The organism is Shewanella sp. SM87, from assembly GCF_025653705.1.
GTDB lineage: Bacteria > Pseudomonadota > Gammaproteobacteria > Enterobacterales > Shewanellaceae > Shewanella > Shewanella oncorhynchi.
In genome coordinates this window covers 1-57671 of sequence record NZ_JAKKSC010000023.1, presented here as the reverse complement: position 1 = coordinate 57671, position 57671 = coordinate 1, and the positions used below count along the sequence as shown (strand labels likewise).

The 57671-nt window shown below is 46.4% G+C and carries 53 protein-coding genes, 1 rRNA gene and 1 other RNA gene (1 of these 55 running past the window's edge); 19 read left to right on the top strand and 36 right to left on the bottom strand.

The window, feature by feature from the left end:
• From L5M11_RS17055 to L5M11_RS17040, 4 genes are all read right to left on the bottom strand, one after another.
• Positions 1–750, bottom strand: the 5' portion of a protein-coding gene (locus L5M11_RS17055) for a hypothetical protein (RefSeq protein ID WP_263147615.1). Its footprint begins 648 nt before the window's first position; 750 of the gene's 1398 nt are visible here — the first part of the coding sequence; the start codon lies at positions 748–750; its stop codon lies beyond the left edge, outside the window.
• Between the two features lie 193 nt (positions 751–943).
• Positions 944–1294 carry a YkvA family protein gene (locus L5M11_RS17050; RefSeq protein WP_263168460.1) on the bottom strand — a complete coding sequence of 117 codons (351 nt, stop codon included), beginning with the start codon at positions 1292–1294 and terminating at the stop codon, positions 944–946.
• 49 nt (positions 1295–1343) lie between these two features.
• Complete coding sequence (locus L5M11_RS17045) at positions 1344–2102, bottom strand: helix-turn-helix transcriptional regulator (protein WP_113941435.1); 759 nt, start codon at positions 2100–2102, stop codon at positions 1344–1346.
• Between the two features lie 24 nt (positions 2103–2126).
• Complete coding sequence (locus tag L5M11_RS17040; RefSeq protein ID WP_113941436.1) at positions 2127–2669, bottom strand: YbhB/YbcL family Raf kinase inhibitor-like protein; 543 nt, start codon at positions 2667–2669, stop codon at positions 2127–2129.
• A gap of 470 nt (positions 2670–3139) precedes the next feature.
• Here L5M11_RS17040 and speFL point away from each other — a divergent pair, with 470 nt between their 5' ends.
• The 4 genes from speFL (at position 3140) to L5M11_RS17025 (ending at position 8437) form a co-directional block, all read left to right on the top strand.
• Entirely contained in the window at positions 3140–3256 is a 117-nt protein-coding gene (gene speFL, locus L5M11_RS24015; RefSeq protein ID WP_100199882.1) for a leader peptide SpeFL, read from the top strand.
• A 333-nt stretch (positions 3257–3589) separates the two neighbouring features.
• The gene (gene speF, locus L5M11_RS17035) at positions 3590–5752 is read left to right on the top strand and encodes an ornithine decarboxylase SpeF (RefSeq protein WP_105250508.1); all 2163 of its coding nucleotides are present in this window, start codon (positions 3590–3592) and stop codon (positions 5750–5752) included.
• Between the two features lie 86 nt (positions 5753–5838).
• Positions 5839–7158, top strand: a complete 1320-nt coding sequence (gene potE / locus L5M11_RS17030) for a putrescine-ornithine antiporter (RefSeq protein WP_105250509.1) — start codon at positions 5839–5841, stop codon at positions 7156–7158.
• Positions 7159–7282: 124 nt separating this feature from the next.
• Complete coding sequence (locus L5M11_RS17025) at positions 7283–8437, top strand: porin (RefSeq protein WP_263147622.1); 1155 nt, start codon at positions 7283–7285, stop codon at positions 8435–8437.
• 374 nt (positions 8438–8811) lie between these two features.
• Here the strand turns inward: L5M11_RS17025 and L5M11_RS17020 are convergent, their stop codons facing one another.
• On the bottom strand, positions 8812–9372 hold the full coding sequence (locus L5M11_RS17020) for a gluconokinase (protein WP_173496141.1): 561 nt from the start codon (positions 9370–9372) through the stop codon (positions 8812–8814).
• An 85-nt stretch (positions 9373–9457) separates the two neighbouring features.
• On the opposite strand from L5M11_RS17020, the gene gntU reads away from it, so the two are divergent.
• Positions 9458–10801, top strand: a complete 1344-nt coding sequence (gene gntU, locus L5M11_RS17015) for a gluconate transporter (RefSeq protein ID WP_105250511.1) — start codon at positions 9458–9460, stop codon at positions 10799–10801.
• A 53-nt stretch (positions 10802–10854) separates the two neighbouring features.
• Here gntU and gntR read toward each other — a convergent pair whose 3' ends face one another.
• From gntR to L5M11_RS17000, 3 genes are all read right to left on the bottom strand, one after another.
• Positions 10855–11853 (bottom strand): gluconate operon transcriptional repressor GntR, encoded by a 999-nt coding sequence (gene gntR / locus L5M11_RS17010; RefSeq protein ID WP_263192816.1) that lies wholly within the window; start codon positions 11851–11853, stop codon positions 10855–10857.
• Between the two features lie 222 nt (positions 11854–12075).
• Positions 12076–14496, bottom strand: coding sequence for a YgiQ family radical SAM protein (locus L5M11_RS17005; protein WP_263192814.1), 2421 nt, complete (start codon positions 14494–14496; stop codon positions 12076–12078).
• Between the two features lie 216 nt (positions 14497–14712).
• On the bottom strand, positions 14713–15123 hold the full coding sequence (locus L5M11_RS17000) for an MAPEG family protein (protein WP_113941441.1): 411 nt from the start codon (positions 15121–15123) through the stop codon (positions 14713–14715).
• Between the two features lie 157 nt (positions 15124–15280).
• Between L5M11_RS17000 and L5M11_RS16995 the strand changes: the two genes are divergently transcribed.
• The gene (locus L5M11_RS16995) at positions 15281–16501 is read left to right on the top strand and encodes a threonine/serine exporter ThrE family protein (RefSeq protein WP_263192813.1); all 1221 of its coding nucleotides are present in this window, start codon (positions 15281–15283) and stop codon (positions 16499–16501) included.
• A 191-nt stretch (positions 16502–16692) separates the two neighbouring features.
• A complete protein-coding gene (locus tag L5M11_RS16990) occupies positions 16693–18339 on the top strand; it encodes a hypothetical protein (protein ID WP_263192811.1) in 1647 nt (548 codons plus the stop codon).
• 65 nt (positions 18340–18404) lie between these two features.
• On the opposite strand, the gene L5M11_RS16985 is transcribed toward L5M11_RS16990, so the two are convergent.
• Complete coding sequence (locus L5M11_RS16985; RefSeq protein WP_263174063.1) at positions 18405–19190, bottom strand: DJ-1/PfpI family protein; 786 nt, start codon at positions 19188–19190, stop codon at positions 18405–18407.
• A 150-nt stretch (positions 19191–19340) separates the two neighbouring features.
• Here L5M11_RS16985 and L5M11_RS16980 point away from each other — a divergent pair, with 150 nt between their 5' ends.
• Positions 19341–19937, top strand: coding sequence for a TetR/AcrR family transcriptional regulator (locus tag L5M11_RS16980; protein WP_263192810.1), 597 nt, complete (start codon positions 19341–19343; stop codon positions 19935–19937).
• A gap of 65 nt (positions 19938–20002) precedes the next feature.
• On the opposite strand, the gene L5M11_RS16975 is transcribed toward L5M11_RS16980, so the two are convergent.
• The 5 genes from L5M11_RS16975 to rsmI all read right to left on the bottom strand — a co-directional run bounded on the left by L5M11_RS16975 (position 20003) and on the right by rsmI (position 22737).
• Positions 20003–20257, bottom strand: coding sequence for a hypothetical protein (locus L5M11_RS16975; protein ID WP_113941445.1), 255 nt, complete (start codon positions 20255–20257; stop codon positions 20003–20005).
• Between the two features lie 11 nt (positions 20258–20268).
• On the bottom strand, positions 20269–20772 hold the full coding sequence (locus L5M11_RS16970; protein WP_219251810.1) for a hypothetical protein: 504 nt from the start codon (positions 20770–20772) through the stop codon (positions 20269–20271).
• A gap of 9 nt (positions 20773–20781) precedes the next feature.
• Positions 20782–21105: a DUF883 C-terminal domain-containing protein gene (locus L5M11_RS16965; protein WP_219251811.1), complete on the bottom strand. Its 324-nt coding sequence runs from the start codon at positions 21103–21105 to the stop codon at positions 20782–20784.
• Between the two features lie 372 nt (positions 21106–21477).
• An RNA gene (rnpB, locus tag L5M11_RS16960) (RNase P RNA component class A) lies at positions 21478–21829 on the bottom strand.
• Between the two features lie 65 nt (positions 21830–21894).
• The gene (gene rsmI / locus L5M11_RS16955; RefSeq protein WP_263140967.1) at positions 21895–22737 is read right to left on the bottom strand and encodes a 16S rRNA (cytidine(1402)-2'-O)-methyltransferase; all 843 of its coding nucleotides are present in this window, start codon (positions 22735–22737) and stop codon (positions 21895–21897) included.
• A gap of 88 nt (positions 22738–22825) precedes the next feature.
• Here rsmI and L5M11_RS16950 point away from each other — a divergent pair, with 88 nt between their 5' ends.
• The 4 genes from L5M11_RS16950 (at position 22826) to dolP (ending at position 26309) form a co-directional block, all read left to right on the top strand.
• Positions 22826–24721: a penicillin-binding protein activator gene (locus L5M11_RS16950; protein ID WP_263140963.1), complete on the top strand. Its 1896-nt coding sequence runs from the start codon at positions 22826–22828 to the stop codon at positions 24719–24721.
• Positions 24718–25044, top strand: coding sequence for a YraN family protein (locus tag L5M11_RS16945; protein ID WP_105250524.1), 327 nt, complete (start codon positions 24718–24720; stop codon positions 25042–25044). Before L5M11_RS16950 ends, L5M11_RS16945 begins: the two co-directional genes overlap by 4 nt.
• 108 nt (positions 25045–25152) lie before the next feature.
• Positions 25153–25746, top strand: coding sequence for a phosphoheptose isomerase (locus L5M11_RS16940; RefSeq protein WP_105250525.1), 594 nt, complete (start codon positions 25153–25155; stop codon positions 25744–25746).
• Positions 25743–26309, top strand: a complete 567-nt coding sequence (gene dolP / locus L5M11_RS16935) for a division/outer membrane stress-associated lipid-binding lipoprotein (RefSeq protein WP_105250526.1) — start codon at positions 25743–25745, stop codon at positions 26307–26309. Before L5M11_RS16940 ends, dolP begins: the two co-directional genes overlap by 4 nt.
• 75 nt (positions 26310–26384) lie before the next feature.
• Here dolP and L5M11_RS16930 read toward each other — a convergent pair whose 3' ends face one another.
• Positions 26385–27269: a DMT family transporter gene (locus L5M11_RS16930; protein WP_131525400.1), complete on the bottom strand. Its 885-nt coding sequence runs from the start codon at positions 27267–27269 to the stop codon at positions 26385–26387.
• Positions 27270–27389: 120 nt separating this feature from the next.
• Between L5M11_RS16930 and L5M11_RS16925 the strand changes: the two genes are divergently transcribed.
• Positions 27390–28262: a LysR substrate-binding domain-containing protein gene (locus L5M11_RS16925; RefSeq protein WP_219234829.1), complete on the top strand. Its 873-nt coding sequence runs from the start codon at positions 27390–27392 to the stop codon at positions 28260–28262.
• Between the two features lie 61 nt (positions 28263–28323).
• Here the strand turns inward: L5M11_RS16925 and trpS are convergent, their stop codons facing one another.
• From trpS to rpe, 3 genes are all read right to left on the bottom strand, one after another.
• Entirely contained in the window at positions 28324–29322 is a 999-nt protein-coding gene (gene trpS / locus L5M11_RS16920; protein ID WP_113941452.1) for a tryptophan--tRNA ligase, read from the bottom strand.
• Between the two features lie 68 nt (positions 29323–29390).
• Complete coding sequence (locus tag L5M11_RS16915) at positions 29391–30068, bottom strand: phosphoglycolate phosphatase (protein WP_173248102.1); 678 nt, start codon at positions 30066–30068, stop codon at positions 29391–29393.
• Between the two features lie 2 nt (positions 30069–30070).
• Positions 30071–30745 carry a ribulose-phosphate 3-epimerase gene (gene rpe, locus L5M11_RS16910; RefSeq protein ID WP_012090481.1) on the bottom strand — a complete coding sequence of 225 codons (675 nt, stop codon included), beginning with the start codon at positions 30743–30745 and terminating at the stop codon, positions 30071–30073.
• 276 nt (positions 30746–31021) lie between these two features.
• On the opposite strand from rpe, the gene L5M11_RS16905 reads away from it, so the two are divergent.
• Both L5M11_RS16905 and L5M11_RS16900 read left to right on the top strand, forming a co-directional pair.
• Positions 31022–31387, top strand: coding sequence for a hypothetical protein (locus tag L5M11_RS16905; protein ID WP_173248104.1), 366 nt, complete (start codon positions 31022–31024; stop codon positions 31385–31387).
• The gene (locus L5M11_RS16900) at positions 31387–31572 is read left to right on the top strand and encodes a DUF2970 domain-containing protein (RefSeq protein ID WP_131525403.1); all 186 of its coding nucleotides are present in this window, start codon (positions 31387–31389) and stop codon (positions 31570–31572) included. Before L5M11_RS16905 ends, L5M11_RS16900 begins: the two co-directional genes overlap by 1 nt.
• Positions 31573–31590: 18 nt before the next feature.
• Here L5M11_RS16900 and L5M11_RS16895 read toward each other — a convergent pair whose 3' ends face one another.
• From L5M11_RS16895 to L5M11_RS16870, 6 genes are all read right to left on the bottom strand, one after another.
• Complete coding sequence (locus L5M11_RS16895) at positions 31591–32430, bottom strand: Dam family site-specific DNA-(adenine-N6)-methyltransferase (protein ID WP_131525404.1); 840 nt, start codon at positions 32428–32430, stop codon at positions 31591–31593.
• 48 nt (positions 32431–32478) lie between these two features.
• A complete protein-coding gene (locus L5M11_RS16890) occupies positions 32479–33915 on the bottom strand; it encodes an AAA family ATPase (protein ID WP_173248106.1) in 1437 nt (478 codons plus the stop codon).
• 18 nt (positions 33916–33933) lie between these two features.
• Positions 33934–35010 (bottom strand): 3-dehydroquinate synthase, encoded by a 1077-nt coding sequence (gene aroB, locus L5M11_RS16885; RefSeq protein WP_113941457.1) that lies wholly within the window; start codon positions 35008–35010, stop codon positions 33934–33936.
• A gap of 9 nt (positions 35011–35019) precedes the next feature.
• On the bottom strand, positions 35020–35535 hold the full coding sequence (gene aroK, locus L5M11_RS16880; RefSeq protein ID WP_006083542.1) for a shikimate kinase AroK: 516 nt from the start codon (positions 35533–35535) through the stop codon (positions 35020–35022).
• Positions 35536–35851: 316 nt separating this feature from the next.
• Positions 35852–37129 (bottom strand): ISL3 family transposase, encoded by a 1278-nt coding sequence (locus L5M11_RS16875; RefSeq protein ID WP_000610830.1) that lies wholly within the window; start codon positions 37127–37129, stop codon positions 35852–35854.
• Positions 37130–37141: 12 nt separating this feature from the next.
• Positions 37142–38176, bottom strand: a complete 1035-nt coding sequence (locus tag L5M11_RS16870) for a permease (RefSeq protein ID WP_000098298.1) — start codon at positions 38174–38176, stop codon at positions 37142–37144.
• A 111-nt stretch (positions 38177–38287) separates the two neighbouring features.
• Here L5M11_RS16870 and L5M11_RS16865 point away from each other — a divergent pair, with 111 nt between their 5' ends.
• Entirely contained in the window at positions 38288–38602 is a 315-nt protein-coding gene (locus L5M11_RS16865; RefSeq protein ID WP_008294929.1) for an ArsR/SmtB family transcription factor, read from the top strand.
• 103 nt (positions 38603–38705) lie between these two features.
• On the opposite strand, the gene L5M11_RS16860 is transcribed toward L5M11_RS16865, so the two are convergent.
• From L5M11_RS16860 to L5M11_RS16840, 5 genes are read right to left on the bottom strand one after another with little or no spacing between them, the layout of a single operon-like run.
• A complete protein-coding gene (locus L5M11_RS16860; protein WP_263192807.1) occupies positions 38706–40796 on the bottom strand; it encodes a type IV pilus secretin PilQ in 2091 nt (696 codons plus the stop codon).
• Between the two features lie 21 nt (positions 40797–40817).
• Entirely contained in the window at positions 40818–41333 is a 516-nt protein-coding gene (locus tag L5M11_RS16855; RefSeq protein ID WP_105250537.1) for a pilus assembly protein PilP, read from the bottom strand.
• Positions 41333–41956, bottom strand: coding sequence for a type 4a pilus biogenesis protein PilO (locus tag L5M11_RS16850; RefSeq protein WP_263147665.1), 624 nt, complete (start codon positions 41954–41956; stop codon positions 41333–41335). The genes L5M11_RS16855 and L5M11_RS16850 overlap by 1 nt, the downstream gene beginning before the upstream one ends.
• Complete coding sequence (locus tag L5M11_RS16845; protein WP_105250539.1) at positions 41953–42537, bottom strand: PilN domain-containing protein; 585 nt, start codon at positions 42535–42537, stop codon at positions 41953–41955. The genes L5M11_RS16850 and L5M11_RS16845 overlap by 4 nt, the downstream gene beginning before the upstream one ends.
• Positions 42525–43604 carry a pilus assembly protein PilM gene (locus tag L5M11_RS16840; protein WP_263140930.1) on the bottom strand — a complete coding sequence of 360 codons (1080 nt, stop codon included), beginning with the start codon at positions 43602–43604 and terminating at the stop codon, positions 42525–42527. The genes L5M11_RS16845 and L5M11_RS16840 overlap by 13 nt, the downstream gene beginning before the upstream one ends.
• A 188-nt stretch (positions 43605–43792) precedes the next feature.
• Between L5M11_RS16840 and L5M11_RS16835 the strand changes: the two genes are divergently transcribed.
• The gene (locus L5M11_RS16835) at positions 43793–46327 is read left to right on the top strand and encodes a penicillin-binding protein 1A (protein WP_263192806.1); all 2535 of its coding nucleotides are present in this window, start codon (positions 43793–43795) and stop codon (positions 46325–46327) included.
• A gap of 100 nt (positions 46328–46427) precedes the next feature.
• Here L5M11_RS16835 and argH read toward each other — a convergent pair whose 3' ends face one another.
• The 5 genes from argH to argC form a co-directional block, all read right to left on the bottom strand.
• Positions 46428–47795 carry an argininosuccinate lyase gene (gene argH / locus L5M11_RS16830; RefSeq protein WP_219234816.1) on the bottom strand — a complete coding sequence of 456 codons (1368 nt, stop codon included), beginning with the start codon at positions 47793–47795 and terminating at the stop codon, positions 46428–46430.
• A gap of 108 nt (positions 47796–47903) precedes the next feature.
• Positions 47904–49142: an argininosuccinate synthase gene (locus tag L5M11_RS16825; protein ID WP_263192804.1), complete on the bottom strand. Its 1239-nt coding sequence runs from the start codon at positions 49140–49142 to the stop codon at positions 47904–47906.
• A gap of 59 nt (positions 49143–49201) precedes the next feature.
• Positions 49202–50107: an ornithine carbamoyltransferase gene (locus L5M11_RS16820; protein ID WP_105250543.1), complete on the bottom strand. Its 906-nt coding sequence runs from the start codon at positions 50105–50107 to the stop codon at positions 49202–49204.
• Positions 50108–50119: 12 nt separating this feature from the next.
• Entirely contained in the window at positions 50120–50902 is a 783-nt protein-coding gene (argB, locus tag L5M11_RS16815) for an acetylglutamate kinase (protein ID WP_007644494.1), read from the bottom strand.
• Between the two features lie 31 nt (positions 50903–50933).
• Positions 50934–51914 (bottom strand): N-acetyl-gamma-glutamyl-phosphate reductase, encoded by a 981-nt coding sequence (argC, locus tag L5M11_RS16810; RefSeq protein WP_014611729.1) that lies wholly within the window; start codon positions 51912–51914, stop codon positions 50934–50936.
• A gap of 623 nt (positions 51915–52537) precedes the next feature.
• On the opposite strand from argC, the gene ppc reads away from it, so the two are divergent.
• Both ppc and L5M11_RS16800 read left to right on the top strand, forming a co-directional pair.
• Complete coding sequence (gene ppc / locus L5M11_RS16805; protein WP_263192803.1) at positions 52538–55207, top strand: phosphoenolpyruvate carboxylase; 2670 nt, start codon at positions 52538–52540, stop codon at positions 55205–55207.
• Positions 55207–55752: a DUF1439 domain-containing protein gene (locus L5M11_RS16800; RefSeq protein WP_263140922.1), complete on the top strand. Its 546-nt coding sequence runs from the start codon at positions 55207–55209 to the stop codon at positions 55750–55752. Before ppc ends, L5M11_RS16800 begins: the two co-directional genes overlap by 1 nt.
• A 91-nt stretch (positions 55753–55843) precedes the next feature.
• Here L5M11_RS16800 and L5M11_RS16795 read toward each other — a convergent pair whose 3' ends face one another.
• Together L5M11_RS16795 and rrf are read right to left on the bottom strand one after the other, a co-directional pair.
• Positions 55844–57118 carry a CinA family nicotinamide mononucleotide deamidase-related protein gene (locus L5M11_RS16795; protein WP_173496122.1) on the bottom strand — a complete coding sequence of 425 codons (1275 nt, stop codon included), beginning with the start codon at positions 57116–57118 and terminating at the stop codon, positions 55844–55846.
• Positions 57119–57430: 312 nt separating this feature from the next.
• Positions 57431–57546 (bottom strand): 5S ribosomal RNA (gene rrf, locus L5M11_RS16790).
• Positions 57547–57671 lie beyond the last annotated feature (125 nt).

Sequence of the window (57671 nt, the reverse complement as noted above, 5' to 3'; positions counted from 1 at the left end):
CAGTATTTGCTGATAACCAAGTAAAGTTTGATTTTGACTCAATACACGCGCACCAGCGGCCAATTCCACGTACTTAGCGCTGCCTTCAACAAGATCATTGATGTAACCGACTCGATCTTCATTCGGCGCAATTTGGCGCCATTGCTGCAACCAATAGGCTGCATAGCTAAGATGTAATGACTGTTGCTCGGGTTGTGCCAGCGCCGCCATTAAGGCATCAAATAACTGTAAACGATAATAGCGAGCATCGAAGTTGAGCGGAAAGACCTCGCCCTCATAACGCTTACCGTCTTCCAATACTCGCCATTCGGATTGGGCATAAAAATGGAAGGCTTCATGCAAGCCATTGCTCGCCCAGATTAAAAAAGCTAAATCCGTTGGCTTAGTGTCGCGAGTAAATTGGATGTTCGGCACTTCGAGCTGGATCAATACACCTGGCTGGCCATTATATTGCGGAAAGCCGAAACTCACCGATAGACCAGAGTGCAGATTGACCGACTCTAACACACTGTTATCTTGGATTATTTCGCCACCAGGCTGTCGAAGCCAGACATTACCACCATAACTAAAGAGGTGTACTTTATCTTCAAGGCGAAAACCAGGCCACAAAGCTTCGCTCTGGCGACTATTCTGTGCCATAAAATCGAGGTAAAGACGGGCGAGTTGTTCCGGAGAGACCTCATCGGCAAACGCGGGGGTAGCGGCAGAGACACCTAAAAGCCATAGGATCACTACCATAATATTTTTCATTTATCTGCCTAAACAAACACAAGGGGTTTACAAAACAGCGCTAGCATATAGCGCAATCAAGCAATAGTGAAACATTTGCAAAAAAATATTTTTACCCCAGAAAATCTCAGTCAAAACCAAATCAACGACTCCTAATGAAATCATATTTTTAGCACAATTTTGCATCACTTAGGCGATTGCGCTCGCAATAGGTTTAAGTCTTAGGTTCGCTCGGCTTATCTCCAAACCACAGTGTGAGTTTATCCGCTGCAAGGGATTTCACTTCATCATCGATATATAAGGTCACCATAGTCAGGGCCGCGGCAAGGGCACCTAAATCATCGGTAAAGCCAACTAAAGGAGTCAGATCGGGAATCGCATCTAAAGGCAAAACAAAATATGCTAACGCGCCGTAGATGACTGACTTAGCCCACTTAGGCGTATTGGGTTGTTGCGCTGCATAATAAAGCCATAGTGCCCGCTCGATGACCTCTCTACCTGCTTGACGGCTAAAGAGTTTGATCTTGTTCCAAAATCCGCTGTCAGTAAATTGCTCATCCGCCATCATATTTCTCCAATACCCTAAAGTTGTTTGGGTATACACCCATGCCACTTCACAGTGTACGACGATAAGCCGCAGGGGTCAGGCCAAATTGCTGCTTAAAACGTAAGGAAAACTTTTCCGCAGATTGATAACCACAGGCCAAAGCCACTTGCAATACTGGCTCGCTCGAATTCTGCAACATGGCTAAACCATGACAAAGCCGCACTTCTACCAGTAACTGCCTAAAACTAGTGTCTTCTAAGGCCAATTTACGCCTAAGGCTTGCCGTGCTCATGTGTAACTTGTCGGCAATATCCTCCTGCTGCCATGACGCCGAAGGACTCACACTCATCAAGGCCAAGGCCGCTTGAGTCACGCTGCGTTGGGTGTGTCCATACAACCAGTTCACACTGCGTTTATCTGGCAAACTTAACAGTAATGCAGCCAAATAATGCAGTTGAACAGGATCGGCCAGAGACAAGGTCAAACTCTGTAATAGCGCATTCCAAGCTAAGTCCACAGCGCGTGATATATTTTGGACTGGCATAGGGTCACGCCAATCGGTAGCACTTGATAAAATGCCTTGGGGTAAATCGTGGGGGAGTAATAACTGCACCGCCCGATAACGCCCAAGAAAAGGTCGATTAACAAAGCTAATATGCGAACCAGCAGGAATTAACAGTAACTGCCCTTGGCCTACTAAAACAGATTCATCTTGCCAGAGCAGAGACTTTTCACCATAGATAACCCGAATAATCGACGGCTGATGTACAGGGACTTGAGATAAAGATTGTGCCTGCTTCGAATCATATTCAAACATACGGATCATGACACCAGCCTAATTATCAATGGATTATCGATTATATACCGCAGTCAACTTGGCGCTGCCGAGCGCTTGTGCCCTGAGCATAAAGCCCAATAAGGCAGGGCTAGCATCCTTTGGCAATTCTAAAGCACTGGGTAATGCCCACACAGTAAATTCATACCTGTGAACGCCATGACCTTGGGGCGGGCATGCGCCACCAAAATTTGTAGTGCCAAAATCGTTCTTCAAGGCAATAGCACCTTTGGGCAGTGCATCAACATGCGAGCCCGCACCTTGTGCGAGCGAAGTTTGCGCTAAGGGTAAGTTATATACGGCCCAGTGCCACCAACCGCTGCCCGTTGGTGCATCAGGATCATAAGCTGTCACTGCAAATGCTTTAGTTCCTGTGGGCACGTCAGTCCAAGTCAGTTGCGGCGAAATATTTTCCCCTTGGCAACCAAAGCCATTAAACACTAATTGCGATGTCAGTTTATTGCCCTCGCTCATATCTTTGCTCGTTAATGTCATAGCACTTGCCTGTCCAACGAATAACCCAAGCACTAAACTCGCCCCTAACCACCCTTTATTCATGTCTATCTCCTATTCATGTTCGACCTGACTCACTTTACGTCAATCAAAAAAATAACATCTGCCCTAAAACGACAACTTTCTGCCCCAAATGCTCAAATGTGAGAAAAAAGTTATCACTTTTGCATTTTTCAAGCAGGAAGATGATTTTGTAACGAAAATATCTGCATAACAATGCAAATATGGAATGCGGTATAAATCAGAATGATGATTACAGCAGCCTTTAAATTAAGATTAGATATTTGAAATAAGATATTTTATGCAAATAATATTATTTAAATAATGCTGACAATATTTACTTTCATAATTTAGATAAAGATACTTAAGCATGATTGACTCCATTTAATATTGATAATTTAAGTTAAATTGACGTGCTAATTATTTAAAAATAAGACATAGGTCATGATTTTATTTATAACTCGCATATAAACTTCATTACGTAATAAAAACCTAACCATTTTCTCTAAGTCATAATGGAGTCGTATATGAAGAGGAAATCTAAAATTATGGCGCATATCAGGCGCACACGGCATATCATGATGCCTAGTCAACGTGACTATTTCGATCACTCCTTTATCTTCCTCCGCTAACCTTAGCGTAGGTAGTAGGCCAATTAACAGGTCTAAAGTGCTATTGCCCTAATAGGTGCAAATACTTATCATACTGTTTTTATTTGGTTTATTATCTAACACCTTAATCAAAGCATTCTTTTATCAGTGCAGTTTTACTGCGGCTAAGCTATTCATACGCTCAATAAATATATTTCTACTTATATTTCTACTTATATTTATTTCGTAACTTTGGCATAACCACATTTAATCTGCGCACGGAATAGCTATATCTAATTTTCATACCATTAATGTTTTTAATTAGGTATAGGCACACTTGTATCTATTTTTTATAAAGTAAAAGGGAAATTAACTATGAAATCATTAAAAGTAGCCGCTAGCTTATCTGTTAGATCTTGTTTCGATATCGACAGAGAAGTTGTCAATGTATTAACCACAGATTTTTGCGATGTGGGCGCGGCTGTCGTCTCTGTTGATGATGTTAGAAATGGTATTGTTGAAAAGATCAAAAACACAGGATTGAAACTGCCCATTTTCGTTTCAGTTTGCTGTGAAGAAACCTTCCCTGATGATGTTTGCTCATCGATTACAGGGGTATTTGAACTCTGCGGTGATAACACTGACTTCTACGGAAAACAGGTTGAGACTGCAATAAGTAAATATGAACAAGCGCTATTGCCACCTTTCTTCGGTACGTTAAAAAAATACGTCGAAATGGGTAACTCTACCTTTGCCTGTCCTGGTCACCAAGGCGGACAATTCTTCCGTAAACACCCTGTGGGCCGCCAATTCTTCGACTTTTTTGGCGAAACAATTTTCCGCGCGGATATGTGTAATGCCGACGTGAAACTGGGTGATTTACTGATCCATGAAGGCGCTCCACTGGAAGCACAGAAATACGCTGCCAAAGTTTTTAATGCCGATAAAACCTATTTCGTACTTAACGGCACTTCGTCATCAAATAAAGTCGCGACTAATGCGCTGTTAGCGAAAGGCGACCTCGTGTTATTCGACCGCAATAACCACAAATCAAACCACCATGGCGCATTAATTCAAGCAGGTGCTACACCTGTTTATTTAGAAACGGCACGTAATCCCTTCGGATTTATTGGTGGCATTGATGCCCACTGTTTCCAAGAGTCCTATTTAAGAGAGCAAATTCGTGAAGTCGCGCCAGAAAGAGCCGATGAAAAACGCCCATTCCGCTTGGCGATAATCCAACTCGGCACCTATGACGGCACTATCTACAATGCTCGCCAAGTGATTGATAAAATTGGTCATCTTTGTGACTACGTCTTATTCGACTCGGCTTGGGTGGGTTATGAACAGTTCATCCCTATGATGAATGACTGCTCACCACTCTTGCTCGAACTAACTGCTGAAGATCCAGGCATTATCGTGACTCAGTCGGTGCATAAACAGCAGGCCGGTTTCTCACAAACCTCGCAAATCCATAAAAAAGATAAACATATCAAAGGCCAAGATAGATATTGCAACCATAAACGCTTCAATAACGCCTTTATGATGCATGCCTCTACCAGTCCCTTCTATCCTTTATTTGCGGCGCTAGATGTAAACGCGAAAATGCATGAAGGCGCAAGCGGTCGTTATCTGTGGCGCGAAGCGGTAAAAGCGGGTATCGAAGCACGTAAGCTATTGCTCAAAAAGTGTAAATATATCAAACCATTCGTGCCAACAATGATCGACGGCCGCCTATGGCAAGACTATGAAACCGAACAAATGGCCGATGACTTACGCTTCTTCGAATTCGAACCTGGTCAGAAATGGCACTCCTTCGAAGGTTATGAAAAAGGCCAATACTTTGTTGACCCTTGTAAGTTCTTATTAACAACACCGGGCATAGATGCTGAAACTGGTAAATATACCGAATTTGGTATTCCAGCGACTATTCTGGCTAACTTCTTACGGGAAAATAATATTATTCCAGAGAAGTGCGACTTGAATTCGATTTTATTCCTGATGACACCTGCGGAAGATATGGCCAAGATGCAACATCTGGTATCACAAATATCTCGTTTCGAGAAATTAGTCGATGAAGATGCGCCATTATCTGAAGTATTACCTAACGTTTATAACGCCAATAAAGCCCGTTATAAAGACTATTCTATCCGTCAACTCTGCCAAGAAATGCACAATCTTTATGTCAGCCATGACGTAAAACAACTGCAGAAAGAAATGTTCCGTAAAGCACATTTCCCTACAAAAGTGATGGACCCGCAGGAAGCAAACCTAGAGTTTATTCGTGGCAAAGTGGAATTAGTCCCACTCTCGCAAATTGAAGGTCGTATCGCTGCCGAAGGCGCGCTCCCTTACCCACCAGGCGTGTTATGTATGGTGCCAGGTGAAATATGGGGCGGTTCTGTTCAGCGTTATTTCCTTGCCCTTGAAGAAGGCATCAACCTATTACCTGGATTCTCACCAGAACTGCAAGGTGTTTATCTCGAAAATACCGCAGACGGCAAAATTCAAGCAATGGGCTATGTACTAAATAAATAATGAAGACTGACTGCAGAGTTTATTAACCCCACTCTGCAGTCAAATTCATGCCTCCTATAATAAGTCACCTAAATTAGGTTATTAGTATGAGTAAATCAGAAAATAAAATTGGCGTCGTCCAATTAACTATTATCACCATAGTCAACATGATGGGTTCGGGCATTATTATGCTGCCAACCCAATTAGCTCAAGTCGGTACTATCTCCATTTTATCTTGGTTAGTAACAGCAGCAGGGTCAACGGCCCTCGCCTTCGCCTTTGCTAAGTGCGGTATGTTCAGTAAAAAATCCGGTGGTATGGGCGGTTATGCCGAGTATGCCTTCGGCCGTTCAGGCAACTTTATGGCCAACTACACCTATGCCGTCTCGCTGTTAATCGCCAACGTCGCGATTGCCATCTCTGCCGTGGGTTACGCTGCCGTGTTGCTGGAAGTTAACTTAAGCCCGATGGCAATTTGTCTTGCGACCATTGGCGTACTTTGGTTGGCAACCATTGCTAACTTCGGTGGTGCCCGCATCACGGGTCGCGTCAGTAGCGTGACTGTGTGGGGGATTATTCTGCCTGTGATTGGCGTATCTTTAATTGGTTGGTTCTGGTTTGACATCGACCTCTATAAAGGCGCATGGAACCCGCATGATATGCCATTCTTCAAAGCGTTAGGCGGTTCTATCGCTATGACTTTGTGGGCGTTCCTCGGTTTAGAATCGGCCTGTGCAAACTCAGAAGCCGTCGATAACCCAGAAAAAAACGTACCTATCGCCGTGATGGGCGGTACCTTAGGTGCTGCAGTGATTTATATTGTCTCCACTAACGTCATTGCTGGTATTGTGCCAAATGCCGAGCTTGCCATGTCAAATGCGCCATTCGGCTTAGCCTTCGCACAAATGTTTAATCCAGTAGTTGGTAAAATCGTGATGGCCTGCGCCATTATCTCCTGTACTGGATCACTCTTAGGTTGGCAGTTCACTATTGCCCAAGTGTTTAAAGCCTCTGCCGATGAAGGATTTTTTCCGAAAATTTTCTCTAAAGTCAGCAAAGCCGATGCGCCAATTTGGGGCATGACTATTATCGTCTCGATCCAAACAGCATTATCGCTGATGACCATTAGCCCATCACTGAGCAAACAGTTCGAAGCACTCGTTAACCTCGCCGTCGTCACCAACATTGTGCCTTATATCTTATCTATGGCCGCGCTTGGCATAATGCAAAGACAGCAAAAAGTGCCTATCAATAAAGCCCGCGTTGCCAACGTGATCGCCGTAATCGGTGCGTTATATAGCTTCTATGCTCTGTACAGCTCAGGCGAAACCGCAGTGATGCTTGGCGCCATAGCCACCTTCTTCGGTTGGACTATTTTCGGCGTGATCTCAAACCAAGCGCCTGTTGCCGACACACGTCCAGCCTAAATACGGCTAACGCATGATCGGAAACAATTAATACCAACATCCACATCAAGACTAACGATAACTCAGGGATCATAGGCCAAGCCTATGATCCCCTGGAGAATACTTGCTCATTATCGGGGGATTTATGAATAAGACTTGTCTCGCTTTAGTGTTACCTATGCTATTAACGGCCACCAGCAGTCAGGCGGTTGAACTCTATAAAGATCAAAAAAACACCTTAGATTTAACCGGTTGGTTAGGGTTTGCAGCATTAAATGACAGCCACGATACTTCAGTTATCGACGACTCGTCACGCCTAAGATTCAGCTTCGAACGCAGCGAGAAAAATGGTTGGACCGCTTTTGCTACCACAGAATGGGGGATCAACATGGTCTCCAGCGACGATGGGCTAGTGATGCAAGGGGGCAAACTCGCCGCCGAAAAAACCGATGATTTTCTCTATAACCGCTTAGGTTATGTTGGCATGTCCCATGATACATGGGGCAACCTGAGTTTCGGTAAACAATGGGGCGCCTACTACGATGTCGCAGGCACTACAGATTTACCGAACGTATTTGCAGGTTACAGCGTTGGCGCTTACACCTTCGGTGATGGCAGCCTCACAGGTACAGGCCGTGCCGATTCCGCCTTCATTTACCGTAATAATTTAGGCCCAGTACAAATCGCCCTGCAATATGCCGCCAAAACCAATGGTGATGTCAGCCTAAAAAACGATGACGGTAGCGAGATGACCAACTCAGAACTGAGTTTTGACAGCAGCTACGGCGCCAGTATCACTTATGCGGTAACCGATAAATTTAAGCTACTCGCAGGTTTTAACCGCGGCGATTTTGAAGGCCACTTAGGCAATACCCAAGTCGATGAAACCAATGAAATTGTCGGCATTGGTGCCATGTATGGTGACTACTATCACTATGCCGAAGGACGTGAGGCCAACGGTCTCTATGTGGGCTTTAACGCTCACAAAAGTAAAAATAATGAACTGGTCAACGGCGATCTCTACGACGCCACAGGTGCCGAGTTGATGACGGCCTATCAATTCGACAACGGTTTTGTGCCCATGGTTGTACTCAGTTATTTAGATTTAGACACAGATGCAGCTACGCCTATTCAAGGTCAATGGACTCGCCAATTTGCCATGCTGGGGCTGCATTATCGCTACAGTAACGACACTGTGATGTTTGCCGAGATGAAGCTAGATTTCAGTGATATGGATGATCCTGCACTCGAAGCACAGGAAGACAACAGCTTCGCAGTGGGGATCAACTACTTTTTTTAGGACTAAAGGAGATGTTAGCTAAGGTTTCTAAAGCGCTCATTCTACTTTTGCATTGCTTAGTCGCATGAAGCAGGACGATTTTGAGTAACAGTCTTCAGTGACCGTTCTAATCATATGTTGAGTTAAATCATGTTTAGCAGGATAGGCAGCTCGCGTCATCGCTCATATGCGTGAGCTTATTTGAGACTGAGGTGCGGCGCACGTTCCGTCTACAAACGCTCGCCGTAACACTCATTGGATGGTACCGCAGGCTTACCATTATCTCTACGCCACTCCAAGTTAGTTTCTGGAGTGGCTTTTTTTCTAAAAAATTGAGCGGTTTAAGCCGATGTGCATTACGACTTTACGCTTGACTTCAATGGCCAACGTTGACCTTACCCTTCGCCATTTATCGCATTAATACAGCGTTGTACGACTTCTTCGAAAGTGCCGTCTATGCTCACTTGGATAACGTCAGCTTCATCATTCGCGGGCATTTCCAGCGTGTCGAACTGACTCTTGAGTAGCTCAATCGGCATGAAGTGGGCTGTTCTGGCAAACATGCGTGTTTTGACTAATTCAAAATCTCCGTATAGATGAATGAACACCAGCTTGCTATTGTTCTGACGGATTAAGTCACGATACTGGCGACGCAGTGCAGAGCAGACAATAACCCCCTCTTCACCCTTTTGCTCAATGCTATACACAGCATCGTTGATGCGCTCAAGCCAAGGAGCACGATCGCTATCGTTGAGCGGTGAGCCAGATTTCATCTTGATAATATTGGCTCTAGGATGCAGATCATCACCATCAATAAATTTCGTCTCTAACGCCTTTGCGACCGCGGCACCAATCGAAGATTTGCCACAACTAGAGACGCCCATGAACACATAGCTATTGCCTTTTTTTCTCTCAGTCACTTTGTTAACCTCATGCCAATTCTCGAATTTAGTCACTTCCCACTCTACCATATTACGGGTAACATGTTACCGGTAACCTACAAAAATGTGGACAACTTAACTAACAAGGAAAAGTCCTCTTATGTCTGATATGTCATTGATTCTGACAGCACTGGGTTCAATCGCCCTGCTACTGTTCTTAGTGATGAAAGTGAGATTACATGCAGTAGTATCACTGATACTGGTGTCGATAATTGCCGGCCTTTTCTCTGGTATGAACCCAGCTGATATTACCAATACGATTCAACAAGGTATGGGGGGAACACTGGGCTTTGTTGCGGTTGTGGTCGCTTTGGGAGCCATGTTTGGCCGGGTAATGGAAGAGACTGGCGCGCTAGATCAGATAGCCCATACACTGCTGAATAAATTTGGTAACGACAAAGCTCACTGGGCCATGACCTTTACAGGCTTTATCTGTGCGCTCCCCCTCTTCTTCGACGTTGCTGTGGTACTGCTGATTGGCATCGCCTTTGCCGTGGTTCGTAAAGGGGGCGGCAGCGTCGTTAAAATTGGTATTTCACTGCTCGCGGGTATTGCCACTTGTCAGGCATTTCTCATCCCTGCACCAGGGCCTATTTTGGTCGCTTCCCAGCTCAATGCCGACTTTGGTTACATGATAGTCTTCGGTTTATTGGCATCGATTCCGGCGATGATTCTAGGCGGCCCACTCTTTGCCAGCCTCATCTCCCAAAAAGTCCATGTTGAGCTGCCTGCCCACGAGCAGCAGGAAAAAGGTGAACGAGAAGGCGGACCGATCCCCTCATTCGCGCTATCAATCAGTATTGTGGTGTTCCCACTGCTGCTTATCGGTTTAAAGACAGTTGTGTCACGCTTTATTGATGAAAAATCCGATCTGCATAATTGGCTCGCCTTGATAGGTCATCCCTTCACCGCCATTTTGCTAGCCTGTTTAATCGCATTCTATGTGCTGGGCGTGAGACGCAATATTCCCAATGAGCGCATCATGGAAATCTGTAGCAGTGCGCTCCAACCTGCTGGGATCATTATTCTCGTCACCGGTGCTGGCGGCGTGTTTAAGCAAGTGCTGATTGATTCGGGGGTTGGCGATGCATTAGGCAATATGTTGGCAGGTTCGGGATTACCGATTGTAATACTGGCATTTATTTTATCGGCGTCGGTACGCGTGATCCAAGGGTCGGCAACCGTGGCCATGTTAACGGCTTGCGGCCTTATCATCCCAATACTTGAACCACTAAACTTAGATGGTGCTCAATTGGCGGCAATTACGATTGCCATTGGCGGTGGTTCGATTGTGCTCTCACACGTCAATGACTCAGGCTTCTGGCTCGCTAACCGTTTTCTTGGATTATCAGAAAAACAAACACTGCAAACTTGGACTGTAATGGAGACCATTATTGGTACGACGGGCGGCATAGTCGCAGTCATCATCTCTGCGTTTCTCTAACGATAACCTGTGATGACAAACATAAGTCGTTAAGCGAAAGAACGAGGGGAAGTCTACAGTGTTTCCCCTAAATCAATACGATAGCCCAGATCGATAACCGAATCTGCTATCTCTTTGCCATTTAACCTGTCTAATAGCTCAGTGGCAGCAATTCGACCAATCTCCTTTCTCGGCGTAATAATGCTCGCCAATTTTGGCGTCATAGATTGGCCAATATCATGGCCATGAAACCCTGCAACGCCAATTTGTTCAGGGATCTTGATGCCTTGTCTTTGACACTCAAATATCACCCCCGCAGCCAAATCATCGTTGGTGCAGAAAAAGCTATCCACATAGGGATATTTCGCTAATGTTTGTTGCAATAACGACGCCCCCAACGAAAACGACGAGGCCTCATTTGTGGTCATCGCCAAAGGTGTAAGCTGAGCTTGCTGCATCGCTAACTCGTAGCCTCGCATCTTAAGCTGAGTGCGAATATCCATGCGCGCACCTAGGTAGGCAATGTGGCGATAGCCTTGTGCAATCATGGCCTTAACCATTTCGCATGCGGCCGCTGTGTTATCGAAACCCACACACTGTTGAATCGAAGGCGACACACTATCCATCATTTCGATGACCGGAATGCCCGCCGTTTCAATCATTCGCACGGTACGCGGCGTGTGGTAACTTTCGGACAAGAGTAAGCCATCGATATTGTAAGAGAGCAGTGATGCCACCCGCTCTTCTTCTAATTCGGCCTGATACCCGTAGTGAGCCAGCATGGTTTGATAACCGCGTTTACCGGTCACATTCTCGATACCGCGCAGCACTTCAGCAAATACTTGGTTGGTTAACGAAGGCACTAACACGCCAATGGCGCGGCTGGTCGCTTGCGCTAAAATTTCCGGCGCGCGATTAGGAATATAACCTAAGGTTTCTAGCGCGATAGCTATCTTCTCTTGAGTGCTTTGCGCCACCCTTGTTGGATTTTTTAAATAGCGACTCACCGTCATTTTGGTGACCCCAACTTGATCGGCAACGTCTTGAAGACTGGGTCTACGCTTTTTATTCATAATATCTAATGTTAGTTAACGAACCGCGGATATGGGTGAGATGTATAGCTAAAATATCGAATATAAACAAATAGTAGACATAAACATCAGACAGGGATCTTATAATAGTTCGCCCAGCGATACCAGTTGAGGACTATTTTAGCGGAATGACCATGCTAGCTAGGCCACTCCAAACTCATATCTGGAGCGGCCTTTGAACATTATTTGTGATGGTGAAAAGTGTTACTTAGCCTGTTGGCGCCCCTGAGCGGGCTTTCCTGCAGGTTTACCACCCGTTTTTGATGGGCTTCCGCCTTTAGCACTGCTGTTCGCTTGAGCGCCGCCGGCCTTAAAACCAGACTGGCTGAAGGGCGCTTTCGCTCCCGGACGGCTCGAATGGGCTCCACTGGGTTTAGCTCCCGCTGGCTTAGCGCCATTCGCTGCGGGTTTGCCACCTTTCGCGGCTGGTTTTGATTCCGCGCCAGCCTGAGTTTGCGCGCCGCCTTTCGCCGCACCTTTAGATTTGCCATCGCCCTTGCGGTCATCAAATTGATTGCCCGAGAAGCGAGTAAAGGCTTTTTGGCCTTGGTTGGCATCTTTCATCCACTTAGGTCCGCGCTCATTTCGACCTTCTGGCGGCACTAACTGATGCGGACTATTACCGATCAAGTCTTCACGCCCCATGGCGGTTAAGCCTTCACGGATCAATGGCCAACCCGCAGGATCGTGATAACGGAGCAATGCTTTGTGCAAGCGACGTTGGCGCCCTTTCTTCGGCACCGATACCACTTCGCTGGTGTGCTTGACGTTTTTCAGCGAGTTTAACTCGGTATGATAAATCGTGGTCGCATTCGCCATCGGTGACGGATAAAAATTCTGTACTTGATCGAGCTTGAACTTACGTTCCTTCAACCACAACGCTAAGTTCACCATGTCTTCGTCGGTCGTACCTGGATGGGCCGAAATAAAGTAAGGGATCAGGAACTGCTCTTTGCCCGCTTCCTTAGAAAACTTATCGAACAATTCTTTAAACTTATCGTAGGCGCCCATGCCAGGTTTCATCATCTTGCTGAGCGGACCTTCTTCGGTATGCTCAGGGGCGATTTTTAAGTAGCCGCCCACATGGTGCTGCACTAACTCTTTAACATAAGCCGGATCTTCGATCGCCAAGTCGTAACGCACGCCAGAGGCAATCAATACTTTCTTGATGCCAGGTACGGCACGCGCAGCGCGATACAAGTCGATAGTATGTTTATGATCTGTGCCTAAGTGGCCGCAAATCGATGGGAACACACAGGATAAACGACGACAGGTTTTTTCAGCCTTCTCGCTGGTACAACCTAAACGATACATGTTGGCGGTTGGGCCGCCTAAATCGGAAATCACCCCAGTAAAGCCTGGCACTTTTTCCTGAATATCTTTGATTTCTTTAACAATCGACTCTTGTGAACGACTCTGAATGATTCGGCCTTCATGCTCGGTAATCGAGCAAAAAGAACAGCCACCAAAGCAGCCACGCATGATGTTGATAGACGTCTTGATCATGTCATAGGCAGGGATTTTTTCCTTGCCATAGATAGGATGAGGAATGCGCTGATAGGGTAAATCGAATACGGCATCCATCTCATCGGTATTGAGCGGCCATGCGGGCGGATTCACCCAAACGGCGCGGTCGCCATGGGGTTGAAATAACGCACGGGCACAACCTGGGTTTTGCTCTTGGTGCAAAATCCGTGAAGCATGGGCATATAAATATTTGTCTTCAGAGACTTTTTCAAACGCTGGCAGCAGCACATAGGTTTTATCCCATGGCTTAGGTTTAGGCGGTTGAACGCTAATTGGCTTAGGGGCTTCGTTATCGAATATCTTCACATCCGACGGGCCGGACAAGTTAGCACAACCCACATCATCGGCGCCGTAAGGATTCGGCAGCGGCTCTATCTTGTGCAGTTGGTCAATCTTGCGCGAGTCCATACCGCGCCATTCGGGCAGTGGCTCTTTACGGATAACAGCTGTGCCACGCACATCGTGCAACGAGTTTATCGGTTCACCGGCAGCTAAGCGGCGTGCCACTTCGACTAAAGGACGCTCGGCGTTACCGTACATCAGAATGTCGGCCTTGGCATCGAAAATGACACTGCGGCGTACTTTATCCGACCAATAATCGTAATGGGCGATGCGGCGCAAACTGGCTTCAATACCGCCAATGATCACAGGCACATCTTTAAAGGCTTCTTTACAACGCTGGGTGTACACAGTCACGGCGCGATCTGGGCGCTTACCGCCAATATCACCCGCGGTATAAGCATCGTCAGAACGTAAACGACGGTCGGCGGTGTAACGGTTGATCATCGAATCCATGTTGCCGGCGGTGACGCCAAAAAACAGATTCGGGCGGCCCAATTGCATAAAGGCTTCTTTGCTCGACCAATCTGGCTGGGAAATAATCCCAACTCGGTAACCCTGAGCCTCTAACATACGGCCGATCACCGCCATGCCAAAGCTTGGGTGATCCACATAAGCGTCGCCTGTGACTATGATGATGTCACAGCTATCCCAACCAAGCTTATCCATCTCCTTGCGAGACATAGGTAAGAAAGGCGCAGTGCTGTCGCCCGTGGCCCAATACTTGGGATGACTAAAGAGTGTGGATTCAACTTGCATGGATTGTGACCCGAAAACGTAATGTCAAATAAAGGCGCCACGAAAATAAGTTACGCCAATTTAGGGACGCGGAGTATAGCAGGGAATGGAGGATAGATGCGATTAAAAAAACACCAATCGAGGCATTTTCAGGGGTATTTGAGCCAGAAGCGTAATACCCCTAAATCCGCTATGGATATGGCTTAGGGCGGAATTAACCGCCCCAAACCTGCGAGCCTAGAGACCCTTTCCTAAACCTTGAGCAAAATGCAGCAAATTCACCAACGCCAAACTGATAATCACTAGCCAAGTGAGCAATACGCCCCAAAAACGACCAAAATGATAACCACCTTGGCCTTGAGTTAAGCCAATAGCATGGAGTAAGCGCGCCACTATCCACACAGTCCCAAAACAGTGTAAATAAAATGCAGGCAAGCCACCCGCTTCGGCCACCAGCATTAAAATCAATACGATAGGCGCATTTTCGATCAGGTTAACATGCACTCGATTAGCCAAAGCTAAGGTGCTGTTACCACCATCCCCTAGGCCGATTTTCTGACCTCGCCTTAATTTAACTACTCGATAAGCCAAAGCGACAATTAATAGCCCTGTGAGGCTAGCGTAAAGACCCGTTACCATCAAAGACATGCCTATTTCCCCTTATCAAAAAGCTGACTATAGCCCGAGCTGCAAAAAATCAGCAATTTATTTGTATTAAGGTTAAAAGCCATTAACCTTTTATAGACAAGATAGGTTAATATGCGCGCGTCATTCCCTACAACTTTTTATACAGTGAATACCCCGATTGGATAACGACGAGTTTATCGAAAAACGCAGATTTATCATAAAGCTAGGCAAAGCCTTGCATAAGTTTGGCACACCCGCTTATCGTCTAGAAACCCACTTACAAACCGTTGCTCGCACCTTAGGTATCGAAGGCTATTTCCTTATTTCTCCGACGTCGATGACCTTCGTTTTGCAACATGATACTGATCAAGAATATAACCATGCCGCTCGCGTTAAGCCCGGTGAACTCGATTTGGGCTCACTCGCCCGCACCGATGAATTGGTCGATGAGTTAACCTCAGGTAAACGCACTTTGGCCGAGGCCTTAGATCGCTTAGAAGAAATTGCCAATAAACCCAATCCCTATGGCCCTGTATTAACTTGCTTTTCTTTTGGAACTTCTGCCGCCGCTTTCGCTATGCTGATGGGCACGGGTTGGAACGATGTATTTTGGTCAGGATTATTAGGCTTATTCGTCTATGGCTTGGTATACCGTGCCGAACGCTCGGCCCGCATGGCCGAAGTGCTCGAACCCTTCGCCACTATCCTTTGCGCTATCGCAGCCTGTGGCATAGCGCGTATCGATCCAAATATTAATATCCCAGTAGTGATCCTCTCCTCCATTATTATTTTTATTCCCGGCTTAGCCTTAACCTTAGGTTTAGCCGAACTCGCCGCACGGGATTTAATTTCTGGCACGGCGCGCATCATGGATGCGAGCATGCAATTATTTAAGCTGTACTTTGGTGCAGTGCTCGGCATGGCAATCGGTAAAGCTATATTCGGCGAAGCGATTCACATAGAACCTGAAGGTTTACCTCGCTGGGCGATATGGTCGGCGGTTCCGATTCTATCTATGGCGCTGGTTTTTATCTTCAAAGCAAGGATGCAAGATTCGCCTTGGGGCGTATTGGCTGGGATAGTGGCGTTTTTCTCAGCCATGCTCGGCGGACATTATTTTGGTGATTCGGTGGGGATCTTCTTTGGTGCCTTGGCAGTAGGAATTTATTCTAACCTCTTCGCCCGCTGGATGAAGGCGCCTGCCTCCATCGCCTTGTTGCAGGGAATAGTGATCTTAGTCCCCGGCAGTAAAACCTATATCGGACTCAATGCACTGATCTCAGGTGAGACCATGCTCAATCAGTCGCACATAGGCTCGCAAATCTTTTTGATTTTTATGTCGCTAATTGCGGGGCTCATCTTTGCTAACGTCGCAGTCCCACCTAGGCGTACACTGTAACAATCGCTAATCCGGCTGGAGCCCGCGCCCAGCCGCCACCTCAAGATAATCTTAAGCTAACCTTAAGTAAAATAAGAAACTTATTAAAATGTTTCCTTGACTAACACTCGCTTTCCATGTGTTATTAAATTGTGAATTGCAACGTGAAATTGTTTTCGCTGCAGTCGTCGATTTCATGGGAGTGGCCTTTTATGCAGAATTTTTTTCAGTATGCATGCATCCTATCTTGTTGTGTTGGCAACCTAATCAGAGTTGCCCAAGCAGAAGAGGCTAAGCTCGCCGATCCCGCAAACCAAGATCAAACAAAACAAAAAGTCAGCAAGATTGTGGTGGTCAACAACCCCATTTTTGATGAGTCAGATCCCGATGCTTTTTTCATTCACCGCTGGGCTAACGCCCTGCATATCAATACCAAAGAATATGTGGTTCTCGATAATCTAACCTTCAGCGAAAATGATACTGTCACACAAAAAGATCTCGACGAATCCCAACGACTTTTACGGGCAATGCCTTACATTCGCGATGCGAAAATTTATATCGCAGAAAAAGATCCCCAAGCCGATGTCGATCCATCCGTTGAGTCCGTGGTGGTGGAGACCTGGGATAATTGGTCATTATTACCGACAGCGAGTTTGAGTAGTTCAGGTGGCGACACCCGTTACTCCTTCGGGCTCAAAGAAGACAACTTGCTTGGAACGGGGATCCGCACTCGACTTAAATATCAATCTAATGAATCCCGGAATGGCTATAAATTTGCTTTCGAAGCGCCGCTCAGCATTATTGAGCACGGCACAGTTGCCGCTGAGTTCTACGACAATAGCGACGGCCAAGCTAAACACGTTTATGTGAGTAAGCCCTTCTATTCCCTCAATACGAGTACCATGTATTCGGCGGAGTTTTTAGACGATAACCGTACAGATACCCTCAGACAAAATGGGCAAGAGGTGAATGAGTTCACACACACAGTCGACTATCTCAATCTGCAATATGGCTGGTTAATTAATAAAAACAGTCAGCATCTTTCTCGCTTTATTACTGGTGTCACCCAAGACAAGCACGAGTTTGCCCATTCTGAGCGCTATCCTACGTCCATGCTCCCTCAAGACAGGGACTTTATGTACCCTTGGGTCGCCTACGAGTTTATCGAAGATGATTTCCACGTACTGAATAATGTTCACCTGATCACCAATAATGAAGACTTTAACTTAGGTTGGCATCACTATGTGCAATTCGGCATAGAAACCAATGATATAGGTGATAATAATCCCTTAGGCTACCACGTTAACTGGCAAAGCACTGGCGGGTATAAGTTTAACGATCAACTGTGGCTGTTAGAAATGGGGGGAACAAGCACTATCGGCACCACTCAAAAAGATACTTATAAGGTCGATGTTCAAGCCGAATACTTCTATCAAATTCATCCTAAGTGGACGGCTTATGGCAAAGCTTGGGCTAGCCTTTCACAGAACACTTATCTGGATCTAACAAAAGGATTAGGGGATGAAACTGGCGTGCGCGGTTATCCAAACGAATACCAACAAGGGGATAATCAGTGGTTACTGACCGCCGAGATACGCAACTACCCCAATATCAACTTATACCAACTGGCTGAATTAGGCTGGGCAGTCTTTGCCGATCTGGGTCAAGCTTCCGGCGGCCAACTCGCCGAGAATAACGAAGTCAGCGGTCCACTGGGTAGCATAGGCATAGGCGCGCGGATTTATTCCTCTCGATCCAGCTATGGCAACGTAGCCCATATCGATTTTTCACTCCCTTATACGGGCGGCGAGTCAGTAAACAGCTGGGAATGGCGATTCCTAGTGAAAAGCAGTTTTTAAACCTAAGGTACATAATAATCGTATGAACTATGTACTTTTTAAGACAATCCTTGGCGCCTTGTGACCTAAAATAATCCTGACGCTATCAGCCTAACCTCCTGTTCAACCCTCTGTACCAAAAGAGCATCAGCCAATATAGGTGAGCCACAATTAAAGGGAGGTTTAGGATCATATTCAAACAATAACTGCAGTGTTTTAGCCTGTTGTTCACCCTCTATATTGGCAATGAGTGCCAAAGCAAAATCAAGCCCTGCAGTAATACCGCCGCCACTGATCCGATTACGGTCAATCACAATACGTTTATTTTCAAAGGTAATTTGAGGATATTGTGCCAATACTGAAGCATAAGCCCAGTGAGTGGTCGTGCGATAACCATTAAGTAAACCTGTTGCCGCAAGAATCAAGGCACCAGTGCATACAGATGTAATGTATTGCGCTTGCTCCCCCTTGCGTTTTAAGAAAGAAATGACTTTCTCATCCTGTATTTGCGCCAAAGGATTTGCGCTCCCAGGCACTAAAAGGATATCTATCGGCGGACAATTATCGAAATCGTAATTAGGCTGTAAGTTAACGCCCGCATCACAGGGTAATAGCGTGCTGGTTTTCGCAAAAGTGAAGGTTTCAAATGATGGCACAAAGGCTAAAAACTGTAGTGGCCCATAGGCATCGAGCATCGTCATGCCGGGATAAAGGAAAATACCTACTCTTAATTTGTGCTTGATTGGATTATTTGTTTGGTCACTTTGAGCCGCTTCAATATTTTCACTCATCATAGATTCTCCATCGGTAGTGACAATTTCAGGTAACACTGTCGTTGCAGTTAACCCTATGACCGTCACTATAAAGCCCATTATTCCCAACCATCAGGCACAAACTCGCCCGAATGTTTCAAATGGTACACCTGAACCTATCTGTTCCACTTAAGCAAAAATCACAACACAAGAGCCATTGAGGCTAATGTATAATCAAACGCCTGAATTGAATTTGGAGCAAAATCCAGTATGCACACCAAGCCCCACATGCGCATAGAACAAAGCCCGCGAGCGATGCTCAAGGTTCTCCACGTTTTCAAGGAAATGCTTAAACAACAAGATTATCGTGATATTGCAGTGGCAGATATTGCGCACAAAGCCGATGTCGGGCGCACGACTTTTTATCGCTACTTCAAACGCAAACTGGATATTCTTATTGCACTACATCAAAATATTTTTGAAAATATCTTTGAAGATCTACGGTCAACCGAAGACTGGCTTTCAACTAACACACCACCCTCATTGGAAAAACTGCTTATTACTTTTAGCCGAAACAGCATGTTTCGCCGTTCCATGTCATTTAGACTAGGTAGCGACCTCGATGCAGCAACTAAACAATTACAAACTAAACTTGTGCAACATATCGAAAATAAATTGATCAACACCTTCAACACTGACGAATTTATTATTCCAAGCTACACATTAGCCCATAGCATAGCAGCTCTTTATTTAAGCCAAATTCAACAACTTATCGCCAGTCCCACACCTTGTCCTACACAACAAGCAAAATACTTACACTTACTGACTCGAGGCATAATTGTAGCGGCATTGACGACAACTAAATAGCAGCGAAACCCATACCTGCACCAATGGAAATCATTAAGGTAGAAATCACGGCATTTACATCATTCTCAAGCGATGAGTTTGGTAATCCAACGCAAGCCAAAAGTGCTACGGAGTAGTTTTACAGTGCTGTTGTGGCGCATTTGAAACAGACAGCCAAGGCTAAAACTGACGATTAAACCTGGCGTCGATCCTATAAAATCACGACTGCTTTGCGCTAATTGTCGTTTCCTCATCAGTAACAAATCATGCTGCAACTGGCCTTGTTCCGTCAGCACAGTCAGCTTCAACTGCTGTTTTTTAAGTAACTGTTGAATTAGCATACTCGCACCTCCTATTTTTGATGTTCCGACTCTCGAGTCGAGAGCAAAAGCTGTAATTGCTGCCAAGTCTTCGAAAAGCCAGTTTGTGACAGCACATAGCCAAGACTACGCCAACACCAAAGCAATAAAACAAACTGTAGCACCACCAAAGCGCTCACTGTGGCCAATAACGAACCGCTCAATTGAAACAGCGTATAGCCCAACAGCAATAAAATACTGCCCCAGAATAACGTAATGCCAGTACCAAAACAGACGACTAAAGCCGCAGCAATAATCAGGCTACGCCCTGTTAACCGCCATTCTGCCGTTGCTATTTTCCCGGCCAACTTCAACTGCTCGAGATAGGCTTGCTTCACTGAACTGCTAAGAACAGCTATTTCAGCCAGTTGCTCCATTGCCTGATCAATAACTTTATGCTGGGCAGCAGCTGATGCTGTCTGCCCAGTTTTGGCGGTTTGCGTACTATGCTGGACGGGCCTTTGTTCTGGCGCCTCTGACCTTGCACGGTTTTGCATAAATCCACCTTAGCGACGGCGCAATAAAGCCGTTAATACCACGCCAGCGGCAAAGGCAATCCCAGCTGTGGCCAATGGATTTTGCGCTGCCAACTCACGGGTTTTACTGTAAGAGCTTTGCAGTTGCTGTTTGATTTCCTCTTGCTTGTGCGCCAGTGTTTCCTGCGAGCTAGCTGCCGTTTTACGCAAAGTGTCTTCTGCAACTGCGGCTTTCTCTGCTACTACATCAACAGCATGGTGCGTCACTTCAGTTGCTTTCGCTGTTGTGGGTGAATTTAAAGCACCGCTATCTTTACTGTTAGTTTGTTCTGCTACGCTTTTTGAACTGGCCATAGAAAGCCTCCTTGGTGAACACTGTGCAATGCAACAAGATGCTGCACTTTGCGTACAAACCAATGCAATGGCTATACCAAACAATATAAACGCATAAAAACAAAAGGTTATAACTACTTTGTTTCTATTAACTCTCTCAGTTAACGGTAGATGTTACCTGCATTGAGTAATTTTTACCTGCGACGAAGAAGGACTAAAAATAGCTGTAATGGCGGCTAAACTGAAAGCTAAATAAGCGATAGACTGAAGGGACGGGAGAACGAGATAACTCTGATTTTTTAATGAGTTAATCAAATAAAATTTATCATTACTGTATAAATTAAAAAACAAAAAGCCCGTTTGTCATTACGACAAACGGGCTTTTTGTTGAATGAGGTGAGTTGGCCGATAAGCCGGGTCCTGTCTTGGACAGTCATTCATCTAGGCCTGAAATCGCTCACAGGCTCAAGCGACCTACCCGGTTCCAACGCGAGCCACGCCATACGGAACCCTATTTGGTCTTGCTCCGGGTGGAGTTTACCTTGCTACGAACTATTGCTAGCCGCACGGTGCGCTCTTACCGCACCCTTTCACCCTTACCGACCTGATAAATCAGGCAGGCGGTCTACTCTCTGTTGCACTTGTCGTCGGTTCGCACCGCCCAGGCGTTACCTGGCACCCCGCTCTTTGGAGCCCGGACTTTCCTCCCCGTTCTTGCGAACGCGGCGACTGTCTGGCCAACTCGGCGCGGATTATAGCCTAAGCCACCCTGATGCACCACAGATAATCCGCTCGTAACCGTTTTAGCGCTTATAAATCAGACTCTAGGCCGTATTTATACAGAGCATTCTTTTTAAGTCCATGAATTTGCGAGGCAATTGCTGCGGCTTTCTTCAATGGTAATTCTTCACATAAGAGTTTGAGCGTATTAATAGCGACGGTGGGAATCGCTTCGTCATCACTCAAATGGTAGCCATGCACCATAAGCACGATTTCACCCTTCTGCTGATTCGGGTCAGTACTAACAGTGGCAAGCACCTCTGAGACAGGACCAGATAAAAAAGTTTCGAAGGTTTTGGTCACTTCACGCGCCATGACGACGTGGCGTTCGCCACCAAGCACTTCAACCATAGTCGTTAGACTGTGCTCAATGCGGTGGGGTGATTCATAAAATATCAGCGTGCGCGGATCTTCTTTCAATGCCAATAACTTATCAGCGCGGGCTTTTTCTTTAGACGGCAGAAAACCTTCGAAAGAAAAACGGTCCGATGGCAAACCCGAGGCGCTCAGGGCGGTAATTGCCGCGCAAGGGCCGGGTAAGGGGATCACATTAAACCCAGATTGGCGCACATGGGAAACCAAGTGATAACCCGGATCGGAAATCAACGGGGTACCCGCATCTGAAATTAATGCAATCGACAGTCCAGCTGCAAGCTGATCGACAATCCACTGGGCACGAGCACGCTCGTTATGGTCATGCAGCGCCGTAGTTTTTGTGGTAATACCAAAGTGGCTCAATAACTTACCGCTGTGGCGAGTATCTTCACAGGCGATCAATGAAACCTGATTCAGCACCTCTATTGCCCGTGAGCTCATATCGCCCAAATTACCTATGGGAGTAGGAACTATGTAGAGTGCGACGCTTTGGTCCATATATACCTCTGTAATGACAGTGCCAAGACTTTCGTCAAGCGCGAGAGAAGGTTAAACTAGAGGCTGCATCTTACCAGAGTGAAGCCCAGTGTTAAAAAGCCTGAATACAACTAAGTTCGTTTCCGTGGCCATTTTATCGGTAATCTTGGCGGGTTGTGGCACTTCAACGCCCACCTCGACCGAAACTGCACCCACAGTGGCCACCTCTTTAGCATCCGCACCTTTGTCGGCCAATGTGTATTTGGCACAAGCCGCCAATAGCAAAGATCCGCAGCAGCGCGATACTAATCTGCTGCTCGCAGCCCATGCCTACATCAATGCCAACGACTACGCAGCAGCGCAGAAGCTACTAAAATCGATACAGCCAAGCTTGAATCAGAGCCCAACATTTCTGGCCGAACATAAATACTTGACCGCGCGCGTGCTTGAACATACGTCCACCTATAGTGATGCACTTAAAGTTCTCAATTATCCAAGCAATTGGAGTTTGCCAAGCTGGCAGATGACGGCTTATCACCAATTCAAGGCGCATTTATATCAATTGAATAAACAGCCTATTGAGCAAGTGCGTGAACTGAGTTTACTGACGACTTACTTGCCCCCCGCCCAAGCCAACGAGGTGAATAACGCGATTTGGCAAGTGCTGCAGCCAATGCACGAACAAACCTTAAAAGCCTTTACCCAAGATGCTAAGACTCCTGTGTTTACGGGTTGGTTGCAATTGGCTTATATCGCGAAGCATTATGCTGTCGATCCGACACAGTTAGTACGCTACTTAGGCGAATGGCAGAAACAAAATCCTTATCATCCTGCAGCGGCTAAGCTACCCGCCGATCTTGACAGAGCCTTAAACGCTAAGCCATTTACGCCAAAAAACATTGCTGTGCTGTTGCCGCTGACGGGCCCAAGAGCTAACGCTGCCAATGCAATTCGCCAAGGCATATTAGCCAGTTACATGGCAAAGCAAAATGACCAAGTCGCAGTCAACTTTTATGACACGGCAAACGATGCTGCCAGCGCTTACCAACAGGCGCTAACTGCGGGAGCCGAATTTATTATTGGCCCATTATTGCCTACTGAAATTGAACAACTGCAAGTGAGCAATGCGGCAAACACTGCCGCCACTAATGCGGTGACTAATACTGCTAACCCAGACAAAACGGCCAATACAGCACCTGCTACGCCTGTGCCACAACTATATTTAAATCAAGTAGATAAGTTCACCCCCGATCCGAATAAGTTCTACTTTGCATTATCTCCCGCACAAGAGGCGGCCGATGCGGCGGAGCATTTATATCAAGATGGCGTAACTATGCCGTTACTGCTCGCCAGTAACGATGCCCTTGGCAAACGCATGGCCGAAAGCTTTATTCAAGCATGGAAAAAGAAGAGCGATAACCCTGTCGAAGTTCACTACTTCGATGGCGGTGATAAAATGCGCACCACAGTACAAGATGCCCTTGGAGTGCGCGATAGCCAAGAGCGGATCGCCCGTATTAAAGAGTTGTTAGGCAATTCAGTACAAGCCGACTTCCGTTCACGCCAAGATATTGATGCCATTTATATGATTTCAACGCCACAGGATCTAACCCTGCTCAAGGCCTTTATCGACGTAAACTTTAGCGTTTTCACACAACCTGTGCCTTTATATACCTCAAGCCGCAGCCGAGTTGAAAATGAAAGCACACAAACGGCGCAGGATTTAAATAACCTGACCCTAAGCGACGCACCTTGGCTAATGCAAAACGGCGAAGAAAATCTGATGGTCAACACACTATTTTCGGGCTGGAATAACAGTCAGAAACGTTTGTTTGTTATGGGTTATGATGCAATGGATTTGATCGGCCGTTTGGCGCAAATGCGCTCATTCACGGGTTATCAATTCAATGGTCGCAGTGGTGCTTTATCTGTCAGTCCAGATGGCATAGTCAACCGCCAATTAAGCTGGGGACGTTATGAAAGAGGTAGCTTCCGCCAGTTATGACACTCGGACAGCAGGCAGAATCGCACGCCCAACGTTACCTTGAACAACAAGGCTTAACTTTTGTCGAACGTAATGTCCGCTATCCGTTTGGGGAAATTGATTTAATCATGCGCCATAAAAACCATTGGGTATTTGTCGAAGTGAAGTATCGTTCGGCAAATCAATATGGCGGCGCATTACAGGCCTTAAGCAGCGCGCAGATTTCGCGAATTCGCAAAGCGGCTAGCCACTATTTACAACTCAATAGACTCGATGTGCCCTGTCGTTTCGATGTCATCGCCATGGAAGCCGATCAAATTCATTGGCTGGTCGATGCCTTTTAAGCGCCAATAGTGAAAGAGTGACTACACAAATTATTTTAACGTCTGTGCCTCAACACGCTTGTGGAAATATGGCATGATAGCAACACTTTATCCTGAAAGGATTTATCCATGTTAGAACGCATTAAAGACAGCTTTACTGAATCTATCCAGACAAAAATCGATGCAGCCGAAGCACTGCCAGAATCCATCGCCAAAGCGGCCGAGATGATGGTGCACTGTCTTTTGGGTGGCAATAAAATCCTTGCTTGCGGTAACGGCGGCAGTGCTGGTGATGCGCAACATTTCTCAGCAGAACTGCTAAACCGCTACGAGATTGAGCGTCCACCCTTACCAGCCATCGCTCTGTCTACCGATACTTCAACCATCACAGCTATCGCCAACGACTATAGCTATGATGAGATTTTCTCAAAACAGATTTTTGCCTTAGGTCAACCGGGCGACATTCTGCTAGCAATCTCGACCAGTGGTAACTCAGGTAACGTGATTAAAGCCATTGAAGCCGCATTAAGCCGCGACATGACTATCGTAGCGCTAACAGGTAAAGATGGCGGCGCTATGGCTGGCCTACTGAGCGTGAACGATGTGGAAATCCGCGTACCTTCAAATGTCACTGCACGTATCCAAGAAGTGCACCTACTGGTGATCCATTGCCTGTGTGACAATATTGACCGCACCCTCTTCCCACAGGACGAGCAGCAATGAGACACGCTGCCCCGCTGTTAATGGTTTGCTTGCTGCTTCAAGGCTGCGCCGGTGCCGTTATGGTGGGCGCAGTCAGTGGCGCTATGATGGCCAACGACGAACGTACTGTTAAGACTCAGCTTGATGATACCAATACCGATTTTAAGATCACCAGCGCACTGCTAGAGCAAGAAGATCTTAAAAAACAAACGAATATCACAGGTGTATCCGTCAATGGCAATGTACTTATGATAGGCCAAGCCCCTAACTCTACGTTAAGGGATAAAGCCATCAAGGTCGTACAAGATCTTAAGCTCGGCGGCAAAATACATAATCAAATCCGCATTGGCAATCCAACCTCTTTCACCACCCGCAGCAATGACACTTGGGTTACAACCAAAGTGAAGGGCCGCATGCTGAACGAAAAAGATTTGGATGTGACTCGCATTAAAGTCATCACTGAAAATGGTGAAGTCTTCCTGCTGGGGGTTATTCATCGCTCACAAGCAGACTTAGCTGTTGATATCGCCCGTAATACTGCTGGCGTGCGTAAAGTGGTGAAAGTATTTGAGTATGCTAAGTAATTTTGCAGTTTACCTATTTAAAACTTGAGCCTAAGTGGTGAGCTAACTCGCCCACTTAGGCTTTAACCCTCGCGGTTATTTTCCCGTGAGTGTATCTGCTATCTTAGGTGCCGATTTTGATAGGAGCGATCCTAGCCAAGGTAAAAACAACGAAGGCAATACGATTAAGGCGGCACCGAGCCAACTTAAGTTATCCAACCATTCATCGAACAACAACCAGCCTAAAAAGACAATAAACAACAAGCCTGTGTATTCCGCAATCGCGATATCACTCGCCTGGGCCTTGCGGTAAGCCAACACACAAAACCAGTGATAAACCAATAAAAATGCGTTGCTCAGCAAGGCCACGCCCACAAGCTCCCAACTCAAACCCTCAATCCCCTGAAACGCTGCAATCACTAACGTTGCCGGAATACCCAGCAAGTTATATAGCATTAGCGTTAGCACGGGATGCTCAGCATGGGGTACTTTTTTAAGTGCTAACTGATTCACTGCAAAGGTAAAAGCAGAAAACAGCACAGCAATGCCGTACCAGTTCATCTCACTCGGTCGCAGGATAATCAAGATGCCGACAAAACCTAAGCCAGTACAGATTGTCTGAGCAGCGGTGATCCTCTCGCTCAGGAAGAAATACCCCATCAAAATAATCATTAGCGGTGCGGAGTAAAACAATGAGCTAACTGTCGCGAGCGGTAATGCCATTAAGCCAATAATTAAAAAAAGCGCGCCAACTGAGCCAATGTTGGCACGCCAAAGGTGAACTGAGATATGTGTCGTCATCGGACGCTGCGAATACAGCCACACTGGCAACAACATAAATACTGAAGAGATTTGCCTGACAAGGAGGAAAGTCGAGGCACTCGCATCGTCCGGTAACCACTTGATCGATACATCATAGAAGGCACTGAATAGGTTACCTACTATCAATAAAATCAAACCAATAACTACTGGGCGTTGCATTTTTTAACATCCATAAATCTCAATGGCGGCATGATAATCCTCGCAAAACTTAAGCTGAAATGATGCTTTCTCATGCTAGATGAATTAAATTCATACTAAAGCCTTTAGATATTGAAAATCATGAGAAAGCTCCCGCCATTACGCGCTCTACAAGTGTTTGAAGCTGCCGCCAGACAGCAGCATTTTTCTAAGGCCGCCGATGAACTGTGCATCACCCAAAGTGCAGTGTCGCACCAAGTGCGAGTATTAGAAGAGTATTTTGGCGAGCAACTGTTCGACCGTCAGGGGCGTAAACTGCAGTTAACGCCTAAGGGGCACGGACTATTTCTAGAGTTAGAGCGGATATTCAACGAGTTAAGCGACCTCAACTTAAAAGTACGCGATACGCCAAATCAACAACTCTGCCTGGCCGTTTACAGCTCATTTTCAGTAAAATGGTTGATCCCAAGACTCGCCGATTTTCGCCGCCAATATCCGAGCGTGAAAATCCGCCTCGAGATGATCACCCAAGATCCTGATCTAAGCACCAGCACCGCGGATATCTTCATCGCCGGTAAGCTAAATCAACGTGGTTATTGGCAACAGTTACTGCACAAAGAGCGTTTAATTCCTGTATGCAGCCCCAGTTTTTACCTTAAATGGCGCGATATAAGCCTGAGTAATTTCCAGCAACAAGCTCTGCTGGTGGTTGATGAAGGACCATTAGGGCTCGACTGGCACAAGTGGTCATCGGCGCACCAAATACCACTCGATAACGAACAACAGCATGTGTTTAGTCATATTGTGATGGCGATTGAAGCGGCGATTGCTGGCCAAGGCTTAGCCCTAGCGCCGGACTTTATGGTGGCTGGCGATATCACAACGGGGCGTTTAGTCACCTTGAATCTGCCCGATGTACATACCGGATTTGAATTTACCTTCTTTTGTAAGCAACGCCGTTTATCAGAACCTGCGATTGCCGCTTTCTCATCTTGGCTAAAATCACAGGCTTAGGATGAATTTACAGGCACAAAAAAGCCGACGCGAACGTCGGCTTAATTTATCGATCGATTGATTACACTAACAAACCAATCTTCTCATACACTTTCTTCAGGGTCACTTCGGCGCGCGCCTGCGCACTCTGTGCACCAGCTTTCATCACTTGGTCTAAGTAAGCGCGATCGCTACGAATCGCGCGGTAACGCTCTTGCAGTGGCTCTAACATGCTCACAACCGCTTCACCTGCTGCACCTTTCAAATGACCATACATCTTGCCTTCAAACTCGGCTTCTAGGCTCGCAATGCTTTGCCCTGTCACACCCGACATGAGACTCAGCAGGTTAGAAACACCCGGTTTATTATCCACATCAAAACGCACGACTGGCGGCTCATCACTGTCTGTCATGGCTTTTTTCAGCTTCTTCAGCACTGATTTCGGATCTTCTAGCAGGCCGATAACGTTATTACGGTTATCGTCTGACTTAGACATCTTCTTTAGCGGCTCCTGCAGCGACATGACTTTAGCGCCAAGTTCAGGAATAAAAGGCTCAGGAATGGTGAAAGTATCACCATAGGCATTGTTAAAGCGAGTAGCGATATCACGCGTTAACTCAAGGTGTTGCTTCTGATCTTGGCCAACGGGGATTTCGTTCGCTTGATAAATCAGAATATCCGCCGCCATCAACACTGGGTAGCCAAATAAACCCACGTTGATGTTGTTGGCGTGCTTTTGTGATTTATCTTTAAACTGAGTCATGCGGCTCAACTCACCCATTTGGGTATAGCAGTTTAATGCCCAACCCAATTGCGTATGTTGTGGCACCTGTGACTGGATAAACACTGTACTCTTTTTAGGATCGACGCCACAGGCCAAATACAGGGCTAAGGTATCTAAACACGCTTCGCGCAACGCTTTAGGATCTTGGCGCACAGTAATGGCATGCAAATCAACTACACAATACAGGCAGTCGTGGCTATCTTGCATCGCAACCCATTGACGCAATGCACCCATGTAGTTACCTATGGTTAATTCGCCGGACGGCTGTGCACCGCTGAGTACTATGGGTTTGGTCATTACGTCATTGCTCCACTATCTATATATAAAAAGACTAAAAAAATCGACTAAAAAACAGGTAACCCCCATTACTTGGTAGGTTTTACCCAGTTCAGAATCTCACTAAATTGCTCACATACGGCATCTGGGCCACTGAGCCCAATATCTTCACCGTAGTTGTAGCCGTAGGTCAAGCCGATTGACGCTATCCCAGCCGCTTTCGCCGCTAAAATGTCGTTTTTAGAATCGCCGACCATCAATAACTCAGTTTTCTCCAATTGCCACTCATGCAATAAATGCTGCAGCGGCAAAGGGTCGGGCTTCATCTTAGCTAAGGTATCGCCACCTAACACTAAGCTGAAAAAGTCGTTAATCCCAAAAGCATTGAGTAATGGCATGGTAAAACGATAGGGTTTATTGGTGACAACCGCTAACTTAAAGCCTGCATCAAACAAAGTTTGCAGCACTTGATGCACGTCGCTATACAGCGCACTGTGCTTTTCAAGATTTTCTTGATAATGATGCATAAAAATCGGCATAGCCGCATCAAGGGTTGTTTGCTCAACATCCGTACCCAAAGTATGACTCATAGCACGGCGCATCAACATCTCTGCACCGTTACCGACCCAAGTACGAACTTGCGCCTCAGAGCAGCTCTTCAAACCTAACTCGGCTAAGGCTTCCTGCGTGGCAACGGTTAGGTCAGGCACACTGTCAATCAGCGTGCCATCTAGATCAAACGCAATCGCTTTAATCTTATCCCACATGGCTATGCCCCAACTTTAGCAAGCTCGGCACGCATCTCATCAACAACGGCCTTATAATCGGGCTTGCCGAAAATAGCCGAGCCCGCAACAAACATGTCCGCACCGGCGGCCGCGATTTCGGCGATATTGTCGACCTTAACGCCGCCATCGACTTCTAAGCGAATATCAAAACCACTGGCATCAATACGCGCACGCACTTGGCGCAGCTTATCTAAGGTTGATGGAATAAAGGATTGACCACCAAAACCAGGATTCACTGACATCAATAGGATCACGTCGAGCTTATCCATCACATGGTCAAGATAATGCAGTGGTGTCGCAGGATTAAACACGAGACCTGCCTTACAACCGCACTCTTTGATGAGCTGAAGTGTGCGATCGACGTGCTCAGAAGCTTCTGGGTGGAAAGTAATAATAGACGCGCCCGCTTTAGCAAAATCAGGCACGATACGATCAACTGGCTTAACCATCAAATGCACATCAATATCAGCGGTAATCCCATAGTTACGCAGTGCTTGGCACACCATAGGGCCAATCGTTAAGTTAGGAACATAGTGATTATCCATCACATCAAAATGTACTACGTCGGTTCCCGCATCTAACACAGCTTTTACATCGTCACCCAAACGGGCAAAATCGGCAGATAAAATTGATGGAGCAATCAAGAATGGACGCATAAAACACTCGCTGCTATTTGGATAAAAAGTGCCTTATTTTACCCTGAGCCAAGCTAAGCCTCTATAGCTAAAGCCACATTTCTGGCAATTGATCCGCTGTGCCTATGTCAGCAAAGCAGCACACTCTGCAGCTATCGCAGTAAATTGGGGCTTAGATTCGGTAAAATAAGCTAATATTTCCGAGCATTTTGGCTGGAATTGATAATTTTTTGTTCATAAACTAAGCGAGTTTGTTATACTCGAGGCGCAGTGCTGGTTCATTCCAAAGGAAGCGTTATGATGGAGCGGTTTAGTCAGTTTTCACACTATGTTAGGTCGGTGACATTTAAGTCATCTATGATGTTGGCATTTACTGCAGTTGTAGTGGCCACGCTAGCTTTGGGCGTTGAAAAACTTACGGAAAATACCGAAACTGCATCTTGCGCTTGTAGCAATGACACTCGTTACAACAATGCACTGCCCAGTAGCCACCCTAATAATCGCTGCGCCGATCAAGCACAAACCTTAAGCTGGAAAACGTGGCTTACAGGTAAAAACCGTTCGAGTCAGTTCCACTTTGTCGATCTACTTGAGCTATTACATGGTCATCAAGATAAACCTATGGATGATCTCAAGCCCACTACGTCGCATCTCGCCTATTAATGCTTAGCCGCATTTGGCAAGTATTTCACAGTACCATTGCCGCCTTTTTCGGGGTACAAACTAGCGAAAATCGTAAAAAAGACTTTCAAACCAGTTCCCCATTGCCCTACATAGTGATGGGCATAGTATTAGCTGTCATCTTAGTGGCAAGTCTGATGTTTCTCGTAGGACAAGTGCTTAGCTAAACGTTATTTATGTTGAAACTAGTCGTCTTTTGGATCGTAGTTTTCATCATATAGCGCCATCAACTCATCCACTTTGTTACGACCACTGCCGTTTTGGCTAATGTTGCGTTGCACTTGAATTTTCGCTAAATGCGCGCCGCGATATAACTCGCGAGTTAATGGAATATCGTGATTACTAATCAATACCGGAATACCACGCTCTAACGCGGTATGGCGCGAATGACGAGCCAGTAGTGCTTGATCGTCTAAACTAAAACCGGCACCAACATATGTCGTGAAACTGGATGTAGTAGATAACGGTGCGTAAGGTGGATCGCAATAGATAACATCGCCACTGCGTGTCTGCTCAAAGGCTTTTTCGTAACCAATGCATTTAAACTCAGCACGTTGCGCTTTTTCAGAAAAGGCCCAGATTTCCTTTTCGGGGAAATAAGGTTTTTTATAGGAGCCAAAGGGCACATTGAAGCCACCCTTACGGTTATAACGGCATAAGCCATTAAAACCATGGCGATTTAAATAAAGAAAATACACAGAACGCTGGAAAGGGTCGCGACATTTATTAAAGTCGGTACGCACCTGATAGTAAGCTTCCTTTTGATTCATCTCATCGACAAACAATGCTTTAGCTGCGGCAATGTATGCTTCCGGTTGATGCTTCACTATCTGATATAACTCGATCAAGTCCTGATTAATGTCACAGAGCAGGTAGCTAGGATAATCCGTATTCAAGAAAACGGATCCTGCACCCACAAACGGCTCGACCAAACGGTCTCCTGCGGGTAAATAACTGGCTAAATCATCCACCAATTTAAATTTACCGCCAGCCCACTTAAGGAAGGCTCTGTGTTTTTTTATCATTTAACTTGATGAATGCCGACAAAAATAAAGGCCATGATTGTACTCTGTTTATTCTGAAATTTCACGATTTGAGAGACTTTCTTCTACTTGATAATCTTTCAAATCGGCCCATTTTCTGACCCAAGGTTGCTCAAAACGATACTCCTTAACCAATTGCGCCGCCGCATTCGAAGCCAATTTGCTACTGCTATAGTGACCAACGAGGACAACCCATCGCTGTTTATACTTTGCGACTCGAACGCCCTCGACATTCTCAAGACTCTTTAATGTCGAACGCAGGGTATCTAGCTGAGCAACACTCGCTATTTGTACGGTATAACCTTTGAGTGGCTTTTGCGGTTCCAAAACTGTTTTATCAACCTTTGCCACCTCTGGCGCTGGGGACTGAACACCTACCGTTTTAGCTTGAGGCTCTGCATCCACAGTTGGCTCATCACCACCAAAAGACTTGCTACTCACTTCACCAACACTCACTAAGGCTGCATCATCAGGCTCAGGATGTGGTGCCTCACCATGGAATTCACTTAATGGATCGACAGCCGGTTCTGTTTTGGCTTTGGATGTTTCTATTTCGTTAACTGTCACGGGTACGGCGGCAAACTTTAATTGATCAGCGCGCAGAGCAAAATAGGGGGCTAAGATTTTTTGCCCATAGGACAAGAAAACGGGGGAATCTATCGCAGGAAAAGTCGCAGTCTCTAGGGCTTGCTCTTCAGAAAATGGTTGAGTAACACCAAGCCAAATACCTAGCGCTAACAACATGCTCACAGCTGTCACCATCACAGCTTTATATTTCATCCAAGAAGATGTTTTCTCTTGCGGGCTATGCAAGGCTTTATCTAACAGATTGACCACTTCTTGCGGCGTACCCGTTTGCTTCTCAAGCTGACTGCGTACGATTTCCCTTGGCGTAAAAGGGTTTTGATCGCTGTATCTCAGCAATGTTTGATACAAAGCTTCACGCTCTGGCATGGTTAACGGCTCAATACTGATAGGCAATATTTGCCGCCGCAATGGCTCGGGTAATTGTGGCAATAGGTCCGCTAAGAATGCCGGTGGAACCGTGAGCGTGACGGCAATATTCTTACCCGCACACTGGATCTGATTGAGAATAATACACTCAGCCCAGAGCGCCTTAGGTAATAAATGCGCATCATCGATAATAATATGTAAAGGTTTAGTTTGCGTACTCGCAAGCCGCAACAGCGTATCGGCGAGGGGAATGTCGTCGTCAAAAATAGGGGATGAAATTAGCTGGACTAGAATTTTGCGGCGTATCTCAGCGTTATCGGCATGCATAGGACAAATCACAAATGCCGCATTTGACTCGTCAAAATCGGTCGCTAATCCGGTAACTAAGGTCGTTTTTCCTGAACCGCTGACACCAGAAAGCACCAGCAGCTGATCGCTATAACTGGCAACATGATGCATTCTTTGTATGAGGGCTTCCTGAGAAGGAAGCAAGACAGAACCCTGAAACGTCACTCGCCCACCACACAGTTTTTATGCGCAGCGAATAACCTGTTCAAGGGTAGATTCTGTGACTTGACTAAACACATCCGCGCGGCCTATTGCCGTTGGGAGCACCAGTCGAATCTGACCACCTAAAACTTTTTTATCGCGTCGCATATGTTGAATGAAACTGTCGAAATCCATAGATTCCGGCGCACTCACTGGAAGATCAAAAGCTTGTAGTAACTGTATGATACGACAAACTATTGACTCATCGATAAGCCCCAGTGCCTTAGCTGTTTTAGCAGCAAGGACTGTGCCAGCTGACACTGCTTCACCATGTAGCCAATTACCGTAGCCCATTTCGGCTTCAATCGCGTGACCAAAGGTATGACCCAGATTCAACAAAGCACGCACGCCCTGCTCAGTTTCATCTTGGCTAACAACATCGGCTTTAATCTCACAGCAACGAGAGATAGCATAAACTAATGCTTCGGCATCTAAGGTTTTTAGCGCCGTTACATTATCTTCAAGCCATTGAAAAAAATCAGCATCCCACATGATGCCATACTTGATGACTTCCGCCATTCCCGCCGCAAACTCGCGCGCTGGAAGCGTATGTAAACATAAAGTATCGATAAGCACGATTTGTGGCTGATAAAAGGCCCCAATCATGTTTTTACCAAGAGGATGGTTAACCGCCGTTTTACCGCCGACGGAAGAATCCACCTGCGACAATAAAGTTGTCGGAATTTGAATAAAATCGATCCCACGTTGATAACATGCCGCGGCAAAGCCCGTCATATCACCAATCACGCCGCCACCCAAAGCCACCAGCACAGAATCTCGACCATAGTTTTGCTGCAGCAATGCAGTAAAAATAGTATCTAGATGTGCTAAGTCTTTGAATTGTTCGCCATCGGGAAGGATAACACTCTCTACCTCACCAAACGAAGCCATCGTCTCTTGTATCTGTTTAAGATACAAAGGCGCGACAGTTTCATTGGTGACGATAAGAATACGTTTTTTAAGCAGGTAGCGAGACAAGGTCTCGCCATCACTCATCAAATTCTGGCCAATGTAAATGGGATAACTACGTACACCTAAATCAACCTGAATTTGCTTCATAAATTCTGCCTAAAAACCTAATTGCTCAATGATCTGATTTGCGACGATCTTTGCGCTTTGATCATCGGTTTTGACAATCACATCGGCAATTTCTTCGTACAATGGATTACGGATCTCTGCAAGATTCTCCAACACTTCTCGAGGATCATCCACTTGCAATAATGGGCGTCGCTTGTCTCTTTGAGTACGAGCAACCTGTTTGTCGATAGTGGTTTCCAGGTAAACCACAATGCCACGAGCAGACAGATGATTACGGATATCTTTGCTTTGTACTGAACCACCACCGGTGGCAAGGACGATACCTTGTTTCTCAGACAAATCAGCAATAACCTGAGCTTCACGACGACGGAAGCCTTCTTCACCTTCGACGTCAAACACCCAAGCAATATCAGCGCCTGTGCGTTGTTCAATCTCTTGATCCGAATCGTGGAATTCTAAATGCAGCATTTGCGCCAGATGGCGACCAATTGTGCTTTTACCTGCGCCCATAGGGCCTACCAGAAAAATATTACGTTTTTCAGCCATTTCTTGTACGTCTGAATCTTATTGAAAAGTATGCCTATATCGACTCAACATCAAGCCGACCTATATGTTACCTTGCTCTTATGAGACTTGACCGAGGATTATCTCAGCTTAGGGTCTACTATGGCAAGCCATGTGCGCTATTTATGCAAAGAATTGTATTCCAGTAATAATAAAGCCAGCAATCACTGCTGGCTTTAGTCGATACATAGCAAGTGCTTAGATCTTCTCACCGACTATTTTGGGGGTTACGAAAATAAGGGGTATACGGATTTAATGGTTGATGGGGCACCTTCACCCCACCAACCTGATACCATTATCAGATGGTTGATAGATCGACTCCGTAGTTGAGTTCCTCTGCGAAGTCCGGCAGTCCGTAACCGATGGTTTTCTTGTAGAAAGGAGAGACCTTCGCAGTCGGTGCCTTCTTCTTGTGCTTCGTGGTGTAGAGCATTCGTGCCCGCATCACCTCGAAGGAGTAACCGCGCCCTTCACGGTTCTTGTCCTTGGCCAGTCGGTTGATGGACTCCGTGTAAGCGTTGGTGACGGGCATGTCCGTCTCGAAGTAGGTCATGGTCTCTTCGCGCCAGTTTCCCACTGCCCTGACCAGATCGCTCCAGACTTCCTTTTGGCCCTTCGGGATGGTGGCTATCCACTCGTCCAGGGCGGCTTCTGCCTGGAGCCGTGTGGTGGCGTCCCAGATGCCGTAGAAGCGCTCCTTGTGCTCGTAGGCGGCCAGCAGTTGCGGGAACGCGCCTGTCCAGGTCTCCATGATGAGGCGCTCCCGGTCTGAGACTTCGTGAGCGCGTTTCAGCAGGATTTTCCGGTCTCCCTTGAGAGTCCGGCTCTGGGACGGTTTCAGCTCCTTTCTGAGGCCCTTGCGCACTCTCTCTAGGGCATCGTTGGCCATGCGCACCACATGGAACTTATCGACCACGATACGGGCCTGGGGCAGCACAGCCTTGACCGCTGCCCGGTAGGGGTTCCACATGTCCATGCTGACGATCTCGACCTTCTGCCGGTCTTTCAGCTTCATCAGGTAGTTGGTCACCACGTCCTGGCGGCGGGTGGCCAGCAGGTCGAGCAGGGTTCGCTCCTCAATGTTGGTCAGAATGCAGCGGTAGCGCTTGTTCAGGTATAGCTCGTCAATGCCCAGGATGCGGGGCGTCTCGAAGCGGTGCCAGCGCCCCAGGAACTCGGCGCGGGCGTTGAAGATGTCGCGCACCGTCTTCTCGTCCAGGCCGGTCTGTGCCGCCACAAAGGTGTAGGGGTGGTTGAAGGATTCCTTCTCCACGTACTCATGCAGCCGCAGTGTCATACGGAATCCGTCCACCATCTCCGGTAGCTGGGGCCTGAATGTTGTCTTGCAGGCCCGGCAGGTGTATCGGCGGCGGACCACCCAGAGAGTGACCCGCTTGCCGTGGATGGGCAGATCACGATAGGGAACGTCACGCTTGCCGAACCGCACGAACTCACCCTGCACGCCGCACCCCTCGCAGGCTACTGGTGTAGGTGCTTCAAGCCGAAAATGTATGTCTTCATTCTGCTCATCAGAATCCACCAACTGGTACCCAGGAAGGCTTAACGAATTAATCATCTCCCGCCTTGATCAGAAAAACAGGTAGGTGGCGTAACCGGCAATCATCGCCATAGCAAAAATGACTGCTAAAAACGCCGCTAAAAGCTTCAGCGTGAACAAAGAGCGCAACAGAATGAGCTCAGTCAGGCTGGCTCCGGCACTGCCGATGATCAACGCTAGCACCGTCCCGGCACCCACGCCTTTGGCCATCAGAGCCGCTGCCAGAGGTATGACGGCTTCAGCGCGAATATACAACGGCACGCCGATGACAGCGGCAACTGGAATGGCAAAGGGATTATCTGGGCCTGCATACTGCTCCAATAAGTCAGTGGGCATGAAACCATAGATCACGCTGCCAATCGCAATACCGATGAGCAGGTAAGGCAACACATCGATAAAGTCCGACCAAGCTTCCCGCCACACACCACTGTACTTCCCTTCTTTCTTAACCGTGACAGTGGGTTGACTGTCACAGCATTCGCTAGACGTAGAGACTGTTGTCTTCCTATCAGCCCCGCAAGAAGCCGTCTTCGGAGTGGTGTCGCAGCTGTTGGTGCCGCAACTCGATGCGGTCGATGTAGCACTGCACGGGCTTGCTGATGAACTACATCCACTGCTCTCTTGTGTCGCCGTCCGGCGCACATAACGCTCGAAGCCAAGCGTGTGAAGCAGCCATCCGGCACCTACCGCGACCACCAAAGCGGCGAGCACATAGATAGCAGTAAGTGTCCATCCAAACGTGGCAACCAGCAGGCCGACGACGATAGGATTCAGCAACGGAGATGAGAAAAGAAACACCATCATCGGCCCAAAACCGGCCCGTGCCCGAATCAACCCTTTCAACATGGGGATAGTCGAGCAACTACAGAAGGGCGTTATAGCTCCTAAACCAGCAGCAAGAAAATAGCCTCGCTTCCCACTGGAAGTCAGTAACGCTTCCACCTTGGATGGTGGGATGTGACGTTGAAGAACTCCGACCAGCAAGCTAATGCCAATGAATAAAACCGATAGCTCGATAGCGAGAAAGGCGAACATGCCTAGAGCGTCTTGGAGTTGAGATGACATTCAATATTACTCCTATATTTCTAGTATTGTCGAAATGATGTACGCAGCCTACTTGCGTTTATCCGACCTGTCAACTATAATTCTAGAAACATCGAATTATTGGGGCGTGCTATGGATCACGAAAAGGTTGCAGCCAGCTTAGCTGAGCTAGGGAATAGTCACCGACTGTCCGTGTTCCGCTTTCTGGTCAAAGCTGGCCATGATGGGGCTTCGGTCGGAGATATCCAGAAGGGGCTGGGTATTCCTGCTTCGACGCTATCACATCACCTTGCGCGCATGGCCAAGGTAGGGCTGATCCGGCAGGAGAAACATAGCCGCACGATTGTCTGTATATCCGAGTATGGGCACCTAGAGAATTTGATCGGTTTCTTACAAGAGGAATGTTGTGCAGGTGTCCGGATTGCGCATGAACCAGAACCGCTTTGACGCTTGCCCAGCTCTCGCTGTCCTCCCTAGTCAGCATCGCTATGAAGACTCAGGCGAAGGTGGAAACAGAAAATTGGCAGTAGAGTAGGCTGAAGAGGATCAATCAGATAATCCGCTGAGAAAGATTTTCTTCTTTACATCTTTGGCATTTTATCAACCAGAAATTCCGGATACCCAAAATAAGTAGCTCTTGGCGCTCATTTTTGTCTGTTGTGTTCCTAAACAGGAAACCGACTAAGGGAATGTCACCGAGAATAGGGACTTTACTCACACGGCTGATCAAGTTTTGCTGATAAATACCACCAAGGACTATGGTTTCACCGTTATCAACTAGCACTTGAGTGCCAATACGCTGGGTATCGATGGCGACAGCGGGGCCCGTTGGTGTGTCAACCGTCTTGCCCTGAGAGTCTTGGGTGATTTCCAAATCTAAAATAACGCGGTTATCAGGTGTAATTTGTGGTGTAACTCGCAAGGACAACACGGCTTTCTTAAAAGTGACCGAGGTTGCACCGCTTGAAGTCGACTGCACATAAGGGATCTCCACACCCTGCTCAATATAAGCCGCCTTTTGGTTAGAGGTGGTAATACGAGGGCTGGCGATAATTTCACCTTTATTTTCTTGCTCTAACGCACTCAATTCCAAATCAAGAATAGTACCATCTGCCAACTTAGCAACGTGGAATGCGATACTTGTTGGATTGGTCACTGCCGCAGGTAAATTAACGTTCAAACGTTGGTCAGGAGTTGGAATGATGCCGTTGGCAATACTCTGAGCACCTTCTAATGTACCTGAGGTTCCCTTACTGCCCTGCTGATCCGTTACGCCCCAACGTATGCCTAAGTCTTCAGAGACATCATCTTTGACCGTTACCATACGTGACTCGATCAGTACTTGACGAATAGGGATATCGAGTACTTCGACTAAACGATGGATGTTCTCAATCGTTTCTGCCGTATCTTTCACAAGTACAGTGTTGGTACGTTCATCGACCGCGACTGAACCGCGTGGCGAGAGTAAACTAGAATCTGCGCTTTTCAGCAGCTCAGCAATGTCGATCGCTTTGGCATAGTTAATTTGCAAGTACTCAGAATACAAAGGTGCTAACTCTTTAACTTCTTGCCTATTTTTGAGATTTTGGCTTTCACGAATAGCCAACTCTTCGCTCGGTGCCACCATTAAGATGTTGCCTTCGATACGTTTATCTAGGCCTTTGGTTTGTAGAATCAAATCTAATGCTTGGTCCCAGGGCACATCATCCAATCTCAAGGTGATGTTGCCTTCAACAGTATCACTCGTGACTAAGTTAAAATTGTTATAGTCAGCAATGATCTGCAAAACAGTACGTACAGGGATATTTTGAAAGTTAAGCGATAAAGTACGGCCATTGTATTTTTTAACATCTTTCTTGGCGGCAACTCTCTCAACTTTATTCATCGAGAGTCTAAAGAGATTATCCTCTTGCTTGTAACTGAACTCATATTCCCCTGCAATATCAACTAAAATGCGCGTTGTCAGATCTTCTTTAAATGTCTCGAAGCTTTTTACTGGTGTTGAAAAATCTTTCACATCCATAACATAAAGCAGATCACTATTAATATCAGTGTTATATAACTTAACTTCGAGTTTAGCGCCCACTTGCTCAACGTTAACGGCAACCGAGCGGTTATTCAAATAAACCAATAACTCACCGCCACCATTTTCATTACGACGAAAATCGATATTTTTAATGCTATTAACGAAGGGATTTTCTGCCTGAGTCTGAGCGCCCGCAACCTCATCATTAATAGTGAGTCGATATGAGTTGCCCATGACTGAACCTTGGTAAGGTTTCACTTTGGACATACCTAAGGTGACTTTAAGACGAGTATCTTGTTGCTCAGTCATCATGTCAGTTACACCGACTTGATTAATGGGTAAGCGATCCTTAGATAAACCAGAAATACTATTATCAAAGGTTAATACGAGCTCTGCAGGCGAGGCATTAGAGTCAATAACTGGCGGTGTTACCGCTTCTTCAAATACCAACTCTAGCTCTAACTGATGGTCAACCAAGGCATGGTACTTAACATCCATTAATCGGTTTGCAGCATAACTCGATGGCAAAATTCCAAATACCAATGCGATCCCAATAACAGACTTGATTAAGCCTGAAGAAATTAACGGGACTTTTATCGCGGCAGAAGATTTCATTATTCCCTCATCCTTCGCTCGTTATTCTCCAGAAAGTTCTAAATTGCTCGTCCTTTCGGACCAACAACCTGAACCATCTGGAATTAATTCTACTACTTCGACATTTTGTGAAGTAACTTTAGAAATGCGTCCATTAAACAGACCTAAATACTCACCAACGCCCATCCGATAAACACTGCCGTCATTTGTTTCAACTAACGCCCAAGTTGTATCGGCTTCACTTAAGGTGCCACGCATTTTTAAATTATCTAAAGGATAAGTTTCTAATCGTCCTTTTCGACGCTTTAAGTCCGGTTGTAAACAATCTTTGCTGGTATCAACAACTTCTTCCGTTAACTCACGCGAAGGTGGTACAAAAGGGCTACGCATTAACTCGGCTTGATAGGCAAAGTGCTCAAATCTTGGCGGCTCTTTCAAGGGCGGGATATGAGCAACGTGTTGCGCTTTGGTTGTAGTAACAAATAGCTCTAAATCACTACGATCGCCAACACAACCCATTAAAAAAAGACTCAAGGCTAACAAAGGTAAGAATTTCATTATTTCTTCCCCTTATTAGCAGGTTTTTCAGGCGGTAATTCAGCCCCTTCTTTAAAGCGGTATGTCTTGGCTAAGATATCCATTGCTAAGTTGCCGGTTTCATCTCGCTTAATGGTGAAATCATGGAGGCTAACGATACGCGGCAGCTTAGCGACACCACTCACCATACTACCTAGCTGATGGTAATCTCCCGTAACAGACATTTTAATTGGAAACTCAATATAGAAATCCCGCTGAATTTCGGCCTCCCAATTCAAACTATTAATTTTGAGTCCTGCATCCGTAGCGACAAAAGTTAAATCGTCTAGCAAACCTGGCATTTCATTTTCAGATGGCAGCATCTTCAGTAACTCTGCAAACTGCACTTCCATCGTCGCTAGCTGCTCTCGGTAGAGTTTTAAATTTGCCGCAAGTTGATACTTATTCTTGAAATCATCTCTGAGCTGCACTTCTTTATCTTGCTCTGCGGTATAAATATCTACCGAATCGGAGACGACCAAGAAATATCCCGCAGCAAAAACACAGAGTGCTAAAAGGATCGCGAAAAAGGTTTTAACTTGATTTGGCCAACCACCAATATTTTCAAAGTCGATATCATTAAACTGACTTAGATCGAGTTTCATTTACTCGCTCCTTTTGTCATTTTCTCAGGCTCGTCTACACTCGCGCCTTTAATAGTGACTCTCAAACTAAAACGCTGTAATTGCCGTAACTCTTCATTTTGGGTCACGATCGACTGCATATTAGGATCGGTTAACCATTCGGAAGTTTTCACTTTTCGCATCATGTTGGCGACGTTATTGTTCGATTCACTACGCCCTTCAATCAGCAACAAACTGCCCTTTTTCTCTAGGCTAGACAGATATATTCCTGGAGGTACAATTCGAACAAGCTCATCTAACACGTGAGTAGGCAAATTACGGGATTGCTGTAGATTAAGAATAATTTCTGTACGCCGCTCAATGTCTTTCTTACGTTCAGTAATTTTCTTGATCTCAGAAATTTGCGTTTCAAGCAGACTGATTTCCGATTGCAAATAAGCGTTACGTGCTTTTTGCTCATCTGTCATAACATCTAATAAAGATACTGCGACATAGACTAAAATCGCCGACGCTAAAAATACTGCCGCTAAAATACCAATATAGTCGCGCTTTTGTTTTTCTCTCGCCTCTTCTCGCCAAGGGAGTAGGTTTATGTTCGCCATTGACCGTAACTCCTCAATGCTAAGCCACAAGCAACCATATATTTGCTGATTGTAGGTTGCAGCGCACTTTTAACCGACTCATCGGCATGCAAACACCCTTGAAAAGGATCGGCGATAATAGTGTGAACACCCAATTCATTCGTCAGTAAATTAGCCATACCTTCTAATTTAGATGTCCCACCGCATAATACGAGATAATCGACTTTATCTTTACCGCTGGAAGTGCAATAAATCTGCAGCGTACGTTTTATTTGTTGTAATAGCTGAGTTTGAAAAGGTGACAAAACTTCAAACATATAATTTCGTGGTAAGTCGCCTTCAATCTTTGCTTTCTCAGCTTGATCATAAGACATGCCATAGAAGGATAATATTGACTGAGTAAATTGCTCACCACCGAAAGCTTGCTCACGAATAAAAGTCGTCTCACCCGATTCAACCACAGAGAAAGTCGTCATATTCGCGCCGATATCAACCATAGCGACGGCTTTATGTTTCGCTCCTTCTGGAAGCTGGGCCATAATTAGCTCGGCAGCTCGACCTAGAGCGTAACCTTCAACATCCACCACTTTAGCCTCAAGTTCAACGCTATCCAGCGCATCGACTCTGACATCAATATTGTCAGTGCGGCATGCGCTCAACAGCACATCAACTTTAGTAGGGTCGGTACTGTTTACGTTTAGCGTTTCAAAATCTATGCTAACTTCATCGAGTGAATACGGAATAAGGTTATCGGCTTCAATTTCTATCTGTGCCTCCATTTCTTCCTCACTAAGGGAGGCATCCATGTAGATCACTTTCGTCATCACAGCAGAACCCGAAACAGAAACAGCGGCATATTTAACGGATTTAGGCAGGCTACGTTTTATTTGCTTAAGGCATTCAACAACGGCATCAGCATCACGAATATCATGATCGTTAACGGCCCCCTTCTTAATGGGTACCGCGGCATGACTCAATATTTTGTATCCGTCAGCAGTCTTACTCAACAAAATGGCCTTAACTTCATGGGAACCGATATCGATTCCCACCATCTGCGGAGCCTGACGCTTCCATAAATTTGAAAGCATATCCATTGTCACTTTTTTATTTATATTTCAGTAAAAGAGATTAGCACAAAATCAACTTGTTATACTTACTTGTATCGAATGTTTCATCATTTTACAAATGCTATTTTGTGAGTCTCACGTTTTTACTTCACCAAGACGTGTGCGCCTTATATACTGTCGCACTTAACAGAACATTAGGATAAATTTTGGTGAAGTGGTTAAAACGTATTGTTATAGCACTATTCAGTCTAGCCCTTTTGGGCGTAGGCGCCATTGTGGCAGCATACTTTTATGTTTTGCCGGATTTACCGGATGTTTCAACACTAAAAAATGTGCAACTTCAAACACCTTTACGTATTTACAGTAGTGACGGCAAACTTATTTCTCAATTCGGTGAGAAACGTCGCATTCCACTAACGTTAGACGAAGTGCCAAAACCTCTGCTACAGGCGTTTATCGCAACCGAAGATGCCCGCTTTTATGAACATGGTGGTATAGACCCTGTTGGCGTGCTTCGCGCCGCATTAGTGATGTTGACCACTGGTGAGAAAAAGCAAGGTGCGAGTACGATTACCATGCAGGTCGCGCGTAACTTCTTCTTAACCCGCGATAAGACTATTATTCGTAAAGTGAAGGAGATTTTTATCTCCTATCATATTGAAGAGTTGCTCACCAAAGATGAAATTTTAGAGCTCTACGTAAACCGCATTTACTTAGGCCAACGGGCCTATGGGGTTGGGGCTGCTGCGCAAGTGTATTTCGGTAAAAACGTGCAAGAACTCAGCTTATCTGAACTGGCCGTTATTGCAGGCCTACCCAAGGCGCCCTCTACACTCAATCCAATCACGTCACCTTCGCGTGCATTGGCTCGCCGTAATGTCGTCCTCATGCGGATGAATGAAGTCGGCTACATCAGCCAAACCGAATACCAAGCAGCACTACAAGAACCATTGGTGGCCAGATATCATGGCGCTGAAATTGATCTCTATGCCCCTTATATTTCTGAAATGGCTCGGGATTACATGGTACAGAAGTACGGTGAAGAAGAAGCCTATACCAATGGCTACAACGTCTATACGACTATCTCATCGGATCTACAACTTAAAGCTCAACAGGCACTGCGTAATAACGTCTATGCCTATGATGAACGCCATGGCTACCGCGGTCCTGCTGCCGTGTTGTGGACGGACGAAAAACCTGAACCTGCTCAAATCAAAACTGAACTAGCCAAGATTGCTTCAGTACAAGAATTGCAACCCGCCGCAGTCATCAGCATTGCAGATCAGCAAGCAAGTATAATGACCGCCAAAGGCGAAACTAAAGCCATTACTTGGGATGGATTGAAGTGGGCACGTAAGTTTATTACTGATAAGCGTCAAGGTAGTGTACCGAAATCAGCTTCTGACATACTCAAGGTCGGCGAGCGTATTTGGATCCGTGATAACGGCCAATATTTGCAACTATCGCAAGTACCAGAAGTCGCCAGCGCAACAGTATCACTCGACCCCAAAAATGGTGCTATTCGCACTTTAGTTGGTGGTTATAGCTTTAGCCAAAGCCAATACAACCGAGTGACTCAAGCGAAGCGTCAATTAGGTTCGAATATAAAACCTTTCATCTATGCCGCAGCATTAGAGAAAGGCTTTACCTTAGCGACCCTCATAGACAATGCGCCAATTAATAAACCCGATATCAGCCAAGGCACAGCATGGCGCCCTAAAAACTCACCCGATATCTATGGCGGCCCCACTCGTTTACGTGTGGGTTTAGCGCAATCTATTAACGTTATGTCTGTGCGTGCAATGCGTCATGTCGGACTCGACGAAACCATTGCTCAACTCGTTGAATTTGGTTTTGATCCTAACGACTTACCTCGCAACGAATCGATTGCATTAGGTTCGTCTTCAGTCACGCCATTGCAAGTAGTTACTGCATTTAACGTATTTGCTAACGGCGGTTTCTTACTCGAACCTTTCTATATTGATCGCGTAGAAGATGCTTACAGCAATGTTATCGAAAAAGCGAACCCTACATTGGCCTGTAAGCCTAGCCAAAGTCTTAGCCAACCAGTTACACCGAGCGATCCTATGGCGTTCAGCATAAGTGGAGACTCTAGTGCAGAACCTAGTGCACCTGTTGCGCAGTGTTTCGAACAAACTGGTCGCTACGCTCCGCAAATTATTTCAGAGCAAACGGCATTCCTCATTACCGAAGCACTGAAGAGCGTGATCTGGGGCGGCGGCGATTGGAGTAAAGGCACGGGTTGGCAGGGTACGGCTTGGCGCGCGGCAAAATTGATTAAGCGCCATGATATTGCAGGTAAAACGGGTACAACCAACGAATCGCGCGACACTTGGTTCAGTGGTTTTAGCCCTGTCATCACTAGCACCTTCTGGGTCGGTTTCGACGATCACGGTCGCCAACTGGGCAGAACCGCATGGAATGCAAACGGCGAAAAAGATCAGATAACTGGCGCCGAAGCGGGTGCGAAAACAGCAGGTCCGGGCTGGAACGAGTTTATGAACAGTGTCTTACAAGGCACACCTGAAACAACCTCGATTCCACCAGAAGGCATAGTTTCGGTACGCATCGATTTAGCGACGGGTAAACTGACCCGTAAAACCGACTATACCAGTGCGTTCGAGTACTTTATTTCAGGTACAGAGCCGAAGGAATACATCAGCGAAACTCAGGATGAAAACAATTTATTCATCGATGCACCAACTGATGATTTATTCCAATAAACAAATGCTAAAAAGTCATTACCACTAATTGTGGCCCAATAAAAAACGCGACCTAATGTCGCGTTTTTTATTGGCTTGAATTGTGGATTTGAATAACTCGCTAACGTACTTTCTTGGCCGCAATCGCCTTCTGAATTTGAGGCAATGCAGTACCACCAAGCACGTCACGTTTCGCTAAACAAGCTTCAATAGTCAGGTTTGGATAGACATCATCTTCAATGATAGCGGCAAAAGTTTTTAATTCGGCCAAGGAGAAATCCTCGAGCGGAATTTGCTTCGCTATCGCAGCAACCACGACTTCACCCACAACATGGTGCGCCTCACGGAAAGGCATACCTTTAGACACGAGATAATCCGCAAGCTCAGTAGAATTTGCATAACCTTGCTGTGCGGCTAACAGTGCATTAGGACGATTGACCTTCAAACCTGACAACACTAACGCCACCATATCGAGGCAAATTGCCCAGCTATCAACTACGTCAAACAGGCCTTCTTTATCTTCCTGCATATCTTTGTTGTACGCCAAAGGCAGTGCTTTCATCGTCGTGAGAATGCCCACTAAGCTGCCATACACCCGGCCGGTTTTGCCACGGATAAGCTCTAATGCGTCTGGATTTTTCTTCTGTGGCATCAGGGATGAACCCGAGGTCACTTCATCACTCAGGGAGATAAAGTTCGCTTCACCTGAGTTAAAGAAAATCAAATCTTCAGCCATACGGCTTAAGTGCATCATGCTGATCGATGCGGTTGAACAAAGCTCTACCACGTGATCTCTGTCTGATACACTATCTAAGCTATTCAGCGTTGGCGAGGCAAAATTCAGCGCCGCGGCCAGAGCATGTCGATCCATCTTATAAGCTGTGCCTGCTAATGCTCCAGAACCTAAAGGACAGGTATTAGCGCGGGTTAACGCATCGCTTAAACGGCTGATATCCCGCTCAGTCATTTCCACATACGCTAAACACCAGTGGCCAAATGTCACAGGTTGCGCGCGCTGCAAGTGAGTATAACCCGGCATTACCGCATCAAATTCACGCTCAGCCAACGCCAGTAATTCAGCATGTAAACCTTGAAGGCGCGCGAGTAATGCTTTGCCTTCGGATTGACACCAAAGCTTTAAATCGGTGGCAACTTGATCGTTACGGCTACGACCGGTGTGCAATTTCTTACCGAGATCGCCCACTTTGGCAATCAAGGCCGACTCGACGAAACTGTGAATATCTTCAGCGCCCGAGGCGAGAATAATCGCCGGATCGCCCTGTACTTCCACCAGTAAGTCATTAAGCGCTTTTTTCAAGTCGCGGCATTCAGTTACCGAGATAATTCCCACGCTGGCAATCGCATCCGCCCAAGCAATGGAGCCAACCACATCCTGTTCGAACAAGCGATAATCCACAGGCAACGAATCGTTGAATAATTTGAATAGCGCGCTCGTTTCGCCCTGAAATCTTCCACCCCATAAAGCCATGCTAACTCCCCTTACTCACTGCTTATTTGAAATCGACTCATCTGAATCAAAAACTAAATCAAAACCTAAAAACAAAAAAGGGCGCTAGGCGCCCTTTTACACTACCTATTACTTAGAGTTTACATCGTTAGCGTTGAGTGCGCGGATGCGGCTCGCCAATGAGTACAGGCGGATAAAGCCTTCGGCATGTTTTTGATCGTACACTTGATCTTCACCGAAGGTGGCAAACGCTTCAGAGTACAAGCTGTTAGGTGAACGCTTCTTCACCGCCGTCGCTTGGCCTTTGTAAAGTTTAACAACCACTTCACCGTTCACTGACTCAGCCAATGACTCAGATGCTGCCAGCAGTGACTTACACAGTGGCGTGAACCAACGGCCGTCATACACTAAATGCGCCATTTGTGCGGCAACTTGCTCACGCCAGTTACGGCTAGTCTTGTCGAGTACAAGCTCTTCAATCGCACGTAGTGCTGCGAACATCACAGTGCCGCCGGGTGTTTCGTAACAGCCACGGGACTTCATGCCGACTAAACGGTTTTCGGTAATGTCGATACGACCCACACCGTGTGGTGCAGCAATAGCGTTTAATGTCATCAGCGCAGCATAAGGCGTTAGGGCTTCACCATTCACTTTAGTGATACGGCCATGTTCTACTTCTAGCGACACATATTCAGGCTTGTTCGGTGCATCTTCAGGATCGGCAGTCAGTGTCCATACGCCTTTGCTTGGCTCGTTCCATGGATCTTCTAACTCACCACCTTCATGGGATATATGGAAAGCGTTGGCATCACGGCTATAGATTTTAGTCGCTGATGCTGACGTCTTGATGTCACGTTCAGCTAAATAGGCCAGTAGATCTTCACGGCTCTGCATAGTCCATTCACGCCATGGGGCAATCACTTTTAAATCAGGTGCTAATGCGGCGAAGCAACCTTCGAAACGCACTTGGTCGTTACCTTTGCCAGTACAACCGTGACACAGAGCATCGGCGCCCACTTTACGAGCCACTTCAACCTGCGCTTTGGCAATAATAGGACGCGCCATTGACGTACCGAGTAAATAAGTGCCTTCGTAAATCGCACCGCTCGCAATCGTTGGGTAGATATAGTCTTTAACGAATTCTTCTTTTAGATCGACGATATGACATTCAGAAGCACCTGAAGCTAAAGCTTTTTCAGTCAAGCCAACCAGCTCTTCTTCGCCTTGGCCAACGTCGGCGCAGAATGCGATGATTTCACAGTTATCGTAGTTTTCTTTTAACCAAGGAATAATGGCCGAGGTATCTAGACCACCTGAATAGGCTAAAACCACTTTTTTCACGCCAGTATTTTTTATCTCGATAGACATCTTAAATTCCTATGACTCGTTTCTCTCAGGGAGAAAACAGGCTGCTAAACAGGGTTAATTTAACTAAATAAGGTTACCAGTACCGCATTTTGGGCATGCATCCGATTTTCGGCTTGTTGCAGAATTAAGGATCCTGCACCGTCCATCACTTCATCTGTTACTTCTACACCACGGTGGGCGGGCAAACAATGCATAAAGAAGTTAGCGCCCGCTTTCGCCATCAAAGCTTTGTTTACTTGGTATGGTGCAAACTTCGCTTTGATATCCGACAAAGGCGTTGGATCGCCCATTGAAATCCAAGTATCAGTATAAATAGCGTCGTGACCTTCAATCGCATCGATATCTGAGGTCAGCACTATCTTGCCGCCATATCGTTTGGCGAGCTCTTGCACTTCTGCCACTACGTAGCCATCAGGAAAGTGACCCGCTGGGCAGATCACTGTCATGGTGGCACCGAGAATAGCCGCACAGTACATCAGCGAGTTAGTGACATTATTACCATCACCAACATAAGCTAATTTAGCTTTACTGACATCCTCAAACTGCTCTGCCAGAGTTAAAAAGTCAGCTAAGGCTTGGCAAGGATGATAAAGATCCGACAGCGCATTGATCACGGGCACTGAGCCGAACTCGGCTAATTGTTCGATAGTGGTGTGTGAATAGGTTCTCGCCACAATTGCGTCGGCCCAACAGGACAGGTTAGAAGCAAAGTCAGCAACCGATTCCCGTTTCCCCAGTTCACCATTTTGCTGATCTAGGTATAAACAGTGGCCCCCGAGCTTATTAATACCGATATCAAAGCTAACGCGTGTTCTGAGTGAGGGCTTTTCAAATAACATCACCACACTCTTGCCATCCAGCGCATGACGATACTCAGCCGGATTGGCTTTAATCGTTTTGGCCAAGGCAATGAGATCCTGTAACTGCTGCTGGGTTAAGTCTTTTATCGATAGTAAATGCTTCATAACCTACTCCACTTATGGTTGGATTTGTGTTCCTACGGCTTCACCTTTTGCTAATGCGATTAATTGGCTTGCATCACGCCACGAGGCAACTTGTACCGCCTGCCCCATCCACTGCGCGACTTCGAGCGCAGCTTCAACTTTGACCTTCATTCCTTTTTCGATCACACCTTGCTTAACAAGGTCTGCTATCTGCTTGCCATTTAAACTGTGGATGAGCTGGCCTTTACCATCAAGCACCCCAGAAACATCCGACAGTAGCACTAACTTGCCTCCTACTAACTTGGCTAATGCCGTCGCCGCTTGGTCAGCATTGACGTTAAGCATTTGACCATCGTCCATCATGGCGATAGAGCTACAAATCGGCATCCAACCTTGCTCAAGGATAAACTTAAGATAAGTGCCATCCTTTGGCGTGACTTCGCCAACAAGGCCTAAACGCTCATCTTTAATCTTAGCCGAGACAGTATTGCCATCGGCAAGGCTCATGCCCACACTCACAATGCCAGCCTTAGTCGCTGCGCCTTGAAGGATTTTGTTCGAAGTGCCCGCAAGTGCGCCGGCAATAATCGGCATTTGCTCGGGCGGAGTCACACGTAAACCTTCTAATTTGACGGTTTCCATGCCGTTGGCCGCTAACTGTTCATCCACCAAACAACCACCGCCATGCACCATCAACACTTGCTGACCATTAGCTAACATAGCCGCAGCCGTATCCATCAATCGCGCCATCCCCATTTCACATTGCAGCAGCGCGCCGCCCACTTTAAGCACTAATACTGAGTTGTTTGTAGACATCTTGACGACTCTCTTAAATAAGGATGAACAATTAAAGGTTAAAATGAATCTTTATGCATTGCAGCGCTTGGCTGGCAGCACCTTTCATCAAATTATCGATGGCACTGGCTACCACTAAGTAACCGCTATTCTCATCAAACTTCCAACCTAAGTGGCAGTTAGGTGTCAGCACCACATCGTCCACTTTCGGGAACTGATTGTGCTTCACGGTGACCAATGGCGCCTTGTCATACACGCTATAGGCCGCGGCCACATCGGCAGTCGTTGTGCCCGGTTTTAGCTGTACGGTAATGGTCGCTAAAATGCCACGCTTAAAGTTACCAAGGTGCGGTGTAAATATCACTTCTTGGCCAAGCTGAGTGGCGATCTCGGGTTGATGTCTGTGGCCTAATACGCCGTAAGGTGTCAGGCTCACTTCACAAAAACTGGTGTGTAACTGCGCTTTACGGCCCGCACCTGTTACGCCACTCACCGCATTGATCACCGGATAAGCCGATGTCAGTAAACTCGCCAATGGTTTTAACGCTGTCAACGATGCAGTCGGGTAACAACCTGGTACGGCAATCATCTTAGTCGCAGCGATTTCTTTGGCATTCCATTCGGCAAGGCCGTATACGGCTTTGGCTAAAACTTCAGGATATTCATGCTCAAAGCCATACCACTTAGGGTATTGCGCCACATCGCTGAAACGATAAGCACCGCTTAAATCGAATACCGCCAAACCTTGTGCATAAAACCAAGCCGCTAAATGCAAGCTTACTGAATGCTCAGTCGCTAAGACCACGGCATCTGCTTCAGCAACGATTTTTGCCTTAGCTTCATCGGACAATGGCGACAGCGTTAATGCGATATGGCTATAAATAGGATACAAATCCGCTAAAGGTTTACCTTTATCTAAACTGTTTTCAGAAACATACAACCCCTGAATCGTCAGCTCTGCTTCTGCATGGATTAAAGCGGTCAGTTGCGCGCCTGTGTAACCACTGGCACCAATAATGGCGATATTTTTCATGTGTTTTGTCTTATTAACCGAATCAAAGAAACTTAAAGAGTAGATGAATAGCTTACACGCAACCGCGTATATCTATGATGACAAGACTATCGTCGCAGGAAATCGTAATAGGTTGTTATTTTATTCACTGTCAGGCTAATACTGTACATCATGATATTCACTCTACAGGTCACAGGGGGTGACTCATCTCAACTGATGGCTAGACTACCACAAAGATCTACTTATGCAATATATGTGAATATATATTTTTAATTTATTTTCATATTTTAAGCTCAAACTGGGATATCGAAGACACGCCTCCCATTCAGCTAACTCGTTAATAACACAGTTATCCAGGGTCAACATGAGTCAAAATCAGTCCTTTTCATTAACAGCTAAGATACATGTCTGCAAAGCATAAAATAATGCACTTCATATTCACTTGCACTAATCATCAAAAAATATTGCGTGACTTCGCATTTCTATTGAATATTCTTCATCAAATACCGTGATTGGTTGCATATCGGATAAGCCAGTCGTATAAGTTATAAGTTCTGCTGTTGACCATAGCCCCAAGTGATAGGTATTGTGCTAACGGGCTAAATGCACAGCGGAATTTTCATGTTTTTCTATTCGGAGTAACTATGTCAGTAACCATGGCAGACAATATGACAGATATGTATGCGTCATTAAGATCGAACGTGAGTATGTTAGGCCAAATCCTTGGCGATACTATGCGTACCCATCTTGGGGACTCTTTTCTTGAGAAGGTTGAACAGATCCGTAAGCTTGCCAAAGACTCACGCCGAGGCGATCAAGCCGCCAGAGAGCAAATGCTCGAGTTACTGACAGCTTTGCCAGACGAAGAATTAGTCCCTTTTGCAAAAGCTTTTAACCAATTTCTTAACTTAGCTAACTTATCCGAGCAATTTCATACTATCAGTCGTAATTGCGACGAACTTGTCTGCGTGCCAGACCCAGTGGAACAACTCCTAGGCCGCATGCTCAATGGTCGTGTCGACCAAGCTAAAATGCTCGACTGTCTAAAAACACTGGATATCGATCTGGTGCTAACAGCGCACCCCACTGAAATTTCCCGTCGCACCCTGATCCAAAAATACGCCGCCATTGTCGACTGCTTAACAGAGCAAGAAAACGACCAACTATCGGATAGAGAACGTCAACAGATCAATCTGCGTCTACGCCAATTAATCGCCCAGATTTGGCACACGAATGAGATCCGCCGCGAACGCCCCACCCCAGTGGATGAAGCCCGCTGGGGATTATCCACCATCGAAGAATCCCTCTGGCATGCGGTGCCTGACTTCCTAAGACAGCTTAATGACCAAGTTCAGCAACGCACGGGCCAACAATTGCCGATTGATATCGCGCCAGTGCGTTTTTCTAGCTGGATGGGCGGCGATCGTGACGGCAACCCCTTTGTGACCGCTAAAGTCACCCAAGAAGTGCTCGATCGCAACCGCCATGCGGCGGCAAGATTGTTTTTAAAGGATATAGTACTGCTGGTCGGTGAACTGTCGATGGAAGAAGCCAATGATGAGTTAAAGGCTTATACCAATAACAGCTGCGAACCTTACCGCCACGTGCTGCGATCTATTCGTCAAAGACTGCGTGACACCATAGATTATTTAAATGCGCGCATCGAAGGCCACAATCCTGAAGTCGATAAGTCGAGCCTGATTTGGCAAGAAAGCGATCTCAAAGCGCCGCTAGAAATGCTCTATAAGAGTTTAACCGACTGCGGTATGCGCTTAATCGCCAACGGTTTATTGCTCGACATTCTCCGCCGTCTCGCCTGCTTTGGCATTCATATGCTCAGGCTCGACATTCGCCAAGATGCCAGCCGTCACAGCGATGTGCTCGCCGAGTTAACTCGCTATCTCGGCATGGGTGATTTCAACCATTGGGACGAGACTGAGAAGCAAGCCTTCTTATTACGTGAACTCAGCAACCGTCGTCCACTGATCCCAAGTAACTGGCAACCCTCGGCCGATGTGGCCGAAGTGCTTAATACCTGTCGTTTGATTGCTAAACATCCGGCAAAAGCACTCGGATCCTATGTGATTTCGATGGCGGGTAAACCATCGGATGTCTTAACGGTTTTACTGTTACTCAAAGAAACAGGCTGTTCGCATCCAATGCGCGTGGTGCCACTGTTTGAAACCTTAAGCGACTTAAACAACGCCGCTGCATGTATTACCGATTTGCTCGATATTGACTGGTATCGTGGCTATACCAAGGGCATGCAAGAGGTCATGATTGGCTACTCTGACTCAGCTAAAGATGCCGGTGTTATGGCGGCGGCTTGGGCTCAGTATCACGCCCAAGAGCAGTTAGTTACAGTTTGTAAGCAAGCGGGCGTCAAGCTCACACTATTCCATGGCCGTGGTGGCAGCATTGGTCGCGGGGGTGGTCCTGCACACAAAGCAATCCTATCGCAACCACCAGGTTCGGTAGATGGCCGCATTCGCGTGACTGAGCAGGGCGAGATGATCCGCTTCAAGTTTGGCTTACCAAAACTCGCGGTTCAAAGCTTGGCCCTGTATACCTCGGCCGTATTGGAAGCAACCCTGTTACCACCGCCAGAGCCGAAGCAAGAATGGCGCAATTGCATGCAACGTATCGCAGAAGAATCAGTGGGTGCTTACCGTGGCATAGTGCGTGATGAACCTGATTTTGTGGCTTATTTCCGCGCGGCAACGCCAGAAGTGGAATTAGGAAAACTGCCACTCGGCAGCCGCCCAGCCAAACGTCGTGTCGATGGTGGGATCGAAAGTCTGCGAGCTATTCCGTGGATTTTTGCTTGGTCGCAAAACCGCTTGATGTTACCTGCATGGCTCGGCGCAGGTGAAGCACTACAAGCCGCCAGTGAACGCGGTGAGATGGGCTTACTGCAAGATATGGAGCGGGAATGGCCCTTCTTCAGCACTCGCATTTCAATGCTGGAAATGGTCTACGCCAAGGCGGAACCTAATTTGGCCCGCTACTACGAAACCTGTTTAGTACCTAAGGAATTGCATCACTTAGGCGAAACCTTGCGCCAACGCTTAGATCTGGGCATTAAAGTCGTGCTTGAGCTGACAAAATCGGATAGTTTAATGGCGCATACACCGTGGAATCGCGAATCAGTTAAACTGCGAAATCCGTATATCGATCCATTAAACTTCTTACAAACCGAGCTATTAGCGCGGACACGTAAGGAAACAACCGAAACTCCTGCGTCTGAACATGTACAGTTAGCGCTAATGCTAACCATTGCAGGTGTGGCAGCGGGTATGAGAAACACTGGTTAATGAAAAAACTTTCCCGCACGATTTGCTTGGGACTGACTGTACTGCTTGGCGGCTGCGTCTCGCAGTACAGTATCAGCGAGCATGAAATGGAGCAGTACCTCAGTAAAGAGATCCACTTTGAGGTTAAACAAGGCAATCAATTAGTTGGCGCTGAAGTGCGCATTAACGACATCAGTGTCAAGCTAGGTGTAAAACCTGACACTATGAGCGTAAGTGCCGCAACTCAAGTATCAATTAAGAATCCGATCTTTCCATTGAGCGCCAAACTCACTACGACTTTCGAAGCCAAGCCTTGGTATGACAGCGCAACGCACAGTGTCTATCTGCGCCAACTCGAATTAGTCAAAGTGGAATCAACGCCCAAGGATATTGAAAAAGCGATTAGCAGTGCCACGCCGCAGGTGATGGGTTATCTAAGACAATTCTTAGAAAACCAGCCTGTGTATGTGCTGGATACCAAGGACAGTAACCAAGCACTGATGGCAAAAATGACCGAAAGCATTCAAGTTGCCCCAGGCAAATTAGTGCTTAAGTTCACTAAATAATCTGCCATTTTTGTATCTCTGTAGAAGTTAAAATGCTCCCTCGGGAGCATTTTTGTTGGCGGGCATAAATGGATATATACCCGTATAAGAGTTACTTACTGAATCGCCCAATCGACTGATAATCGACGATCACAGCTTCAGCTAAAAGCTCACGTCTTAGCATATCGTAAGCCACAGCAGCACTTAAACTGCGTACCAGATCCCGTGAACGTCTCGGTAGTTTAATCATCTGACTGTAAACACCGCCGCGAGTTGCTAAAGCGATCGCCACAGTGCCCACAGGTTTCTCATCTGTGCCACCATCGGGCCCCGCGATTCCACTGGTTGCCAGCGCATAATCACTGTCTAAAATTTGCCTTGCCCCCTTAGCCATTTCTTCCACAGTCGCAATAGAGACTGCACCATGATCATCTAAGGTTGAAGGATTAACACCTAACACGCGCACTTTAGATTCATTACTGTAAGTCACTAATCCGTGCTGTAAGTAAGATGAACTGCCGGGGAAATCAACTAACTGGCTAGTGATCATGCCGCCAGTGCAAGACTCGGCAACGCTTAAGGTCAAGCCTGAGTTAAGTAGCTTATAATGAATTTCTTCGGCAAGAGTGGCTTTATCGTCCGCGACAACCGCAGTACCCAGCACCATTTTGATGTGCCCAGCGACGCGAGGTAATACTGCAATCGCCTTCTCGCCACGGGCGAAAATCTTAATCTCAATATGCGGCATAGAAGAGCGGTAACCAATAGTAATGCCTTCTGGCAGCTCTAGCGGTTCTAACTTATCTGCCAAAGCGGACTCACCTTGGCCTATGGTCAATAGTTTCTTTAAGGCGACCTTAGCATCAAGGTTAAACTCTTCGCGAATAAAGGGCACAAACTGCTCTGTAACCATGTGCTTCAGCTCAAAAGGCACACCAGGCGTAAAGAATAACCAAGCGCGGTTAAGCTTAACTCTAAAACCACAAGCGGTTCCCACTGGGTTATCAACCATCACAGCTGAGGCTGGCAGCATAGCTTGCTTGAGATTACTTAAAGGCATTTCACGGTTATTACGGGTAAACCACTCCTCTAAACGCTCACGCCACTGCGCATTCTCAACCAATGGTTCGCCCTTCGCCTTCGCCATCGCTAAAGCAGACATATCATCACTCGTCGGCCCGAGACCACCATTAACGAGAATCACATCTGCATGTAAGCTACGTTCTTGGAAAACCGCAATCAGATCCTCGAGGCGATCGCCGACGGTTACTCGACGCTGAATCTCGACACCATGCTCCATCATAGTACTGGCAAACCAAGCGGCGTTGGTATCAACAATCTGTCCCGCCAACACTTCTTCCCCAGTGCAAATCATCTCTAACTTCATCTCAGATCCTTATCTACCCCAATAAATTAAAACATAAGGTAAGTAACCGCTTAACTAATAGCAATAGCTAGGCTCGATCGAGAACTAAGATCGCTGTAGCAAAATCGGAGCATTGACAAAATAACCGTACAAATAACCGACAACCATTACTTATTATTGATGTCATGAAGAATGAAAGAGAGTGTTAAGGAGAGAAAAATAGGAGGAAAACTGACTAATTAAATAGAAAATAGGCTGGATTTTACAAATTGCAGACGCAAAAAAGCCAGCTTATTCAGCTGGCTTGGTTACATCTCAATGAGATAATTAGGCGCTTGGCGATGACCTACTCTCACATGGGGAGACCCCACACTACCATCGGCGCGTTTGCGTTTCACTTCTGAGTTCGGGATGGGATCAGGTGGTTCCACAAGGCTATTGTCACCAAGCAAATTCTGTTTATTACCGTGTCCATCTCTGGACCACGTTAATAATAATTCGGAAAGCTGATTTTCTGTTGAGTCTTTAACTTTATCAAGTATCTGTATTCTGTCTAAGGCTTTTCGTACGACCT

Bases quoted from the DNA above. Each gene is read 5' to 3' on its own strand.
- L5M11_RS16800 (WP_263140922.1), top strand. From the start codon at position 55,207: ATGAAAAAACTTTCCCGCACGATTTGCTTGGGACTGACTGTACTGCTT.
- L5M11_RS16970 (WP_219251810.1), bottom strand. From the start codon at position 20,772: ATGCAAAACCGTGCAAGGTCAGAGGCGCCAGAACAAAGGCCCGTCCAG.
- L5M11_RS16850 (WP_263147665.1), bottom strand. From the start codon at position 41,956: ATGAAACTCGATCTAAGTCAGTTTAATGATATCGACTTTGAAAATATT.
- argB (WP_007644494.1), bottom strand. From the start codon at position 50,902: ATGTCTACAAACAACTCAGTATTAGTGCTTAAAGTGGGCGGCGCGCTG.
- L5M11_RS16825 (WP_263192804.1), bottom strand. From the start codon at position 49,142: ATGTCTATCGAGATAAAAAATACTGGCGTGAAAAAAGTGGTTTTAGCC.
- L5M11_RS17005 (WP_263192814.1), bottom strand. From the start codon at position 14,496: ATGCAAGTTGAATCCACACTCTTTAGTCATCCCAAGTATTGGGCCACG.
- L5M11_RS16905 (WP_173248104.1), top strand. From the start codon at position 31,022: ATGATGGAGCGGTTTAGTCAGTTTTCACACTATGTTAGGTCGGTGACA.
- L5M11_RS16930 (WP_131525400.1), bottom strand. From the start codon at position 27,269: ATGCAACGCCCAGTAGTTATTGGTTTGATTTTATTGATAGTAGGTAAC.
- L5M11_RS16990 (WP_263192811.1), top strand. From the start codon at position 16,693: ATGCAGAATTTTTTTCAGTATGCATGCATCCTATCTTGTTGTGTTGGC.
- L5M11_RS16820 (WP_105250543.1), bottom strand. From the start codon at position 50,107: ATGAAGCATTTACTATCGATAAAAGACTTAACCCAGCAGCAGTTACAG.
- speFL (WP_100199882.1), top strand. From the start codon at position 3,140: ATGGAGTCGTATATGAAGAGGAAATCTAAAATTATGGCGCATATCAGG.
- rsmI (WP_263140967.1), bottom strand. From the start codon at position 22,737: ATGGACCAAAGCGTCGCACTCTACATAGTTCCTACTCCCATAGGTAAT.
- L5M11_RS16915 (WP_173248102.1), bottom strand. From the start codon at position 30,068: ATGTGGGATAAGATTAAAGCGATTGCGTTTGATCTAGATGGCACGCTG.
- L5M11_RS16900 (WP_131525403.1), top strand. From the start codon at position 31,387: ATGCTTAGCCGCATTTGGCAAGTATTTCACAGTACCATTGCCGCCTTT.
- dolP (WP_105250526.1), top strand. From the start codon at position 25,743: ATGAGACACGCTGCCCCGCTGTTAATGGTTTGCTTGCTGCTTCAAGGC.
- potE (WP_105250509.1), top strand. From the start codon at position 5,839: ATGAGTAAATCAGAAAATAAAATTGGCGTCGTCCAATTAACTATTATC.
- aroK (WP_006083542.1), bottom strand. From the start codon at position 35,535: ATGGCTGAAAAACGTAATATTTTTCTGGTAGGCCCTATGGGCGCAGGT.
- L5M11_RS16855 (WP_105250537.1), bottom strand. From the start codon at position 41,333: ATGAAATTCTTACCTTTGTTAGCCTTGAGTCTTTTTTTAATGGGTTGT.
- L5M11_RS17000 (WP_113941441.1), bottom strand. From the start codon at position 15,123: ATGTCTTTGATGGTAACGGGTCTTTACGCTAGCCTCACAGGGCTATTA.
- L5M11_RS16895 (WP_131525404.1), bottom strand. From the start codon at position 32,430: ATGATAAAAAAACACAGAGCCTTCCTTAAGTGGGCTGGCGGTAAATTT.
- L5M11_RS16945 (WP_105250524.1), top strand. From the start codon at position 24,718: ATGACACTCGGACAGCAGGCAGAATCGCACGCCCAACGTTACCTTGAA.
- argH (WP_219234816.1), bottom strand. From the start codon at position 47,795: ATGGCTTTATGGGGTGGAAGATTTCAGGGCGAAACGAGCGCGCTATTC.
- L5M11_RS17050 (WP_263168460.1), bottom strand. From the start codon at position 1,294: ATGGCGGATGAGCAATTTACTGACAGCGGATTTTGGAACAAGATCAAA.
- L5M11_RS16940 (WP_105250525.1), top strand. From the start codon at position 25,153: ATGTTAGAACGCATTAAAGACAGCTTTACTGAATCTATCCAGACAAAA.
- rpe (WP_012090481.1), bottom strand. From the start codon at position 30,745: ATGCGTCCATTCTTGATTGCTCCATCAATTTTATCTGCCGATTTTGCC.
- L5M11_RS16875 (WP_000610830.1), bottom strand. From the start codon at position 37,129: ATGATTAATTCGTTAAGCCTTCCTGGGTACCAGTTGGTGGATTCTGAT.
- L5M11_RS16980 (WP_263192810.1), top strand. From the start codon at position 19,341: ATGCACACCAAGCCCCACATGCGCATAGAACAAAGCCCGCGAGCGATG.
- L5M11_RS16845 (WP_105250539.1), bottom strand. From the start codon at position 42,537: ATGGCGAACATAAACCTACTCCCTTGGCGAGAAGAGGCGAGAGAAAAA.
- gntU (WP_105250511.1), top strand. From the start codon at position 9,458: ATGTCTGATATGTCATTGATTCTGACAGCACTGGGTTCAATCGCCCTG.
- L5M11_RS17040 (WP_113941436.1), bottom strand. From the start codon at position 2,669: ATGAATAAAGGGTGGTTAGGGGCGAGTTTAGTGCTTGGGTTATTCGTT.
- argC (WP_014611729.1), bottom strand. From the start codon at position 51,914: ATGAAAAATATCGCCATTATTGGTGCCAGTGGTTACACAGGCGCGCAA.
- ppc (WP_263192803.1), top strand. From the start codon at position 52,538: ATGTCAGTAACCATGGCAGACAATATGACAGATATGTATGCGTCATTA.
- speF (WP_105250508.1), top strand. From the start codon at position 3,590: ATGAAATCATTAAAAGTAGCCGCTAGCTTATCTGTTAGATCTTGTTTC.
- trpS (WP_113941452.1), bottom strand. From the start codon at position 29,322: ATGACCAAACCCATAGTACTCAGCGGTGCACAGCCGTCCGGCGAATTA.
- L5M11_RS16985 (WP_263174063.1), bottom strand. From the start codon at position 19,190: ATGGGCTTTATAGTGACGGTCATAGGGTTAACTGCAACGACAGTGTTA.
- aroB (WP_113941457.1), bottom strand. From the start codon at position 35,010: ATGAAGCAAATTCAGGTTGATTTAGGTGTACGTAGTTATCCCATTTAC.
- L5M11_RS16865 (WP_008294929.1), top strand. From the start codon at position 38,288: ATGGATCACGAAAAGGTTGCAGCCAGCTTAGCTGAGCTAGGGAATAGT.
- L5M11_RS16975 (WP_113941445.1), bottom strand. From the start codon at position 20,257: ATGCTAATTCAACAGTTACTTAAAAAACAGCAGTTGAAGCTGACTGTG.
- L5M11_RS17045 (WP_113941435.1), bottom strand. From the start codon at position 2,102: ATGATCCGTATGTTTGAATATGATTCGAAGCAGGCACAATCTTTATCT.
- gntR (WP_263192816.1), bottom strand. From the start codon at position 11,853: ATGAATAAAAAGCGTAGACCCAGTCTTCAAGACGTTGCCGATCAAGTT.
- L5M11_RS16860 (WP_263192807.1), bottom strand. From the start codon at position 40,796: ATGAAATCTTCTGCCGCGATAAAAGTCCCGTTAATTTCTTCAGGCTTA.
- L5M11_RS16870 (WP_000098298.1), bottom strand. From the start codon at position 38,176: ATGTCATCTCAACTCCAAGACGCTCTAGGCATGTTCGCCTTTCTCGCT.
- L5M11_RS16925 (WP_219234829.1), top strand. From the start codon at position 27,390: ATGAGAAAGCTCCCGCCATTACGCGCTCTACAAGTGTTTGAAGCTGCC.
- L5M11_RS17025 (WP_263147622.1), top strand. From the start codon at position 7,283: ATGAATAAGACTTGTCTCGCTTTAGTGTTACCTATGCTATTAACGGCC.
- L5M11_RS16795 (WP_173496122.1), bottom strand. From the start codon at position 57,118: ATGAAGTTAGAGATGATTTGCACTGGGGAAGAAGTGTTGGCGGGACAG.
- L5M11_RS16965 (WP_219251811.1), bottom strand. From the start codon at position 21,105: ATGGCCAGTTCAAAAAGCGTAGCAGAACAAACTAACAGTAAAGATAGC.
- L5M11_RS16840 (WP_263140930.1), bottom strand. From the start codon at position 43,604: ATGCTTTCAAATTTATGGAAGCGTCAGGCTCCGCAGATGGTGGGAATC.